Origin of the sequence: Corynebacterium amycolatum SK46 (genome assembly GCF_000173655.1) — a bacterium.
GTDB lineage: Bacteria > Actinomycetota > Actinomycetes > Mycobacteriales > Mycobacteriaceae > Corynebacterium > Corynebacterium amycolatum_A.
This window is the reverse complement of record NZ_ABZU01000011.1, coordinates 1-57,671: the sequence shown is the minus strand read 5'-3', so window position 1 is coordinate 57,671 and position 57,671 is coordinate 1. Positions and strand designations below refer to the sequence as shown.

Annotated in this window: 51 protein-coding genes, 1 tRNA gene and 1 pseudogene (1 of these 53 running past the window's edge); 25 read left to right on the top strand and 28 right to left on the bottom strand. The window is 59.4% G+C overall.

Annotated features, from left to right (window positions below; genetic code table 11):
- From phnE to CORAM0001_RS07990, 4 genes are all read right to left on the bottom strand, one after another.
- Positions 1 to 728: the beginning of a phosphonate ABC transporter, permease protein PhnE gene (gene phnE / locus CORAM0001_RS08005; protein ID WP_005511287.1), read on the bottom strand. It extends 976 nt beyond the left edge of the window; 728 of the gene's 1,704 nt are visible here — the first part of the coding sequence; its start codon is at positions 726 to 728; its stop codon lies beyond the left edge, outside the window.
- Between the two features lie 6 nt (positions 729 to 734).
- Positions 735 to 1,580 (bottom strand): phosphonate ABC transporter ATP-binding protein, encoded by an 846-nt coding sequence (phnC, locus tag CORAM0001_RS08000; RefSeq protein WP_005511271.1) that lies wholly within the window; start codon positions 1,578 to 1,580, stop codon positions 735 to 737.
- Between the two features lie 102 nt (positions 1,581 to 1,682).
- Complete coding sequence (locus CORAM0001_RS07995) at positions 1,683 to 2,630, bottom strand: phosphate/phosphite/phosphonate ABC transporter substrate-binding protein (RefSeq protein ID WP_005511291.1); 948 nt, start codon at positions 2,628 to 2,630, stop codon at positions 1,683 to 1,685.
- A 169-nt stretch (positions 2,631 to 2,799) separates the two neighbouring features.
- A complete protein-coding gene (locus CORAM0001_RS07990; RefSeq protein ID WP_005511312.1) occupies positions 2,800 to 3,954 on the bottom strand; it encodes a TIGR03364 family FAD-dependent oxidoreductase in 1,155 nt (384 codons plus the stop codon).
- 265 nt (positions 3,955 to 4,219) lie between these two features.
- On the opposite strand from CORAM0001_RS07990, the gene CORAM0001_RS07985 reads away from it, so the two are divergent.
- A complete protein-coding gene (locus CORAM0001_RS07985; protein WP_005511318.1) occupies positions 4,220 to 4,975 on the top strand; it encodes a GntR family transcriptional regulator in 756 nt (251 codons plus the stop codon).
- Positions 4,976 to 5,010: 35 nt separating this feature from the next.
- On the opposite strand, the gene CORAM0001_RS07980 is transcribed toward CORAM0001_RS07985, so the two are convergent.
- Complete coding sequence (locus CORAM0001_RS07980) at positions 5,011 to 6,645, bottom strand: TROVE domain-containing protein (protein ID WP_005511235.1); 1,635 nt, start codon at positions 6,643 to 6,645, stop codon at positions 5,011 to 5,013.
- 216 nt (positions 6,646 to 6,861) lie between these two features.
- Positions 6,862 to 7,527: a hypothetical protein gene (locus tag CORAM0001_RS07975; RefSeq protein WP_005511309.1), complete on the bottom strand. Its 666-nt coding sequence runs from the start codon at positions 7,525 to 7,527 to the stop codon at positions 6,862 to 6,864.
- Positions 7,528 to 8,587: 1,060 nt separating this feature from the next.
- Between CORAM0001_RS07975 and CORAM0001_RS07970 the strand changes: the two genes are divergently transcribed.
- Positions 8,588 to 9,703 carry a lipase family alpha/beta hydrolase gene (locus CORAM0001_RS07970; protein ID WP_005511314.1) on the top strand — a complete coding sequence of 372 codons (1,116 nt, stop codon included), beginning with the start codon at positions 8,588 to 8,590 and terminating at the stop codon, positions 9,701 to 9,703.
- A 73-nt stretch (positions 9,704 to 9,776) separates the two neighbouring features.
- Here CORAM0001_RS07970 and CORAM0001_RS07965 read toward each other — a convergent pair whose 3' ends face one another.
- Both CORAM0001_RS07965 and CORAM0001_RS07960 read right to left on the bottom strand, forming a co-directional pair.
- The gene (locus CORAM0001_RS07965; protein ID WP_005511244.1) at positions 9,777 to 10,556 is read right to left on the bottom strand and encodes an LURP-one-related/scramblase family protein; all 780 of its coding nucleotides are present in this window, start codon (positions 10,554 to 10,556) and stop codon (positions 9,777 to 9,779) included.
- Positions 10,557 to 10,599: 43 nt separating this feature from the next.
- The gene (locus tag CORAM0001_RS07960; RefSeq protein ID WP_040361646.1) at positions 10,600 to 11,118 is read right to left on the bottom strand and encodes a type 1 glutamine amidotransferase domain-containing protein; all 519 of its coding nucleotides are present in this window, start codon (positions 11,116 to 11,118) and stop codon (positions 10,600 to 10,602) included.
- 218 nt (positions 11,119 to 11,336) lie between these two features.
- Here CORAM0001_RS07960 and CORAM0001_RS07955 point away from each other — a divergent pair, with 218 nt between their 5' ends.
- From CORAM0001_RS07955 to CORAM0001_RS07895, 13 genes are all read left to right on the top strand, one after another.
- Positions 11,337 to 12,968: a CTP synthase gene (locus tag CORAM0001_RS07955; RefSeq protein WP_005511242.1), complete on the top strand. Its 1,632-nt coding sequence runs from the start codon at positions 11,337 to 11,339 to the stop codon at positions 12,966 to 12,968.
- 47 nt (positions 12,969 to 13,015) lie between these two features.
- Positions 13,016 to 13,669, top strand: a complete 654-nt coding sequence (locus CORAM0001_RS07950) for an NUDIX domain-containing protein (RefSeq protein WP_005511252.1) — start codon at positions 13,016 to 13,018, stop codon at positions 13,667 to 13,669.
- Entirely contained in the window at positions 13,666 to 14,604 is a 939-nt protein-coding gene (locus tag CORAM0001_RS07945) for a site-specific tyrosine recombinase XerD (protein WP_005511275.1), read from the top strand. Before CORAM0001_RS07950 ends, CORAM0001_RS07945 begins: the two co-directional genes overlap by 4 nt.
- A gap of 63 nt (positions 14,605 to 14,667) precedes the next feature.
- On the top strand, positions 14,668 to 15,543 hold the full coding sequence (locus CORAM0001_RS07940) for a ParA family protein (RefSeq protein WP_040361634.1): 876 nt from the start codon (positions 14,668 to 14,670) through the stop codon (positions 15,541 to 15,543).
- A gap of 3 nt (positions 15,544 to 15,546) precedes the next feature.
- Complete coding sequence (locus CORAM0001_RS07935) at positions 15,547 to 16,389, top strand: segregation and condensation protein A (protein ID WP_005511306.1); 843 nt, start codon at positions 15,547 to 15,549, stop codon at positions 16,387 to 16,389.
- 164 nt (positions 16,390 to 16,553) lie between these two features.
- Positions 16,554 to 17,168, top strand: a complete 615-nt coding sequence (gene scpB, locus CORAM0001_RS07930; protein ID WP_005511298.1) for an SMC-Scp complex subunit ScpB — start codon at positions 16,554 to 16,556, stop codon at positions 17,166 to 17,168.
- Between the two features lie 485 nt (positions 17,169 to 17,653).
- Positions 17,654 to 18,787 carry a PDDEXK family nuclease gene (locus CORAM0001_RS07925; protein WP_005511236.1) on the top strand — a complete coding sequence of 378 codons (1,134 nt, stop codon included), beginning with the start codon at positions 17,654 to 17,656 and terminating at the stop codon, positions 18,785 to 18,787.
- 224 nt (positions 18,788 to 19,011) lie between these two features.
- Positions 19,012 to 20,358 carry an adenosylmethionine--8-amino-7-oxononanoate transaminase gene (locus CORAM0001_RS07920; protein ID WP_005511238.1) on the top strand — a complete coding sequence of 449 codons (1,347 nt, stop codon included), beginning with the start codon at positions 19,012 to 19,014 and terminating at the stop codon, positions 20,356 to 20,358.
- A 106-nt stretch (positions 20,359 to 20,464) separates the two neighbouring features.
- Entirely contained in the window at positions 20,465 to 21,154 is a 690-nt protein-coding gene (gene bioD, locus CORAM0001_RS07915) for a dethiobiotin synthase (RefSeq protein WP_005511263.1), read from the top strand.
- Between the two features lie 336 nt (positions 21,155 to 21,490).
- Positions 21,491 to 22,342, top strand: coding sequence for a pseudouridine synthase (locus CORAM0001_RS07910; protein ID WP_040361642.1), 852 nt, complete (start codon positions 21,491 to 21,493; stop codon positions 22,340 to 22,342).
- A gap of 51 nt (positions 22,343 to 22,393) precedes the next feature.
- Positions 22,394 to 24,715 (top strand): bifunctional cytidylate kinase/GTPase Der, encoded by a 2,322-nt coding sequence (gene der, locus CORAM0001_RS07905; RefSeq protein ID WP_005511317.1) that lies wholly within the window; start codon positions 22,394 to 22,396, stop codon positions 24,713 to 24,715.
- A 159-nt stretch (positions 24,716 to 24,874) separates the two neighbouring features.
- The gene (locus tag CORAM0001_RS07900; RefSeq protein ID WP_005511307.1) at positions 24,875 to 25,855 is read left to right on the top strand and encodes a PASTA domain-containing protein; all 981 of its coding nucleotides are present in this window, start codon (positions 24,875 to 24,877) and stop codon (positions 25,853 to 25,855) included.
- A gap of 86 nt (positions 25,856 to 25,941) precedes the next feature.
- Positions 25,942 to 26,015: transfer RNA gene (locus tag CORAM0001_RS07895), tRNA-Pro, on the top strand.
- A gap of 99 nt (positions 26,016 to 26,114) precedes the next feature.
- On the opposite strand, the gene rraA is transcribed toward CORAM0001_RS07895, so the two are convergent.
- On the bottom strand, positions 26,115 to 26,588 hold the full coding sequence (gene rraA / locus CORAM0001_RS07890) for a ribonuclease E activity regulator RraA (RefSeq protein WP_005511233.1): 474 nt from the start codon (positions 26,586 to 26,588) through the stop codon (positions 26,115 to 26,117).
- Positions 26,589 to 26,793: 205 nt separating this feature from the next.
- Between rraA and secA2 the strand changes: the two genes are divergently transcribed.
- From secA2 to CORAM0001_RS07865, 5 genes are all read left to right on the top strand, one after another.
- Positions 26,794 to 29,073, top strand: a complete 2,280-nt coding sequence (gene secA2, locus CORAM0001_RS07885; RefSeq protein ID WP_005511231.1) for an accessory Sec system translocase SecA2 — start codon at positions 26,794 to 26,796, stop codon at positions 29,071 to 29,073.
- Between the two features lie 238 nt (positions 29,074 to 29,311).
- Positions 29,312 to 29,737, top strand: a complete 426-nt coding sequence (gene odhI / locus CORAM0001_RS07880; protein WP_005511304.1) for an oxoglutarate dehydrogenase inhibitor Odhl — start codon at positions 29,312 to 29,314, stop codon at positions 29,735 to 29,737.
- Between the two features lie 71 nt (positions 29,738 to 29,808).
- Positions 29,809 to 30,567: a transcriptional regulator FtsR gene (gene ftsR / locus CORAM0001_RS07875; RefSeq protein ID WP_005511301.1), complete on the top strand. Its 759-nt coding sequence runs from the start codon at positions 29,809 to 29,811 to the stop codon at positions 30,565 to 30,567.
- A 45-nt stretch (positions 30,568 to 30,612) separates the two neighbouring features.
- On the top strand, positions 30,613 to 31,212 hold the full coding sequence (locus tag CORAM0001_RS07870) for a bifunctional nuclease family protein (RefSeq protein WP_005511313.1): 600 nt from the start codon (positions 30,613 to 30,615) through the stop codon (positions 31,210 to 31,212).
- Between the two features lie 388 nt (positions 31,213 to 31,600).
- A complete protein-coding gene (locus CORAM0001_RS07865; RefSeq protein ID WP_172620271.1) occupies positions 31,601 to 32,104 on the top strand; it encodes a MerR family transcriptional regulator in 504 nt (167 codons plus the stop codon).
- Between the two features lie 144 nt (positions 32,105 to 32,248).
- Here CORAM0001_RS07865 and CORAM0001_RS07860 read toward each other — a convergent pair whose 3' ends face one another.
- From CORAM0001_RS07860 to gndA, 7 genes are all read right to left on the bottom strand, one after another.
- Positions 32,249 to 33,847 (bottom strand): vWA domain-containing protein, encoded by a 1,599-nt coding sequence (locus CORAM0001_RS07860; RefSeq protein WP_005511259.1) that lies wholly within the window; start codon positions 33,845 to 33,847, stop codon positions 32,249 to 32,251.
- Between the two features lie 97 nt (positions 33,848 to 33,944).
- Positions 33,945 to 34,862, bottom strand: a complete 918-nt coding sequence (locus CORAM0001_RS07855) for a hypothetical protein (protein ID WP_005511249.1) — start codon at positions 34,860 to 34,862, stop codon at positions 33,945 to 33,947.
- Positions 34,859 to 36,073, bottom strand: a complete 1,215-nt coding sequence (locus CORAM0001_RS07850; RefSeq protein WP_005511251.1) for a hemolysin family protein — start codon at positions 36,071 to 36,073, stop codon at positions 34,859 to 34,861. The genes CORAM0001_RS07855 and CORAM0001_RS07850 overlap by 4 nt, the downstream gene beginning before the upstream one ends.
- The gene (locus CORAM0001_RS07845; RefSeq protein ID WP_005511303.1) at positions 36,070 to 37,455 is read right to left on the bottom strand and encodes a hemolysin family protein; all 1,386 of its coding nucleotides are present in this window, start codon (positions 37,453 to 37,455) and stop codon (positions 36,070 to 36,072) included. The genes CORAM0001_RS07850 and CORAM0001_RS07845 overlap by 4 nt, the downstream gene beginning before the upstream one ends.
- A gap of 3 nt (positions 37,456 to 37,458) precedes the next feature.
- Entirely contained in the window at positions 37,459 to 38,793 is a 1,335-nt protein-coding gene (locus CORAM0001_RS07840) for a DEAD/DEAH box helicase (protein ID WP_244262031.1), read from the bottom strand.
- 80 nt (positions 38,794 to 38,873) lie between these two features.
- Entirely contained in the window at positions 38,874 to 40,487 is a 1,614-nt protein-coding gene (locus CORAM0001_RS07835; protein WP_005511241.1) for a bifunctional hydroxymethylpyrimidine kinase/phosphomethylpyrimidine kinase, read from the bottom strand.
- 47 nt (positions 40,488 to 40,534) lie between these two features.
- Positions 40,535 to 41,977, bottom strand: coding sequence for an NADP-dependent phosphogluconate dehydrogenase (gene gndA, locus CORAM0001_RS07830; RefSeq protein ID WP_208854654.1), 1,443 nt, complete (start codon positions 41,975 to 41,977; stop codon positions 40,535 to 40,537).
- A 114-nt stretch (positions 41,978 to 42,091) separates the two neighbouring features.
- On the opposite strand from gndA, the gene CORAM0001_RS07825 reads away from it, so the two are divergent.
- Complete coding sequence (locus CORAM0001_RS07825) at positions 42,092 to 42,655, top strand: PaaI family thioesterase (protein WP_244262030.1); 564 nt, start codon at positions 42,092 to 42,094, stop codon at positions 42,653 to 42,655.
- A 92-nt stretch (positions 42,656 to 42,747) separates the two neighbouring features.
- Here the strand turns inward: CORAM0001_RS07825 and CORAM0001_RS07820 are convergent, their stop codons facing one another.
- Positions 42,748 to 44,169 (bottom strand): NAD(P)/FAD-dependent oxidoreductase, encoded by a 1,422-nt coding sequence (locus CORAM0001_RS07820; protein WP_005511262.1) that lies wholly within the window; start codon positions 44,167 to 44,169, stop codon positions 42,748 to 42,750.
- Positions 44,170 to 44,356: 187 nt separating this feature from the next.
- Here CORAM0001_RS07820 and CORAM0001_RS07815 point away from each other — a divergent pair, with 187 nt between their 5' ends.
- Both CORAM0001_RS07815 and CORAM0001_RS07810 read left to right on the top strand, forming a co-directional pair.
- Complete coding sequence (locus CORAM0001_RS07815) at positions 44,357 to 45,811, top strand: class I SAM-dependent methyltransferase (protein ID WP_005511255.1); 1,455 nt, start codon at positions 44,357 to 44,359, stop codon at positions 45,809 to 45,811.
- A gap of 117 nt (positions 45,812 to 45,928) precedes the next feature.
- On the top strand, positions 45,929 to 47,638 hold the full coding sequence (locus CORAM0001_RS07810; protein ID WP_005511315.1) for an FAD-binding dehydrogenase: 1,710 nt from the start codon (positions 45,929 to 45,931) through the stop codon (positions 47,636 to 47,638).
- A 38-nt stretch (positions 47,639 to 47,676) separates the two neighbouring features.
- On the opposite strand, the gene CORAM0001_RS07805 is transcribed toward CORAM0001_RS07810, so the two are convergent.
- Positions 47,677 to 47,961, bottom strand: coding sequence for an Lrp/AsnC family transcriptional regulator (locus CORAM0001_RS07805; protein ID WP_005511316.1), 285 nt, complete (start codon positions 47,959 to 47,961; stop codon positions 47,677 to 47,679).
- Positions 47,962 to 48,145: 184 nt separating this feature from the next.
- Between CORAM0001_RS07805 and tpx the strand changes: the two genes are divergently transcribed.
- Positions 48,146 to 48,643, top strand: a complete 498-nt coding sequence (gene tpx, locus CORAM0001_RS07800; RefSeq protein WP_005511308.1) for a thiol peroxidase — start codon at positions 48,146 to 48,148, stop codon at positions 48,641 to 48,643.
- Positions 48,644 to 48,707: 64 nt separating this feature from the next.
- On the opposite strand, the gene CORAM0001_RS11530 is transcribed toward tpx, so the two are convergent.
- The 6 genes and pseudogenes from CORAM0001_RS11530 to CORAM0001_RS07775 all read right to left on the bottom strand — a co-directional run bounded on the left by CORAM0001_RS11530 (position 48,708) and on the right by CORAM0001_RS07775 (position 53,106).
- Entirely contained in the window at positions 48,708 to 49,202 is a 495-nt protein-coding gene (locus CORAM0001_RS11530; RefSeq protein WP_244262029.1) for a CBS domain-containing protein, read from the bottom strand.
- 110 nt (positions 49,203 to 49,312) lie between these two features.
- Positions 49,313 to 49,678, bottom strand: a pseudogene (locus tag CORAM0001_RS11705) (CNNM domain-containing protein); the annotation flags it as partial.
- 69 nt (positions 49,679 to 49,747) lie between these two features.
- Positions 49,748 to 51,184 (bottom strand): hemolysin family protein, encoded by a 1,437-nt coding sequence (locus CORAM0001_RS07790; protein ID WP_005511284.1) that lies wholly within the window; start codon positions 51,182 to 51,184, stop codon positions 49,748 to 49,750.
- 393 nt (positions 51,185 to 51,577) lie between these two features.
- Positions 51,578 to 51,796 (bottom strand): hypothetical protein, encoded by a 219-nt coding sequence (locus tag CORAM0001_RS07785; protein ID WP_005511278.1) that lies wholly within the window; start codon positions 51,794 to 51,796, stop codon positions 51,578 to 51,580.
- A 180-nt stretch (positions 51,797 to 51,976) separates the two neighbouring features.
- Positions 51,977 to 52,687 carry a YceI family protein gene (locus tag CORAM0001_RS07780; RefSeq protein WP_005511283.1) on the bottom strand — a complete coding sequence of 237 codons (711 nt, stop codon included), beginning with the start codon at positions 52,685 to 52,687 and terminating at the stop codon, positions 51,977 to 51,979.
- A 17-nt stretch (positions 52,688 to 52,704) separates the two neighbouring features.
- Entirely contained in the window at positions 52,705 to 53,106 is a 402-nt protein-coding gene (locus tag CORAM0001_RS07775; protein ID WP_076772504.1) for a hypothetical protein, read from the bottom strand.
- 72 nt (positions 53,107 to 53,178) lie between these two features.
- Between CORAM0001_RS07775 and CORAM0001_RS07770 the strand changes: the two genes are divergently transcribed.
- Complete coding sequence (locus tag CORAM0001_RS07770) at positions 53,179 to 53,568, top strand: RNA polymerase-binding protein RbpA (protein WP_005511311.1); 390 nt, start codon at positions 53,179 to 53,181, stop codon at positions 53,566 to 53,568.
- A gap of 170 nt (positions 53,569 to 53,738) precedes the next feature.
- Here CORAM0001_RS07770 and CORAM0001_RS07765 read toward each other — a convergent pair whose 3' ends face one another.
- The 4 genes from CORAM0001_RS07765 to CORAM0001_RS07750 form a co-directional block, all read right to left on the bottom strand.
- Positions 53,739 to 54,554 (bottom strand): polyprenol monophosphomannose synthase, encoded by an 816-nt coding sequence (locus tag CORAM0001_RS07765; protein WP_005511293.1) that lies wholly within the window; start codon positions 54,552 to 54,554, stop codon positions 53,739 to 53,741.
- 12 nt (positions 54,555 to 54,566) lie between these two features.
- Positions 54,567 to 56,255 carry an apolipoprotein N-acyltransferase gene (gene lnt, locus CORAM0001_RS07760; protein ID WP_005511260.1) on the bottom strand — a complete coding sequence of 563 codons (1,689 nt, stop codon included), beginning with the start codon at positions 56,253 to 56,255 and terminating at the stop codon, positions 54,567 to 54,569.
- Positions 56,256 to 56,293: 38 nt separating this feature from the next.
- Entirely contained in the window at positions 56,294 to 56,920 is a 627-nt protein-coding gene (locus CORAM0001_RS07755) for an FxsA family protein (RefSeq protein ID WP_005511273.1), read from the bottom strand.
- 98 nt (positions 56,921 to 57,018) lie between these two features.
- The coding region (locus tag CORAM0001_RS07750) for a cobaltochelatase subunit CobN (RefSeq protein WP_040361628.1) at positions 57,019 to 57,671 on the bottom strand (653 nt) is incomplete at its 5' end.

Sequence of the window (57,671 nt, the reverse complement as noted above, 5' to 3'; positions counted from 1 at the left end):
CGGTAGTTGAGGGTGCGCAGCGAATCGGCAATTGCCATACCGATACCGCCCACACCGACATAGCCCAGGAGCACGGAGGTGCGCAGGTTGATGTCGAAACGGTGCAGCGCAGTGGCAATGAGCTGCGGGGTTAGCGCCTGCGGGATAGCCGAGACAATCTGCTGCGTGCGGCTACCACCGACCGACTCGATTGCTTCGCGGGGGCCGTCGTCAAGCTCTTCAATCGCGTCGGCGTAGAGCTTTGCGACCATGCCGACAGAGTGGATGCCCATAGCGAGGATGCCACCGATGGCACCGATGCCGAACATGCGGATAAACACGATGGCCAGCACCAGATCGGGAATCGCGCGAGCAAGCACGATGAGCGCGCGGGAAATCCAGCGGGCGGTCGGCGAGAACGTAGTGGTGCGCGCGGCGAGGACAGCCAGCGGCACAGAGAGAATCACCGACAGCGCAGTGGCGAGGAAGACGATAGCTAGGGTCTCGCCGATGAGGCTGAGCAGCTCGGCCATCGGCGGGAATTCCAGCGGGAACATGCGCGCGACAAAGTTGGCGGCATTGTCCGCAGACTCGCTGATGGTGACCAGGTTGATGCCAATCGAATTAACCGACCACGCGCCGATAGCTGCGAGCAGAATCAACACGGCAGTCGCGGCAATGGAGTTGTAATTGCGGGGCTTATTCTCAGGAGCCGACGTACGCGGCTGGGAAACAGCAGGAGCGGTCATTGGTTTTTACGCCTCCGCCTTGAGCGATGCGCTGGTGGTTGCATCCTCAGTGGCCTCGGATACCGACTGGTAAATGGTGGCGGCGGTCTCTGCAGTCATACCCCTGGTCTCGCGGTCAAACTTCACACGACCTGCCTGCAGACCAATGATGCGGTCCGCAAAATCCACCGCCAGCTGCACCTGGTGCAGAGAGGAAATCACGGTGAGGTTATCCTCGCGAGAAATCTGCTCCAGCAGCTCAATGACCTGGTTAGACGACACCGGGTCAAGGGCGGCGACGGGCTCGTCGGCAAGCAAGATCTTCGGGTGCTGCATGAGCGCACGCGCAATGGCGGCGCGCTGCTGCTGACCGCCCGAGAGCGTATCGGCGCGCTGATGAGCACGGTCAGCGAGGCCCACGCGGTCCAGCACCTCAAGAGCCTCCTGCTTAACCCGCTTCGGGTACGAGAGCAGGGAAATACGTGGCCCCTTCAGATCGCCCAGCGCTCCAGTGCAGACATTCTCCAGCACCGACATCCGGTCAACCAGGTTAAAGCTCTGGAAAATCACGCCGATGTCCTTGCGCAACTCACGCAGCTCGCGCTTCTTCAGCGCGTTCAGATTCTGGCCCAACACACGCACCGTGCCTGACGACGGAGTATGCAGCGCATTGATATGGCGGAGCAGAGTTGTCTTACCCGAGCCCGACAGTCCCAGGAGGACGGTGATCTCGCCGGTGCGGATACCGAGCTTGACGTTGTCAAGGCCGAGTGTGGAGCCGAAGTTCTTGGTGACGTTGTGGAATTGCACTGCGAACTGCTGATCGATGGCGCGCTGCAGTTCGGGTGTCATCTTCTCAGCGTTAGAAGGCATGGTGAAATCCTTATGATTTAGGTCGTTGGCCGGGATGTGGGTGTGCGGTTGCAAAAGGCTTGGTGTGGAGCGAGCGCGTGGGCAGTCTTTGCAGTGCTGCGTTTAAGAGACAGCGTTGCAGGCATCAGCTTTGGTGGTTTCGCAGATTTCTCGGATGGAGTTGAAATCAGCATCTGTGACCGGGAGGTAACCCCATTCGATTTCTTCTGGCAGCGTGCAGTCCTCTTCGCTGGAGCAGATTCCTTCCTTTACCAGTGCCGGCTTGTTTGCCTTATCGGATAATGCGGTCTTGATCTTGGCCAGATCCTCAGCAGAGATAGTCTCAGTGTTAAGCGCGATCGGGTCTTCGGTAATCGGTTCAGATTCCCAAATGGACTTCAACGCACCCGGCTTAATCTGGCTCGACTTCTCAAGGGTTTTCAGCATCGCGTCATGCGCGAAGGCCACGTCGCAGCCGCCGTCGTTAAGCGTGAGCAGCGATGCATCGTGACCACCAGCCATGACTGGCTCGAGGTCGGCATCCGGCTTCAGCCCTTCATCCATAAGCCCCTTGGTCGGGACCAAGTAGCCGGAAGTGGATGCTGGGTCGACGAAGCAGACCTTCTTGCCCTTGAGGTCCTTTAGCGATTCGATGTCGGAACCTTCCTTGACATAAGCAAGCGAGGTGTACGCCGGTGCCTTACTCTCATCATTGGTAGGGGAGGCAACAGCTTCGATTGGTACGCCGGAGTCATGGGCGATGACGTAGGAGAATGGACCGTAGGAAGCGATATCAATCTTCCCTGCGCGCTGGCCTTCGACAACGGCGGCGTAGTCAGAGGCATTCTGGAACTCGACCTCTTTGCCAGTTTCCTTCGCAATCAGCTTGACCAAATTGTCGTAGTCGGACTGGAGAGACTGGGAGGACTCGGCCGGAACAGCGGCGAAAGTGATGGTGTCATCGGCTGCTTCGTTGGAGCTGCTGCCACATGCCGCGAGGAATGGGGTAGTCAGGGTAACGAGAGCGAGGGACTGTGCAATCTTGCGGGTGGTGCGGGAGTTGTTGAACATGGCAGAACTTTCTGTGTGAGGCCTTGCGGGCGCGGGGTGTGGGGTGTGGGAACAAGGTTCTGGAATGATTGTCGAGCCAACTACGCAACCTGTCTAGTCGAGTTAGGGAAATTCATGTACAGGTCACTTTGAGTTCAGCTTGGCGGGCTGTTGGTCACCTTCTAGGGCTTTAGAAGTCGGCTAGCTCGGTTGGCTTGGTGCCTTGCAGAGCCAAGTCAGCAATGCCGAAGGACAAAGTCATTCCGATACCAGATGCGACGACGGCGACTGTGGTCTGAGAGTCTGGCTGTTCAAGAATAAGGTTGGTCTTGGTTGAGTCTGAGTAGCGACCCTGCCAACGCTGGATGACCTTCGGCTCCTTAATGCCGAAGTACTTGCAAGCGGTATCCAGCAGGAGATTCGAAGTCTTCTCTTGCAGGAATGGGTCGGGGGAGAGGTCGTAGGCGTGCGAGTCACCGATGAAGAGGCCCTCTTCGATGCCGGTAGACATCACATTTGCCACGCAATTGACCAGCTCTGGAGAGCTGTCTCGCAGCTCCTGTTTGAGTGCTGCAGCGCTTGGCAGGCCGGCGAAGCCGTCATAGCGCGCAAGTGAGGTGCCAGTGAATAGTGCGATGTCTTTCGGGATTCTGGTTGGGCGCTCAATGAGTGCCATTTGCAGGGTGCAGACGCGCACTTCATGTTCGTCGGCAAGCTCCGGGAATAGGTTGGTGAGCCAGAAGTTTGGGCAGCAGATTATGCGTTCTGCCTGGTAGCGCTTGCGATTGGTGTCAACGCGGCCGCCTGCGACAGTCTTAACTTCGTGGCGCCAATTGAAGATGACGCCCTGGCTTTCAAGCCAGGCGGCCAGGCGTGGGGCGGCTTCGCGAGGATTGACGCGCATGTCGAGGGGGAGGTGTGCGCCGCCGAGGCACTTGAGGTCTGGGTTGCCAATGGCGTTGGCGATCTCGGAGTGGCTCATCAGCTTGACTTGGTCGGAGCCGCGGTGGTTGGCGAACTCTTCAAGGAGTTGCATTTCGGTTTCGGTGACGGCCGGGATGTAGGTGCCGGAGGTGGCGGCCCACAGTCCGGTTTTTTGGGCGGCTTCGGTCCAGCCGGAGCGGGCGTTCATGGCGACATCTTGTACGGCGTCGGCCTGGCCGGTAAAGCAGGCGTGGCCGAAGTTCATAATGGATGATCCGACCGGGCGCTCGGCGCGGTCGATGACTCGAACGGATAGTCCTTGTTGGTGTGCTCGGAATGCGGTGGCGAGGCCTAGAATGCCAGCGCCGACGATGATCAAATCGGTGTGTGCATCTGTTTGCATGGCTTTATCTTGCGACATGGTTGCGAACCTGTCTATACAGGCAGGGGCTATTTCATTGAGAGTTTGCCAAGATGTCGTTTAGTTAACTGTTTGTACGAGTAAAGTTCCGTTTGGGTCGACTAAAACGGATCAAAATCGTGTTTAAACTTGGTTATTAGTTTTTCTACTTGTGTCCTAGTTGGTCAGAATCTCAACCAACTAGTGCTGCACATGGCTAGATTCGAACGGGCTGAAAGTGAACTAGCTCGATTGGGCGATAAGGACATGAAAGGATGCTGCGACCGTGGCACGCAAGCAACAGCATCAAGAAATTGCCTCGTACCTGCGTAAGGCAATTCGAGATGGTTCGATGCCGCCGGGTTCTGCTATTCCCTCAGAGGCGGAGCTGGGTCGGCAGTTTGGCGTGGCTCGTGGCACCATTCGGCAAGCTATTTCCACGCTGCGCTCCGAAGGCCTGGTTTCCTCCGGGCAGGGTCGACGGACTCGTGTGCTCGATACAGTGCCGACCTTCTCTTTCGACGAGGTCATTTCCTTTACCCAGTGGTGTCAAAAGACTGGTGCAGAGCCGGGGCAGCAGACGCAGTGGGTAACGCGTCAGCCAGCGGGGTCAGAGTTAGCTGCGCATCTGGAAATCTCGGACACGGATCAGATTGTCTCCGTACTCAGGCTGCGGCTTATGGATGGAGAGCCAGCTATGGTCGAAAGGCTGAATTACCCTCTGGACGTCGGCAAGCACATACTGACCTTTGATACTGATTCGGGTTCTATCTACCGGCACCTGTTGGATAGCGGTGTGGACATTGCGTATGCGACGCGCACGATTGACGCAGTTTCGGCCAATGAAGAAGATGCTGCACTGCTGAAGATTCAGGTCGGCGCGCCATTGCTGCGTGTCCGGCGCCGTGCCTTCACGCTGGATGGAGTGCCGATTGAGGCCTCTGATGACCGCTACCTGGCAAGTAAGGCCAATTTCTCGGTGACGACGGCGCGGGGCAATGCGTCACCGATCTCGCTGCAGGCTGGGGAGGGCGTGCGGTAGGGGGTATGGTACTCGTCGGTGCAAATATCCCGGTACTAAAACCCGCGAGAGAATTCAGAGATAAGGTTTGGTACGGCGGCGTCGAAACCGACGACATCAAGCATCCCGGCATCGTCAGGATTAGCGATGCTGAATTTGGTGGCAGTCATACCAGCAACAACCAACTTGGCGTCGATTCCAGATTCCTTGCGGTAACGCTGCAGTGCCTGGTGAGGGTGCATCTTGCCGGCCCAAGTCTCGTTGTCGGTATAGATAACGAAGGTGTCTACTTCCAGAGAATTCTCCAGTGCATAAAGCATTGGCAATGAGCAGTCTGTTCCGCCGAAGGGAAGCCCATCAATATAATCTAGGACATCGTCAAGCCTTTGACGTGGGGAGATGTCGAGAGGGGTGACGACATCTCGCAGGAACCCCTTAGTGAGGCTGTTTGTGGTAAAGCCTAAAACCATTGACTCGGATTCGGTGGCAAGTGTCACAAGGGAAAGCGCTGCAGACGCGTCGCGAGCCGTTAGCGGTGTATCGCCCAGCGGCCAATGCATAGATGCCGAGACATCAAGGCTAAGTAGGGTTCGCTTATTGGCTGGTTTAACTGCGCCGAAGGATAAATAGAACGCTTCATCCAGCGCATCAGATATGCGGGCTGTTGGCTCCCACTCCGTCATTCCGTGGAAGGACCGTCCCTTAGCGTAGGTGCGTTGAGCGGCCAGAACAGACACAGGGTGAATGCGAGCGTTGCGTAAGCGCTCCGCATTGGTAATTTGCGAAACGACATCGCTTGTCCGTCCACCTAAACCAGGAAGCAGCCCTAAGCGAGTAAGCCTCGGTAGCTGGCGAATCACTGCTGTCTGAGGAACGCCTGTCTCAAGCAAGGCGTCCCACACCTCGGGTTCGCCAAGGGCGGCATCTGGCAGCATTTCCCAGCTGAGCCCATAACCACGTATCAGGGCAGCCCACTGGCTGGAAGTTGTCGCGTGGCTTGCTTTAGTAAAACCCTCGATTATTGTGGGGATATTCTCGGATGAAGTGTCACCAGCGGAATCGCTTATTGAGGCAGAACCGGAGCCACGCACGATCCAGTCAAACGTTGCGCGGAGGCTCTCGTCGCTTGTCGAAGGGTGCGCTAAGCGTAGAAGATCACGGTGCGACCAACCACCACGATTGCGGTACTTGACCACTTGGTAGGCAAGATCATCAGAGTTCTTTGTGGAATACCAATTTCCAACTGCGCGGCGCAAGCCACGACCCCAGCCTCGGAACTTCTCTACGTAGGAGACGAACTGCAGTAGTGCCGATCCTGTGCGTGCGACACGTGGCAATGCAGCTAGCGCTGCCTGGGAAGACTGGGGAACCGATGCAGCAAAGGCTAGTGCAAAGAGCGCAGGCTGCTGCTTTGGGGCCGCGCCGCTGACGGATACATCGACAATCGTGTCGACCAAGGTTACTGGATCGTTGACCGCCATACGCTGGAGGATTTGAACATTGTCGAACGCAAGGTGTCTTGCATTTGCGTAAAACGTGCCACCTTCGACACCAAGAATGAGAAAACGACGCAGACGAGCTTTGTCATCTAGCTCGAAGGTAAAGCCCCCGGCAGAGTTCTGCACTTGCTTCTCGCTAGCTCTTACCTGTTGGGGAGTGTTTTCGAAACTAAAGTTGTGCAGAGAGTCCACGATGCCGTCTCCCCGTTTCCGCAATTGCATCTAAAAGAATGGGGTGTGAAACGGGCGTGTAAATACCGTCCGAAAACGCCCGACCAATCAGGGTCAGGCTAATCATTATAGTTTGATAACCGAACGACTCCGGCCCGCTTCACATATTCTATTTTGTAGGAGGATTGCGCATAAAGTCAATTCGGTTTGGTGTCGAAAGTGTTCGTATTTTCGAATTCAGTTGTGGTTTTCTGACGCGGAAGGGTTAACAGACTCATCAGCAGTTTCCGAAAGCACTGCCAACCGTTCATCCATGTGGTCGACTAATTGCTCGAGGTACCAATTTGAACGGTTCGTCGGATCAGCCAGCGATTCTCGGAGCTGTTCCACCCAGTCCAGGATGATTTTCATGCCTTGGGGGCCGAGTGCGGGAGCGTATGCCACCGGATCAAGCTTATAATCCCAGGCCTCTGCTAGACCGTCATAATTTATAAACCACTGAGCTAGTTCTGTGGGCGGCACCTTTGCAGCTGCGACAACTCTCGGGTGGATATCCAGAATTAGGTCTGCGCAGGCACCACCTATCTCGCAGCCGTCCCAGTCGTCCGCTAATTTGGCAATTTCGAGTGCGTCTTCCACTGCTTTGTTCGTGACATGAAGAATTTCTTCAAAATCAGGCCATGGTGCGGGGTCTTCGTTACGTTCCCTAGAGTCGACGGCATGATTGAGGGCGGATTCAATGTGCTCAACAGCCTTAGAGATTATTTCGCCCTGACTTATCTGGTCGTACTCCAGATGCCCATCTTTCGGTGGGGAGATTAGTTGATGAACCACCTCAGCAAACTGGTCGGCTCTGAGCAGTCGTGGCAAATTAAAAGGTGGCGGGGATGTTTCGTTGGGCATGTTTCTTTTTCCTGTGGAATTTTCTATGGGTAGCTCAAGATGAGAAATATGGGCCAAACGCACCGTCGTTAAGCGAAATGTTCAGAGCGGTGATGTTTGCGCCATCTAGCGAGGCGTAGGCCCGTTAATATCGCGTTCTTAATTCAACATCGCGCGGCACTCTTCCTCGGAATGGCCAGAGTTCAGGCAATCAGCCCAGTCGATTTGGCCTTGAACCCACGGGGATGGCTCGTTGTTCTGAGGCTCCGGGGCGGTGTTCGTGGAAGGGCCGTCATAGAAATTGTTGGCGCAATACTGTGTCCAGCCGGAGGTGCCGTCGGTAAACCAGGTGGTGCCTTGTTCGTAGAGTCCCTGCGAGGATTTCGCACAATGTGAAATTGTTTTGTTTATAGCTGTCGGCTCACCAGTGGGGGCGCCGGTGTAACCAGCGGCCCCGGGGCTTTCCGTTGTCCGGGTCGGGGGTGTCGACGGGTTAGGGGTCTTGGTAGTGGATTGTGTCGTCGATTCTGTGCTGCTTTCTGGGTTGGTGACGGTTTTTTGTAACGGTAGTCGGCTCCGGTGCTTTTTCCGGTTCTCCGTTGGAGCACGCCGAAAGGCACAGTGCTGGAATAGTCAGTGCGAGGGCGAATATGTGTCGTTTGCGCATGTGAACTATCTTAATGTACGGGCAGGTGAAAGGTGCTTTCGCTGTTTTCTGCAATCGGTGACTCGGTTTCCTTGCTGGAGGTATCGAGCACCCGCATCGCTCGCTGCCCAAAGTAATGATGGAACAGGTGTTTAATCTCACCGGCGATTTAGTTATCGGTAGCAATCCTGTGGTATTGCAACGAACGCGTGGCTTGTTTTGACCTGTGGTCGGTATCACTTTAAAAGCCTGCAGAGCTGGAGGCGGATAGTATTATAGTTATATTTAGTTCACATTTTATTAACCCTATTTAGGGGCTTTAATCGGCTGTCTTTCAGGGTACGATAGCTATTCATAGCCTGTTTTTGCTCTTGCCCATGCCGTAGTTCTTATTGGAACCGTTTTACTATTCACTGCTCTATGCAAGGAGTAATCATGGGCACTCATCGGGCATTTTCGAAGCTGGCACGGTCGGTCACAGCACTGGTAGCCGCAGCTGGTGTCGCTATGGCAGCGGCTCCTATCGCGGCTGCCGCACCGGCTTCGGCAACTGGTAATGATCAGGTCCTGTCCTGGACCGAAATGGGCGAGTGGGGGCCAAAGGCGAATGATTTCCCCACCGTCATGGTCAATCAGGGGATGACGGAAAACATCAGTCCAGAGGGCACGAATGTGCAGTGTGTTCCTGCTCCTGGTGAGAATCCGGTGGTCATGATCCACGGGATGAACTCGAACTCATACCAGACCTATGCCCGCATGGCTCCGGAGTTAAAGGCAATGGGTAAGTGTCTGTACGCATTTAACGTCGGCAAGCTTGGCCCTGACGAGTTTTCAGTACTGGGCTCTATTCCAACTATGCGCAACATGACCCCGCTGGACACTGCCTTGGCGGAGTTGACTGAGAAGATTGACACGCTCAAGGCCGAAACTGGTGCGACCGCGGTCGACATTGTTGGCCACTCTGCAGGCGGTGCTTTGGCTGCTGCGTACGCCAAGCAGGAGCAGGGCCGGGGTATCGGCACGGTAGTGTCCCTGGCGGGCGTCCTGCACGGCACATCGCTGCTCGGTATCTCCTATGGTTTGGAGCAGCTCGACCAGTTCGACAATGCTGGCAATAAGGCTGCGGGGTACATTGTCAGCCCGAGCCTGGTGGATCTGCTGCAGCATAGCGAGTTCATGGCCGAGATGAATGAGGGCGGCTTGGAGCAGCCGGGTGTCAACTATGTTGCAATCTCTACCCAGGTTGACGAAGCCGTCACTCCAATGGCTGCAAGCCAGTGGCAGGCATCAACGTCCAACAATATCCTCCTGCAGGACGGTTGCTCGGCGGACCTGTCGGGCCACATTGGTCTGACTTTCTCGCCGCGGGCAATTGCGCTGGTAGCCAATGCACTGGGGCGCAATGTTGAGGTTCCGTGCGTGCCAGTAACCGCTGTTGTTGAAGGCGGCATCAATGACAATGCTGGTGTGCGTTCAGAAAACGTCAATGCCGTTTCGGACGGCATCACGGAAATGGACGGACGTATTGCGGAAGCTGCAGGGGCACGGTAGCGATAGCCGCAACCGTGACAGTAACCGGCAGTAGAACCGGACAAGGGTTAGGGCGCGTTGTCGGCAGCAGTCACTAGCTGTCGGAGCGCGCCTTTTTCGCCATCAAATCCAAGGCGATTGCAGCGCCAATAATGGCTGCTCGTAGCTGTGGCGGCAAATCATTCTTGAGCTGGAGCATGTAACGCTCATTGCCGGATAGGAAATTTGTAAACCCCGACCACTTGCGTGACATCTGTGCAACTTCGATGTCATTAATCTTGAAGGTTGCGTCGTAATGCCAAACGTCGCCGTCGACCTCGCAATTGGCAAAACCGGGAATGGAAATTTCCAGCCGCCGCTTAAAGAACGCAAACTTCTGCTGAATCGTTGCCAATAGGCGCGAAGCCTCTGCTCCGGTCTGCTGCTTGCCTTCAGAGGATGTCGCCTGCGGGTCGGGGTAGTAGACCTCGTAACTGTCAAGGGCGAAATCGGTCGGATCGGTAATAACGAACACCGGAGTGCCGTCTGGTTCGGACACGGTCAGACGACGGGAGCCCATAAACATGCGGCTCAGCGTGCCGCCGGTAGTTTCAATCTTGCCGATGCAATTGCCCTCGGTATCCAGGATGTCGAAATCATCCGCCATGAAGTTTCGAATCTGCTGGATAACGATGTTGTTGTGCGAGAGCAATCCCTGGTAGCGCCCTTGCTGTGGCGGAAGCTGTTCAGGTGCGGGAGGTTGCTGCTCAGGTGCGGGAGGTTGCCCAGGAGTGGAGGGCTGCGGCGCGGAAGGCTGCTGCTCGGAAGCATCTTCCTGATCATTTTGTGGAATCTGATCCCACAGTGACTTTGGGTTATCCCAATATGAAGTCATGGCAACAGCCCTCCTTTGATGAGTCTTGGGACAGCCGAGTGGCCTAGAAGTTCTCTACGAGCGCCTTGTTGAAAGCCTCAAGGTCAGCCGGGGTGCGGGAGGAAATCAGGTTGCCGTCAACGACAACTTCCTCGTCGACCCAGTTGGCGCCAGCGTTCACCAGGTCGGTCTTGACGCTGATATAGGAGGTAATCGTGCGACCCTTCAGTGCATCCGCGTCGGTGAGAATCCAACCGCCGTGGCAAATCACGCCAATCGGCTTATTGGCTGCGGTGAATCCCTTCACCAGGGCCACGGCATCCTTATCGATACGAATCTGGTCCGCATTCACAGTGCCTCCCGGCAGAATCAGGGCATCGTAATCATCGGCAGAAACGCTGCTGGTGAGCTTATCGACGTCCACCTTCGTGCCATTCTTGCCCTCAATGGAGCCATCTTCGGTAGAGATAACGTGCACGGTCGCACCGGCATCCTTCACGGCCTCAGCCGGGCTCGTCAGCTCGGAGTCCTCGAATCCGTCGGTGGCCAATACTGCAATGGTCTTATTCGTAAAATCAGTCATAGCCCCGAGGGTAACGACGTAATCGCGTTTGTGCATTGATGCACCGCAGTCGCGGTTCGGGCTACGATTCCGGCTGTGCACCGCAACCGTGGCTGCATCTAAGGCCGTCGTCAAGCCCTGCGGAAAACCCCAAAGAGTTACCCAAATGTGAAAACATCCTCCGCCATTGTGAAAAGTCGCTTGCGCTCACACCCGCGCAGGCGATATTCTGAAGTCCCGTGGTTACGAAATACATCATCGTTACGGGAGGCGTTGCCTCCTCCCTCGGCAAAGGCTTAACTGCGGCTTCGCTCGGCCGCCTGCTCACCTCGCGTGGTCTGAAAGTGACTATGCAGAAGCTCGATCCCTACCTCAATGTGGATCCGGGCACCATGAACCCCTTCCAGCACGGCGAGGTCTTCGTTACTGAAGACGGCGCAGAAACCGACCTGGACCTGGGGCATTACGAGCGCTTCCTCGACCGCAACCTCTCCGCCGGCGGCAACGTCACCACCGGCAAGGTCTATTCCTCGGTCATCGCCAAGGAGCGTCGCGGCGAATTCCTCGGCCAGACCGTCCAGGTCATCCCGCACATCACCGACGAGATCAAATCCCGCATCGTGGCTATGGGGAATGCCGACGCGAACGGCGAAAAGCCCGACGTGGTCATCACCGAAATCGGCGGCACCGTCGGCGATATCGAGTCGCAGCCCTTCCTGGAAGCCGCACGCCAAGTGCGTCACGACGTCGGCCGCGAGAACGTCTTCTACCTACACGTGTCGCTGGTTCCGTACCTCGGCCCCTCCAAGGAACTGAAGACCAAGCCCACCCAGCACTCGGTGGCCGAGCTCCGCTCGATTGGCCTGGTTCCCGATGCCGTCGTTTTGCGATGCGACCGCGACGTCCCCGATTCGCTCAAGAACAAGATCGCGCTGATGTGCGACATCGACCGCGAGGGCGTGGTGTCCTGCCCGGATGCGCCGAGTATCTACGACATCCCGAAGGTCCTCTACGACGAGCACCTGGACACCTTCATCATTCGCCGCCTTAACCTGCCGTTCCGTGACATGGACTGGGCCGTGTGGGGTGACCTGCTCGAGCGCGTCCACAACCCGAAGGGCGAGGTCACGGTGGCTCTCGTCGGCAAGTACATTGACCTGCCGGACGCCTACCTGTCCGTCGCGGAAGCCGTGCGCGCAGCCGGTTTCGCCCACCGCGTGAAGGCGAACATCCGCTGGGTCGCTTCCGATGACTGCGAAACCCCAGATGGGCTGAAGAAGAACATGGCCGGCGTTGACGCGATCGTCATCCCCGGCGGCTTCGGCGGTCGCGGAATCGAAGGCAAGATTGCGACCATCCGCTACGCCAAAGAAACCGGTACGCCACTGCTGGGAATCTGCCTGGGCATGCAGTGCGTCGTCATTGAGGCGGCGCGCACCGCAGGTGTTGAAGGCGCGTCGTCGACCGAGTTCGATGAAAACGTGGCCGAGCCGGTCATCGCCACGATGGAGGAGCAGCTGCAGGCCGTCTCTGGTGAGGCTGACCTGGGCGGATCCATGCGCCTGGGCTCCTATCCGGCGAAGCTTGCCGAAGGCTCCGTCGTCGCCGACCTCTACGGCACCACTGAGGTCACCGAGCGCCACCGCCACCGCTACGAGGTCAACAACGCCTACCGCGACCAACTGTCAGAAGCTGGCCTGGTCATCTCGGGCACCTCGCCGGACGGCAAACTCGTCGAATTCGTCGAATACCCCACGGACGTGCACCCATACCTCGTGGCCACGCAGGCGCACCCGGAGCTGAAGTCACGCCCCACCCACGCCCATCCGCTTTTCGACGGCCTCATCGCCGCAGCTCTCAAACGCGCTTAGCTTAGCTCCGCGAGGTCGAATCCGGCCTACCTATTAGAGTAAATCTCATGGCGCACCAATTTGACGTTGTTGATTCCGAAATTGTTCTCGAGGCACCTATTATCGCGGTTCGTCGCGATCAGGTGCAAATGCCGGGTGGGAATGTGTCCGCCCGCGAGGTTGTGGAGCATTTCGGCGCTGTCGCAGTCGTTGCCGCAGATGAGGATAACCGCCTCTACCTGCTGAATCAGTGGCGGCAGGCGGCAGGGAAGCGTCTGGTGGAGTTGCCGGCCGGTCTTCTCGATGTCGCGGACGAGGACCCACTGGAGGCCGCCAAACGCGAGTTGGTCGAGGAAGCCGGACTGGAGGCCGAGTCCTGGTCCCTGCTTACAGATATGTTCAGCTCGCCCGGCTTCGCAGAGGAAGCGGTTCGGATTTATCTGGCCAGGGGTCTCCGTGCCGTCGATAAGCCGGAAGCCCACGATGAGGAAGCGGACATGACTGCGTCGTGGATCGCGGTGGATGAAGCGGTGGCGATGGCGCTGCGCGGGGAGATCCTCAACGGCATCGCGCTGTCTGGCATTCTGCTGGCGGCGGAGGTGCTGCTGAGGGGTACGACGCCACGCTCGGTCGCGGAGCCGTTCGACATTCGACCGATGGCCCTGGCGAAGCGCCGGACGGAGCGGCTCGGCGCCGGCGCGGACCTGAAACGCATCCGATGAGTTCGATCGATCCGCTTGTCGGCGCCTTCGTGACCTACCTCGCGGTGGAAAAGGGCCTGTCGGCGAATACGCTCGCCAGTTATAAGCGCGACTTGGAGAAGTACCGCACCTATCTGCGGGAGATTGGGCGCACGGAATTGGCGCAGGTCACCGAGCAGGATGTGTCAGAGTTCCTGGCGTATCTCGCGCGGGGAGATAAGTCAGAGGGCAGGCCGGCACTGGCCCCGACCTCGGTGACGCGATCCCTGTCCGCGGTGCGGAGCTTCCACAAGTTCGCGGTGGGTGAGGGCGCGTTGGATGTGGATGTCGCCAAGCGGGTGGCGCCGCCGAAGCAGCCCTCGCGGTATCCAAAGGCGCTCAGCATTGATGAGGTCACCCGGCTTATCGAGTCCATCCCCGACGACGGCACCGCTGTCGTGACGGATTTGCGCAACCGCGCGCTGGTGGAGTTCCTGTACTCGACAGGTGCGCGCGTTTCCGAGGTCACCGGCCTGGACATCGATGACGTGGACCGCGAAACCAACCTGGTGCTGCTGCGCGGCAAGGGCGGCAAGGAACGCATCGTGCCCGTGGGATCGCCGGCCATGGCGGCGCTGGATGCGTGGCTGACACGCGGGCGGCCAAGCTGGGTGCGGGCGAACTCCGGGCCGGCACTGTTTATCAACTCGCTGGGGCGCAGGCTGTCTCGGCAGTCGGCGGGAAATACGCTGGCGGAACTGGGTGAGCGCGCCGGGCTGAAGGTGAAAATTTCCCCGCATACGCTGCGCCACAGTTTTGGCACGCACCTGATTGAGGGCGGGGCCGATGTGCGCGTGGTCCAAGAGCTGCTGGGGCACGCCTCGGTGACGACCACCCAGATTTACACCATGATTACCGCGGAGAATATGCGACGAGTCTGGGCGGGGGCTCACCCACGGGCTGAATACTCGCGGTAATATGTGCCGTAATATATGGCGCATTAGAGTTAATGAGAAATCTTCAAGGAAGAGGGATTGACTGTGGCTGAAGAAGGGTTGTTTGAGGCCGATCGAGTTGAACTCGGTCTCACCGGTCGTCCGGCACGTGAGCTGTCGGAACCCGCACCCCTGACCAGTCATGGCCCCGCGGTCATCCTGGCAATGTGTAACCAGAAGGGCGGCGTGGGTAAGACCACCTCGACCATTAACCTGGGGGCGGCGCTGGCGGAGTTCGGCCGTAAAGTCCTGCTCGTTGACTTGGACCCGCAAGGCGCACTATCCGCCGGTCTCGGCGTTCCACACGAGGAACTCGACCTGACCGTCTACAACCTCATCGTCGACGACACCACCGATGTCCGCGATGCCATCCACCACACCAAGGTCTCCGGCCTGGACCTCGTCCCGGCCAACATTGACCTGTCGGCTGCGGAGATCCAGCTTGTCAACGAAGTCGGCCGCGAACAGGCCCTCGGACGCGCACTGCGCCCAGTGATGAACGACTACGACTTCATCATCATTGACTGCCAGCCGTCGCTGGGCCTGCTGACCGTCAATGCGCTGACCATCGCTGAGGGAGTCATTATCCCGATGGTGGCGGAGTACTTCTCCCTGCGCGGTCTGGCACTGCTCACCGACACGGTGGCCAAGGTCCGCGACCGCCTTAACTTCAACCTGGAAGTCTCGGGCATCCTGGTCACCATGTTCGACCGCCGGACCCGCCACGCCAAGGAAGTCATGGAACGCCTCATCGAGGTCTTCGGGGACAAGGTCTTCGACACGGTCATCACCCGTACCGTCCGCTTCCCGGAAACCTCCGTCGCTGGCGAGCCCATCACCACCTGGGCGCCGAACACCCCAGCTGCGGCACAGTACCGCAACCTGGCCCGCGAGGTCATCGAGCGCAAAGGCCGCAAATAATAGGTGGCTTCCCCGGATAGTTACACCCCCGAACCGTCGTCAAGCGAGGGCGTGCAGGAAGAGATCACCGGCTTCCGCGTCGCGCTCGCGAACTTCAACGGGCCTTTCGACCTGCTGCTGCAGCTCATCAGCAGCAAAAAGATGGACGTCACCGAAGTCGCGCTGGCGGCGGTGACGGACGAGTTCATCTCGTACACGCGCAGCCTCGACGCAGTCAGCGACCTCGACGAAATCACCGAATTCCTCGTCGTGGCAGCGACGCTGCTCGACCTCAAGACCGCACGGCTTCTGCCGCGTGGCGACGTCGACAGCGAAGAAGACCTCGAACTGCTAGAAGCGCGCGACCTGCTGTTTGCCCGACTGCTGCAGTACCAGGCGTACGGCAAGGTGGCCGACCAGTTCGAGGAGTGGCAGAAGACCGCGCCGCGGCGCTATCCGCGGGCCGTGGGGCCGGATAAGCAGTTCGAGGAGCTGCTGCCGCCCGTGCGCCTGGGCATGACGCTCGGGGAGTTTGCCGAGTTTGCGGCCGTCGTGATGCGACCGAAGCCCCCGGAGGAAGTCGGTGTCGGGCACATCCATGGCGTGCCCGTGTCTGTGCCGGAGCAGGCGGGCAAAATCCTGGACTCGCTGCGGCTGGCAGGCGAGGGGACCTGGCTGACGTTTACGCAGCTGACCTCGGAGTGCCGCGTGTCCATGGAGGTTGTTGGGCGGTTCCTCGCGCTGCTGGAGCTCTACCGAGCCAAGGCAATCGGTGTGGAGCAAGAGGAGGCGCTGGAGGAAATCCACGTGGCCTGGACCGGGTTGGACGTGGATCCGGCTGTCGTGGCGGCGGCGAACTGGGAGTAGGTGGCCTGTGCTGGCTGTTGGGCCGGCTTCGAGCTGGGTTCGAGTTGGGCTGGGCTGGGCTTGGTCGGGCTGGGTTGGGCTGGGCTTGGTTGGGCTGGTGCTATCAGCTGATTAGCGCCCAGTTGATTGGCGCCCGGCGCGGGAAGTTGCGTAATCTGACGCGCATGAGCGAAACCAGTTCCGCACCATCCGAGCAGGCCGTGGAGCCCGCGTCTGCTTCTTCGGCGCAGTTGCCGCCCATTGACCCGTTGCGCGCAGGCGTGGAGTCGATTCTGCTGGTAGTCGATACGCCGGTGGCGGCGGAGGATATGGCGCGGGCGCTGGATGTTTCCGCAAGTGATGTCCGTGACGTGCTGCGCGAGATTGAGTACGAATACCGTGCACGTCGCAGCGGTATTGAGCTGCGGGAGACGGATGAGGGCTGGCGCTTCTACACAGCTCCCGCGCATGCCAGCGCGGTCGAGCGATTCTTGCTGGATGGCTCGCAGTCGAAGCTCTCACGTGCAGCTATGGAAACGCTGGCAGTGGTGGCGTACCGACAGCCGGCCACGCGTGCGCAGGTCTCCGGTGTGCGCGGTGTCAATGTTGATGGTGTGATGCGCACGCTGGTCGCGCGCGGTCTGATTGCGGAGTCCGGAGAGGACCCGGCAACCGGCGCGCATTTGTACGTTACGACGACGCTGTTCCTGGAGCTGCTGGGGATTGATTCGCTGGACCAGTTGCCGGATCTGGCTCCGCTGTTGCCAGAGGTCGACTTGATCGACGAGCCGTTGGACTAGGTGGGGCTAGATGGAGGGGCGGGGCTAGTCGTGCTGAGCGGGGCGTAGCGGGGATCGCTCCATCGGCTAACCCACTTCACGACACGTGTGTCACCTCATGCCACCTCCACAGCTGCCACGAGGTGACATGGGTGTCGTGAAGTCGCATTTTGGGCTGGGTTTGCTGCTCGCTACAGCTCACTGCGAGCCTTTGCCCCCACCACACCCCCACCGCACTCACCGCACTCACCGCACTCACTGCACTCACCGCACTCACCGCACTCACCGCACTCACACCGCGCCCACCGGCTCCTGTGGATAACTCCCGAAAACTGCAAACTATCCACAGTCGACGCCCAATCGATGCCTCCTGAGCCTCCGTGTGAGCCCAAAAATGAGAACGTAACACTCACAAACTCGCAAACACTCGCCAACTCGCCAACTCGCAAACACTCACACCACCACCCACCAACCAGCAGTTGCCTGGACCTCAGGAGCGCAAACCGATGCCGCAGTGGAGCTACGACGCCGACAACATCATCCGTACCGGCCAGCAGCGCGAATGCGCCCGCCCCAGCACATTCGCAATTTCCCGAATCGGCCAGCACTCCGACCGAGATCTCCGCCAGCGAGCCAAAAGCGGCAGCCTCCTGTGGCTCGCACACGGCGCGTACGTGCCAGTCGACAGGTGGCTCCCCCTAAACACCACCGAACGCTACGTCCTGGAAATCAAAGCGCTCGTCCATCGCGGCACCGCCACCGTAATCACCCGCGATGCCGCCGCTGCTCTCCACGGTTTACCTCTACTCACGCACAACACTCCCATCGCGATAGCCAACTCCGGTCGCACGCGCGGGCAATCGCGAAGCACGCCGGACGGCTCCTACCGGCCGCACAATCGCCTCATCCGCGTCTCCGGCCGGATTCTCCCTGAGGACATCGTAGAAGTCGATGGCCGCCTCGTCACTGATGTCCCAAAGTCCGTCATCGACGTCTGCCGTTCCCGCACCCCGCACAATGCACTAGTGCTTGCCGACGCCGCCCTCCAGCGCCACACCGATACCGAGGAACTGTCGGCTACGTTGGCTGCATATCCTCGCGCTCCGGGAAATGCGCAGGCCAGGAGGTTGTTGAGGCAAGCGACAGCGTCGTCGGAAAGCATTGGGGAATCGCTCACTAAAGAAGCAATCGTCCAGGCGGGGCTAGCTTCTGTCGACGATTCTCGGGCTCCGTTGCTTCAGCAGGTTTCCTTTCGGGATGATCGTGGCTTCATCGCGCGTGTGGACTTCTACCTGCCCGAACTTGGGCTGGTCGTCGAGTTCGATGGCCGTATGAAATACACCGATGGCGGGGTCGCGGACACGCAGGTGGCAATCGCAAAGGAGCTGGAGCGCGAAAAGCGCCTGAAGAATCTCGGACTAAATGTCATCCGGATCGTCTGGGCACAGCTTTTCGACGGCACCGCCGTAGCCACTTTGCGGAAAGCGGCCACGGAAATCCGACGTCACCTGGCAAATGGTGGCAGTTGCTATCGCGGAAACTACGCCTTCGCACGGCAGCCCATCACGATCACAGGTAAGGCGGCCGAGTTGGCCATGCGTCGCCGACAGGTGTGGAGCCAGGCGGGGCGGCTGTACTAGGCGGCATCGGCACTGCCGCTCTCGGCCCGCTTCCACAGCCATCCGCAGCCCCAAAACTCCACTTCACGACACCGGTGTCACCTCATGCCACCTCCACAGCTGCCACGAGGTGACATGGGTGTCGTAAAGTCGCTGAGACTATCTGTAATCCTTGCGAGAAGTTCCACCGCCAACCCCGAACGTCGTTCAAGTCTGGCGCTGTACAGGTATTATGCTTGAGTATCATGACAGCCCCGAAAACCGCCCAACCGCCCGCACAGCCGCACTCCCAACCGCCCACCCAGCCAGCCATCGCCAATCTCACAGCCTTCGACGCCGAACACATCTGGCACCCATACGGCCCCATCCCGTCGCCGGTCGCGCCCAAGCTGGTCGAGTCCGCCGAGGGCGTGAACCTCCACCTTGCCGACGGCCGTACCCTCATCGATGGCATGAGCAGCTGGTGGGCCGCTTGCCACGGCCACTCGCACCCGAAGCTGGTCGCAGCCGCGCAGAAGCAGGCCACCACGATGTCGCACGTCATGTTCGGCGGACTCACACACCGTCCGGCTATTGAGCTGGCGGAGAAGCTCCTAAAGCTCGCAGGCCCCGGCTTTGATGCCATTTTATACTCGGATTCGGGTTCGGTCTCCGTCGAGGTGGCGATCAAAATGGCGCTGCAGTATCAGCAGGCCATTGGCCATCCCGAGCGCACCCGCCTGGCCACGTGGCGCGGCGGCTATCACGGCGACACTCGCGCGCCCATGACCGTCTGCGACCCCGAGGGCGGCATGCATTCGCTGTGGACGGGGCAGTGGACTCCGCAGGTCTTCGCCGACAAACCACCGGCCCGCGGCGCAACCGAAGAGGAACGCGCACGTTATCTCGCGCACTTCGATTCGCTTATCGACGACTCCGTCGCCGGCATCATCATTGAACCGGTAGTCCAAGGAGCGGGTGGCATGCGGTTCCATGACCACGAGCTGCTTGTGGGGCTCCGGAAACTGTGTGACCAGCACGGGATCCTGCTCATCGCGGATGAGATTGCCACCGGCTTCGGCCGTGCTGGCGACCTGTTCACGACGCAGGCGGCCGGGATTGTGCCGGATATTATGTGTGTCGGCAAGGCGCTGACCGGCGGCTTTATGAGCTTCGCAGCCACCCTCACCACCGCCGACGTGGCTCGTACTATTTCCAGTGGTGCAGGCGGAGGCATCATGCACGGCCCCACCTTCATGGGCAACCCCTTGGCCTGTGCGGTGGCTTGCGCACAGCTCGACCTGATTGCAGAAGGGCAGTGGCGTGAGGATGTCCCGCGCATCGAGTCCCGACTCCGCGAACAGCTCCAGCCCCTAGCCAGCAGCGATGCTGTGGCCGACGTGCGTGTTCTTGGCGCAATCGGTGTCGTGGAAATGCAGCGCCCAGTGGACATGGGTCTGGCCACCGCAGCGGCTGTCGATGCCGGGGTGTGGCTGCGACCATTCGGCAAGTTGGTGTACACCATGCCGCCGTATATCAGCACCAATGACGAGGTCGACCGCATCTGCGAGGCCATCGCCGCCATCGTCGCCGCGGAGGAAAAACGCAAGTAGCGCTGCCAACAACGCAACACAGCAACGCATCAAGCTGCACAGCCAACAACACAACAACGCAGCAAACAACACAGCAACACACCACCAAAAAGGAGCACCAACCACCATGAGCATCGTCCTTGTTACCGGCACCGGTACCGATATTGGAAAGACCATCGGTACGGCAGCCCTGGCGGCGACACTTCGCGAGGAGGGTAAGGAGGTGCACGTCGTCAAGCCAATTCAGACTGGATTTCCGGGCCCTGACGGCGGTGATCTGGATACTGTCGCGGAGCTGACAGGGATCGATAATCTGCATGGTTTCGAGCGTTACCCCGAGCCGATGGCGCCGGTGGCGGCGGCGCAGCGCGCGGGCATGCGCCTGCCGTCGGCCACGGAGATCGCGGAGAAGATCAAGCTTATCGACGGGCCGAATCGTGTTGTTCTCGTGGAGGGTGCGGGCGGTCTGCTGGTGAGGCTCGGCGAAGACTGGGCGCTGCCGGAGCTGGCGGGGTTGTTGCCGGGTAGTCAGATGGTGGTCGTGACACGGTTGGGTCTGGGGTGCTTGAACGAGGCGGAGCTTACCGTTGAGGTGGCGCGGGGCCGTGGGGCCAATGTCACGGCGCTGGTCGGGGGCTCGCTGCCGGCGGATGTCGACCCGATTATCGAGACGAACCTGGAAGAACTGCCACGCGTCACCGGGGTGCCGCTGCTGGGGTCGGTGCAGGCGGGAGCGGGAGCGTTGGGCCGGCAGGAGTTTGTGGCGAAAGCTTCGCAGTGGCTGCCGGGCGTGCGAGAGTGGGCCGCAGGGCTGTAGATAGAGGCCGCGCGGGACGTCGTTAAGCTGGCGTTTTGCGAGAAACGTGCTAAGGTGGCTAGACGACAAGGCGCGAGGCTTTCTCTGTAATTCTCTTAATTAACCTGCTTCCACCGGCCATTTTGGGCCCACGGGGGGAGAGAACAGCGTCGCCTGGCGCTGACGTTCTAACAAACAGAACATTCTCCAACGCTTGAAAAGGATGTAGGTCAAGTGGCTAAACCCGCTCGCCGAGAAGGCACACCGGCACACAAGAACCGTAAGAATCACTCCAACCGCGCACACGGCTCCACTAACGCGCAGCGCAATCGCAGCCGTCGCGACAGCGGCGCGAAGATGGAGACCTCCAACGTCCACGCGAAGGACATCTACGTATCCAACGCCCGCCCGGCGCGCCACCAGCACGTGGACTCGGACCGCCGCGGCTCGGGCAAGCGCGCTCACAGCGAAGCAGGCGAGGGTGTACGCCTCCAGAAGGTGCTCGCACAGGCAGGCGTGGCGTCGCGTCGCATGGCGGAAAAGCTTATCGACGAAGGCCGCGTCGAGGTCGACGGCAAGATTGTGACGCGACAGGGCGTGCGGGTGGACCCGAACACGTCTGTGATTCGCGTTGATGGTTCCCGCGTCATCGTCAATGAGGACATGCAGTACTTCGTCCTGAACAAGCCGCGTGGCGTGCAGTCGACTATGCATGATGACATGGGCCGCCCGTGTGTGGGCGACATCATCGGTGAGAAGATCAGCGCTGGTCAGCGACTCTTCCACGTGGGCCGCCTGGATGCAGCCACCGAGGGCCTGCTGCTGCTCACCAATGACGGTGAGCTGGCCAACCGTCTGATGCACCCGAGCTACGAGGTCACTAAGACCTACATGGCCACCGTTGTCGGTGAGGTCGACTCCAAGGTTATGCGCGAGCTGGAGAAGGGCATTGAGCTCGATGACGGCATCGCCAAGGCGGATATGGCGCAGATCATCGACGTCTGGCAGGGTCGCTCTATCGTCCGCATCGAGCTGCACGAGGGCCGCAAGCATATCGTGCGCCGGATGCTCAAGACTGCGGGCTTCCCGGTCGAGCGCCTGGTGCGCACTAAGATTCACACTGTCCAGCTGGGCGAGCAGACCCCGGGAGCGCTGCGAGCACTCAACCGCGCTGAGCTGACCTCCCTCTACAACGCGGTGGGGCTGTAAATGGCACTAGTGAAAAAGAACGAAGAAAACCAAGGAGCTGAAGGAGCCCACATGAGCGAGCAGAACACTGACGACATGCTGTTGGTTGCCATCGATGGCCCCTCCGGCACTGGCAAGTCGACTGTCTCCCGGATGGTCGCAACCGAGCTGGGTGCAAAATACCTGGATACCGGCGCTATGTACCGCGTTGCCACCCTGTGGGTGCTGCGCCAGGGCATCGACCCGACTGATGAGGAAGCCGTGGCCAAGGCGACGGCCGCCCTGCCGCTGGAAGTCTCCGATGATCCGAACTCCACCGCCGTCCTCCTCGACGGCGAGGATGTCTCTGGCGAGATTCGCGGCCCGGAGGTCACCCGCAACGTGTCGGCGGTCTCCGCGATTCCAGCCGTGCGCACCAACCTGGTCGCACTCCAGCGCTCGCTGGCCACATCGGCCGTGCGCTGTGTGGTGGAAGGCCGCGACATCGGAACGGTCGTTCTCCCGGACGTTCCGGCGAAGATTTTCATGACCGCCTCCGCAGAGGTCCGCGCTCGCCGCCGCTACGACCAGGACATCGCTGCTGGTCGTGAGGCTGACTTCGACACCGTGCTTGCCGACGTCATCCGCCGCGACGAACTCGACAGCAACCGTGCGACCTCTCCGCTGAAGCCAGCCGAAGATGCGTTCATTCTGGATACCTCTGAGATGGACATTGAAGAGGTCGTGGAAAACGTCCTCGATGTCGTTGAGGCTGGTTACCCGGGGTCCACCATGGACTGGGACGATGTCGACAACGAGGAGTTCGAGGGCTCCTTCGAGGACTATGAGGGTGACTCCGAGGACTCCGAGGACGACACCGCCGGACACCTGGTCGCAAACGTGGAGAGCGAAAACGCGCCGGGCACTGCAGGTAGCCACACCAATGCAGATGAATTCATCGACCGCACGATTGCTGATCACGAGACGATCATCTCCGAAGCCATCGAGCGCGCCGAAACCGGCCAGATCGACGACGATGCCGACTGGGAAGAACTGGAGAACGCTTTCGCGGCGCTTGGCGTGAGCGACGAGGAGGAAGAAGCTCTTCCGACCGTGGCCATTGTGGGACGTCCGAATGTTGGTAAGTCCACCATGGTTAACAGGTTCATTGGCCGTCGTGAAGCAGTTGTCGAAGACTTCCCGGGCGTGACCCGCGACCGCATCTCCTACCTGGGGGAATGGGGCGGACGCCGCTTCTGGGTGCAGGACACCGGCGGCTGGGACCCGGATGCCAAGGGTATGCATGCGGCGATTGCTCGCCAGGCGGAGACTGCGATGGAGACCGCCGATGTGATTGTCATGGTCGTCGACACCACTGTCGGCATCACCGCCACGGAAGAGGTCATGGCCCGCCGCCTGCAGCGCGCGGAGCAGCCGGTTATTCTCGCCGCCAACAAGTTTGAGTCGGATTCGCAGCTTGGCGACGTCGCGGAGTTCTGGGCCCTCGGGCTCGGTGAGCCGCACCCAACCTCGGCCCTCCACGGCCGTGGCAATGCCGACGTAATGGACGAAGTGGTGGCTTCCTTCCCGGAGGTGCCGCGTGCGAAGTCGCTGCCGACGGGACCTCGTCGCGTGGCGCTGGTGGGCAAGCCGAACGTGGGCAAGTCCTCGCTGCTGAACAAGCTCTCCGGTGAAAATCGCGCAGTGGTCAGCAACGTGGCCGGTACCACGGTTGACCCGGTGGACTCCCTGGTGCAGATGGACGAGACGCTGTGGCGTTTCGTAGATACCGCTGGTATCCGCAAGAAGACCAAGACCGCCAAGGGCCACGAGTTCTACGCTTCGCTGCGTACTCGTTCGACGATTGACAACGCCGAGGTCGTGATCTTCCTGGTCGATGCCTCCGAGCAGATTACCGAGCAGGATCAGCGCGTGCTGCGCATGATTCTCGACTCCGGTCGCGCACTGGTGGTGGCCTACAACAAGTGGGACCTCATGGATGAGGACCGCCGCGACCTGCTCGAGCGCGAAATTGAAGAGCAGCTCGCACACGTGCCGTGGGCTCGTCGGGTGAACATCTCCGCCAAGACCGGTCGCGCTGTGCAGAAGCTGGAGCCGGCGATGCTGGAGGCCGTGGAATCGTGGGATAAGCGCATCTCCACTGGTCGCCTGAACACTTGGTTGCGTGCGATCATGCAGCAGAACCCGCCACCGCTGCGTGGTGGCCGCCAGCCGCGCGTGCTGTTCGCCACCCAGGCATCCTCGCGCCCGCCGGTGATTGTGCTGTTTACGACCGGCTTCCTGGAGCACGGTTACCGTCGCTTCCTGGAGCGCAAACTGCGTGAAGAATTTGGTTTCGAGGGCTCACCGGTGCGCATCGCGGTGCGTGTCCGCGAGAAGAAAAAGCGCCGCTAGGAAGGCTGCTAGGGAGTGCCTCTAGGCAAGATCTGTTAAGCCCTGCTAGTCGCTCGAATTGAGCCGAGAAAAGCCCAAAATGTGATTTAGGCAATTGCATTTTGGGCTTTTCGTTGGCATTTTAGAGTTTCAGTAAATTAGCGATAAGGAGAACTGACAATGGTCAGGCGCGGCAACAACCGTGACGGCTCTCAGTACGATGGCCGAGACAACAGCTACGGACGCGATTCCTCAAGCTCATACGGCGATGACTCCGCGACTCGCTACATTCCGCGGGACGAGGGATACCGCGGATACAACCCGGATGCCGACTTCGCGGGCGAGCAGCCGACCGAATACTTTGGCGGTGACTCCTCTGAGACACAATTCCTCCAGCGTGGCGATGAAACACGTTTTGAGAACTCGCGAGGTGCCGGGGCGCAAGGCGCTGGCGCGCAGGGTAGCGGCCAGTACTGGGCGCCGCTTTCTGAAGAAGAACGCGGCTATGGTCAGGCGAGCCAGCAGCCAGGCGCAACCCAGCAGTACGCCGCAGGTGGCGCAGGCGGTTACGGCGACATGAACAACGGCAACTACCGCGGTAATAACCGTGGCAACAGTGGCAATGATGACTCCAAGAAGGGGTGGGGTAAGCCTGTCGCCATCGTGGCCATCGCCGCCATGGTGGCCGTAGTCGCGCTGGTAGCCTTGGTTTTGTCCTTTACTTCCGGAACCGAGGACAAAAACGACAATACGGCGGAGCCGACGCAGGAGACGTCGTCAAGCCCGACACCGACGACAACCTCGCCGGAAGAAACCACGACAAGCCCAACTGATCGTTTGGACCCATCGGGCACGATTAACGACACTCGTGAGCGCATCGAGCAGGAGCTCGACCAACTTCGCGAGTCGCCGCCAGCTATCCCCGGACCCGGTGAGCGCAGCAGCGGCTGGGGCACCATCCCGCAGGGCGTGGTGGGCAAGAGCCCGGCATCGGTCGAGGTGGAATTGCGTACCAACGGCTACCAGAACGTGACCGTCGTCGACGCGGAGGGCAATCAGACCAATTCTGTGGCCGCGATTATGGGCAAGGTTGCCTCGATCGATCCGCCGGAGGGACAGATGGCGGAGACATCCACGCCTGTGACCATCTACCTGCAGTAATGCCGCAGGAAAAGCAGGGGGCTGGGGCGATTTCCGCCAGCAAACACCAATGATGTAACCTATAGCTCGTTGCACTTTCGTGCACACGGGCTGTAGCGCAGTTTGGTAGCGCACCTCACTGGGGGTGAGGGGGTCGTCGGTTCAAATCCGGTCAGCCCGACAAAAATAACCGCCGTCTTCTGGAAGATTCCGGGAGGCGGCGGCTTTTGTTTACGGCTATTGCTTTACGGTTTCGTTTGCCGTCTAGCGCACAAGCGCACTAACGCACGACAATACCGTCGGAGTCAGCGTAGAGCGTCTCGCCCGGAACGAAGTCAATGCCGCCGAAGGAGACAACGACGTCGCGCTCGCCCTCGCCGGTCTTGGTGGACTTGCGCGGGTTGGTGCCAAGCGCCTTGCAGCCGAAGTCCATTTCACCGATTAGCTTGGAGTCGCGGATCGCGCCGTTGACGACCACACCAGCCCAGCCATTGTCCTTACCGAGCCCCGCAATAACGTCACCGACCAGCGCCGTGTGAACAGAAGCGTCACCGTCGATGACAAGCACGCCGCCCTCAGACGACTCGGAGAGAACCTTCTTCAGCAGCGCATTGTCCTGGAAGCACTTGACCGTGGAGATCTTGCCGCAGAACTCCAGGCGACCACCGAGGTTGCGCATCTGTGTATCGCAGGAACGCACGTCCGGGCCGATCTCGTCAACTAGGTCAGCGGTGGGGATGAATTCGATTGTCATAGGGGATTCAAGTCCTTCCGAAAAATGATCACAAGAATGTGCTCGTAACAAGTGTTAACTCCATTGTTTCAAACTCAAGATGTGACTAAAGACATATGGTGCAAATTCGCTGGCAGCGATTGACACTCCGAAGGCCGGCCCAGATTGATTACTCTGGTGAGTCAGAACGCGCCGACAACCACACGTGCGCAGGAAAGGGTAGAAGATGGCTGGGTTTAATTGGTTCTGGAAGGCTCTTAGCGGCAAGCAGGGGCGTAACCAAAAACGCAGCGTAGGGCTGGTGGCACGCGCCGCTGAGCTCGAGCCGCAGGTAAAGGCGCTTTCCGACGCCGACCTCGCCGACTTCACCCGCCAACACGCCACCGACGCACCGGAGCTTTTAGCCGCGCTCCGCGAAATCTCCCAGCGCACCTTGTCCATGCGCCCCTTCGATGTGCAGCTGCAAGGTGCACTGGCGCTCATGGAGGGAGACGTTATCCAGATGGCCACCGGTGAGGGCAAGACTCTCTCCGGCGCCCTGGCTGCAGCCGGGTTCGCGCTGCGTGGCCACCGCGTGCATTCCGTGACCGTCAACGACTACCTCGCAGGCCGCGACGCGCAGTGGATGCAACCGCTGTTCGGGTTCTTTGGGCTCTCGGTGGCGGCTATTTCGCCGCAGGATGGTCCGGGGGAGCGTCGTAAAGCATATGCGGCAGACATCGTCTACGCCGCCGTCAACGAACTCGGCTTTGACGTCTTGCGCGACCGTTGCGCGCCGACCGTCGAGGACCGCGTGCAATCGCCTGCTGACGTCGCCATCATCGACGAAGCCGACTCCGTGTTGGTCGATGAAGCGCTAGTCCCGCTCGTGCTTGCCGGCAATGAGCCTGGCACCGCACCGACCGGACAGATCACCGACGTGGTGCGTCGCCTGCAGCTCGGCGACGACTACACCGTCGACGAAGGCCGCCGCAACGTCTTCCTCACCGACACCGGCGCCGCACGCGTCGAACGCCTGCTCGGCATCGGCTCGCTGTACGACGCCGAACATGTCGGCACCACTCTGGTTCAGGTCAACGTTGCGCTGCACGCCCACGAGTTGCTGCAGCGCGATGTCGACTACATCGTGCGCGACGGCAAGGTACAGCTCATCGACGCCTCGAAGGGACGCGTGGCGGAACTGCAGCGCTGGCCGGACGGTCTACAGGCGGCGGTAGAGGCCAAGGAGGGGCTGCAGGTCTCGGAGGGCGGCCGAATCCTCGACTCCATGACCATCCAGCAACTCGTCGCCCGCTACGACATCACCTGCGGCATGACCGGCACCGCCACCTCCGCGGGCGACCAGTTCCGCGAGTTCTACGGACTCCACGTCTCCGTCATCGAACCCAACGTGCCATGCATCCGCGACGACGAGCCCGACCGCATCTACGCGACCACCGACGACGCGTTCGCCGCGCTTGTCGACGAGGTCGTGGAACTCAACGGCACTGGTCGACCAATACTCGTAGGCACCCGTGACGTGGCGGAATCGGAACGCCTGGCCGATGCGCTGGTCCTGCGTGGCATCGAATCCTCGGTGCTGAACGCGAAAAATGACGAGGTGGAGGCCCAAGTCATCGCCAATGCTGGCGATATTGGCCGCGTCACGGTGTCCACCCAGATGGCCGGACGAGGAACCGACATCCGCCTTGGCGGGGCAGACGAATCCAACCGCGATGCCGTAGTCGAGCGCGGTGGCCTGTGCGTCATCGGCCTGGGCAAGCACCGCACGGATCGGCTGGACAACCAGCTGCGTGGCCGCGCCGGGCGCCAGGGCGATCCGGGCTCGTCGGTGTTCTTTGTCTCCCTGGATGACCCGGTGATTTCTGAAGGCGCTGCTGGCGAGACATTGAGCGTGCTGCCCGAGGATGATGGCCGTGTCCGGGATAAGAGGGCCTACCAGTTCATCGACCGCGCACAGCGAGTGACAGAGGCGACCATGCTGTCGATTCATGCGACGACGTGGAAGTACAACAAGCTCATCGGTGACCAGCGCGAGATTCTGGATGAGCGCCGGGAGAAACTGCTGACTACTAATGCTGCCTGGGAAGAACTGTCCAAGCTGGCATCGGCGCGGGCGAAAGAAGTCGAAGCAGCGGTCGGGCGCGAAGTCGCCGAGGATGCTGCCCGGGAAATTATGCTGAGCCACCTGGATCGCGGATGGTCGGACCACCTGGCGGATCTCGATGACCTGCGGGAGTCGATTCACCTGCGCGCGCTGGCTAAGGAAAGCCCCATTGATGAGTTCCACCGCGCCGCCATCGGCGCCTTTAAGAACCTGGTGAACAATGCGGTTACCGAGTCGGTACAGACCTTCCAGGAGGTCGAAATCGACAGCGATGGCGCGCATCTGGAGGACACGGGTCTTGCTCGCCCGAGCTCGACGTGGACTTACATGGTCAACGACAACCCACTCAGCAATGGTGGCGGCTCGGTCGTCGGCTCAATTGCAGCGATGTTTAGGTAAGCCGTAACCACAGGTTTGGTAACAATTTGAAAATATTTCTCAGGTGACCGGCCTAGGTACACCCACAGAGAAAGCTCTCCAATGTCGGTATTTACGCATATCAATCATGTTGTACATACCTTGTCGGTGAGCTGTGTCACAGCATGGTTGGGATTAGATAACAACACGAAAGCGGTTGGGGCGCTATTATCTAACAAGTAACGAGTAAATCGCCCAAGGTTATCCCGGAGGGAAAGATATGACTAGCAATAGCGGCCAGCCAGAGGCATCGGTCGAGACCACCTCGGTCTTCCGTGCAGATTTGCTGAAGGAAATGGAGTCCAGCTCTAACACGGACTCCACGGTCTCCGGTGTTGAAGGACTTCCGGCGGGCTCGGCACTCTTGGTTGTCAAGCGGGGGCCGAACGCGGGTTCGCGTTTCCTGCTCGATCAGGCAGTCACCACCGCTGGTCGTCACCCGGACAGTGACATCTTCCTCGATGATGTGACTGTTTCCCGTCGTCACGCAGAGTTCCGCAAGAACGGTGACTCCTACGAGGTTGTCGACGTGGGATCGCTGAACGGTACCTACGTTAACCGCGAGCCGAAGAACTCCGCGGTTCTGGCTAATGGTGACGAGGTTCAGGTCGGTAAGTTCCGCCTCGTCTTCCTTATCGGTAACTAATTCGACATCGGTTAATGCCGACGTCTGTCGGCATTAACCCGCTTATTTTTGTAAAGGCTCGGAAAAGACCAGTGGCAGCAGTACGCAAATCAGCAGTTGCGCAGCCGGCTTCGTCGGAAAGCACTGCGAAGCAAGCACGCTCGGTGGGCAAGAAGAAGACCATCGGTGCTGTGCTGAAGGAAGTCAAGGTTGAGTTCCCTGATGTAACGCTGTCCAAAATTCGTTTTCTCGAGTCGGAGGGGCTGCTGTGCCCGTCGCGTAGCTCCTCGGGTTATCGTCGCTACAGTCAAGCGGACATTGACCGCCTGCGCTACATTCTCACCGTTCAGCGCGATAACTATTTGCCGCTGAAGGTTATTAAAGAGCAGCTCGACGAAATTGATGCGGGCAACGCAGGTGGCGATGGTCTGGCATCGGTCACTCCGCTGGTGACGGCGGATCAGTTCCGCGAAGCTGCAGTGGTTTCGCTGACGCAGGCGGAGCTGGCAGAGCGCACCGGCGCTAGTGAGAAGTTCATTACCGAACTGGTCCGAGTCGGGCTGATTACTCCGGACACGCTGAACATGTTCGACGGCGATGACCTGCTCGTCACTGAGACGGCAGTCAAGCTGGCTGAGTTTGGCCTGGATGCCCGCCACCTCAAAACTGTGCGTACCGCTGCGGCCCGTGAGGCAGACTTGGTGTCGCTCGCTGCTAGTCCGCTGAGTAAGTCGCGTGCGGCTAGCGGCAAGCAGAAGGCGGTGGAAATGGGCCGTGAGATGACCGCGCTGATGGTCACGCTGCACGGCACTTTAGTCAAGCGCCAGGTTAACAAGGACCTGGGGAAGTAGTCGGTAGTCTCGCGTAAATAGCGGCTCACTACAATTATCGCTGTTATGGACGAAAAACTCGTAGAAGTCAAGTTTCTAGACTGGATGGCGCATCCTCCTGAGGGCGATCCAGCGCTGCTCCTGCATGCCGAAGAGACCAACCGGATTATCCCGATTTGGATCGATTTAGCGACGGCGACGGAGTACTCCGCCCGGGAGACCGGCGCTACGCAGCGTCGCCCGGGTATGCATGAGGTCTTCGTCGATTCGCTGGACATGGTGGGGCAGAGCGCCCTACGCGGCCAGATCACGGGCGTGCATGAGGGCGTTTTCATCGCCAGCCTGGTGCTCGAGGGCGGCGCAGAGATAGATATGCGTCCCTCCGACCTCATCCTTATTGCTCGCGAGCTTGAGGTCCCGCTGTATGTTGCGCGCGATGTGCTCGACGCCACGTCGGTAGCGGCGCGTCTCGTCGCAACCAATGGCGGTTCGCTTGCCGACGAGTCGGAGACTGACTCTGTCGAGGCATCGGTGTCGGAGTTTGCGGAATTCCTCGACAGTATTGATGCTGACTACTTCGCCGAGCCGCATGGAGATGTGGAGGATAAGAGGTCTGATGGAGAAGCCGACGGTGGCACCGATTCTGCTTCCGATGGCGACCGTTGAACCTGTGACTGGAGTGAATAGCTGGCTACTTTTGAGGTAGTTGTGACGCTTATTTCTTCCGACGTGTCGCTGAATGTCCCCATAAAAGGGGTAATTTTTCTTAGGTTATAGTTTCATCCCGTCCTGCGGTTTTTCTCCCGGGTTGCTTTTGAGCTGGGGAAACTGTGACGTTAAACTCTAAACCTTAACTTTAGGTTTAGAGATTCGGCGTGTCGTGCTGTGATGTATTGACAGCCGATTAACCTTGGCGAAAGATAAATAACGGCAGTGAAACTACCTCGGGAGAATTTATATGGTCGACGACAACAGCGGTTCGCTCTTTGGCGACAATGAGCTCCGTGCGTCGGACTCGCAAGAGCCACGCGCGGTTCAGGAATCCCTGTTCGACATGGGGCCGGACGAGCAGGTTGGCTACCGCGTTCCCATCGCATGTCAGGTAGCGGGCATTTCTTACCGCCAGCTGGACTACTGGGCACGCACCAAGCTGGTGGAGCCTTCTATCCGTACCGCCAAGGGCTCGGGTACCCAGCGTCTGTACTCCTTCCGCGACATTCTCGTTTTGAAGATTGTCCGCGGTCTGCTGGACACCGGTATTTCCCTGCAGAACATCCGTCTGGCTGTCGACCGCCTGCGCGACCTCGGCGTCGATGACCTGGCTACCATCACTCTGGTTTCCGACGGTCGCACCGTCTACCAGTGCCGCTCCAATGAAGAGGTCATCGACCTACTCAACGGTGGCCAGGGAGTGTTCGGCATCGCTGTCCCGGGCATTATGAAGGAACTGACTGGCACCATCGCCTCCTTCCCATCCGAGCGTATCGACGGTACTCAGGAGAACCCGGGCACTGGCATCGACGAGCTGGCTGAGCGTCGTCGCCGCCGCATCTCCTAACAGCCAACGATACGGCTGGATAGCGGCGTCGCTGCTACGGCCGCCGCTCATAGAAGCGAAACAAACTAAACGAAAACCGCCTTCCACAACTGGTTCCGCCTTACCTCTCCCGAGGTTGGGCCAGATGGAGGCGGTTTTTGCTATTTACTCCGTGCCAATAGCCGCAGCCAACTGAGAGGCCAGGCCATCGCCGTAGTCAGCCGCAATGCGCAGAGAGCCAGTGGTAATATTTGTCACTTCCTGCAGCTCGGGGCTGGAGCTGTCCCCGTCGGGAAGCACGATGACCTCAATCGTTACCGGGCGGTCCGGGCTAACGAGTTCCTTGATTCGCTCGACAGACTCGGCGGCATCGGCGCCCGAGGCATCGCGACCCGAGGTGAGCACGACGAGACGGTTGGGCTTGTCAGGGGAGTAGGTGTCGCGGGCGGCCTGGTAGGCGTCGATAAGCGCTGGCCAGAACTGTGCCTCACCACCGGTCGGAAGTTCGGCCAGCGAACCCTTTACGGCGTCCGCGCCATTGTTGGTCTCGTCATCGGGGGCGGGAAGTTCCGCGAGGCGGTTCACCTCGGGTGCGAATGTCCACAGGCCGTAACGGCCGCCAGGTGCCGCATCGATAGCGCCGGTCAGTGCCGCAGACAGCGCCCCGACGTCGACGCCCTCGGAGGTGTCGGCGAGCAGGAGCGCCGAACCCACCGCAGTTGCGGGCTGTTGCGCGTCCGGCTGCTCCAGTGCTGGCGGCAGCGCAAAAGAATCCGTCTGAATCTGCGAGAGCACGCCAAAGTTCTCCGCTACTTCAGGGCTGAAAGTGCTCTCAGCAGCTTCGCCGTCGGCACCATGATCTGCTGCGAAGTTCCGGAAGTCCTCGGCCGCGCGAGCCGTGTTCTCGTCAATCTTGCCGCCGGAGCCAAAGGTGACAACTGGCGCGTGCAACTGGGGTGCATCCGCAGGGGAGACCAGCTTCAGCCCCTCGCCGGCCATCTGCAGCATGGGCTGGGTCGCGGCCACGCCGTCGAAGTCAGCGACATTCTGGCTGAGCATGGTCAGCAGAGTATTGGAGGTGTAGACCTCACCCAAGTCCGCGCGTTCGCGAGCGACATCCGGGCCACCGCCAAGTCGAGCACTGATTACGGCAGACAGTGCCGCATCGGAGCCACCGGGGGCGGCCACGCGCAATCCCGCAAGCTCTTCCCAAGTGGCGTTGTTCAGCTGGTCAGCACGATTGGTTGTGAAGGCCACGCCGCTGGCAATCGGTGGCAACCACGTCTTGGGGTTGTTGACCTTGACCTTGTCCGAGTTCTTCGCCTGGTCCACGAAAGAGACATCGGCGGGAATCCAGACTCCCGGAGTCATAATTCCGGTACCGGCTTCACCCGCAGCGGGGTCCTCCGGAGCTCCCTCACTAGCTTCAGCACCGTCAGCCTCATCCAGGGCGTTCACAACCTCCTGCGAGCCCGCCACCGTAATCTGTGGCCGCACACAGAAGTCCTTCACCACGGGATTCGACTCGCCATAGTCCTGCACAAGTTTCTGTGCCGAGCCCACCGCGGCAGGATCAGCGGTCACCACCAGTGTCAGGTCACCCTTCGTACACCGTGCACGGTCAGCGTCAATCGACGAATCGTTGCTCTTGCGCAAATTAACCCAGGCAAAAACCGCAGCCACTAGAACAATTACGACCAAGACGGCAATAAAAGGCCCCTTAGCCACTCGATAGTTGTTCTCACCCGAGGCGTGTCGTCCCATGTCGTTCTAGCCCTTTCTATGCTGAGTGTGCTCGGCACTGTCGACTCGCAGCAGACCTCGTCGTAAAGCACAAACGCGCACGTAACTCTTGCCAACTTTACTGCGTGGACAAGGCGACATCTACCACTTCGAGAAGACGTCCGCGCAGAACATCGGCACGCGCGCTGAGCTCACGCTGGCGGCGGACGTACTCTGCCTTGCCCTCGGGAGTTTCGATGCGAATAGGCGCAAAACCCCAATCCCGCAGATCATAGGGAGCGGCGCGCATATCCAACTCACGGGCACTACACGCGAGCTCGAAAGTATCCACCCACAGGTCGCCGGGGACCGCCTCGCCGAGCTTGGTCGCCCATTTATACAAGTCCATGTTGGCGTGGAGACAACCCATCTGCTCACAGTACGGCTGTGTCTCGCGCGTCGGTGCAAACTCGTTGAGCGGCACGGCATCGGGCGTGAAGAAACGGAAGGCATCGAAGTGCGTACATCGAACCGTGTGGGCCTCGACGACCTCGTCCGTGCCTGCCTGACCAAGCCGCAGGGGCTCCGGATGACGATGCTCGGGCTGGCGATACACCATCGCCCACTCATGCAGCCCAAAGCAGTCAAAGTGCGCTGGATTCGCGCGCGTCGAACGCAACAGATTGCCGATGTACGCCACCGTCTTACCTCGCTTATCGACGTACGCCGAAACATCCATGCGTGCCGTCCCGGAGGCGGTATCGGTGGGCTCCTTGCTGGCAGGACTGTCGGTAGCGCCGTCCGTGTCGAGGGTAAAAAACTTCAGGTGACTGATGTCCTTGGCCGTCGCACCGGGAAGCTCTACGCCGATGCCCGGTGACCAGCGGCGGAGTTGACCGGGCTTCACGGGGTAGTACTCGAAGATGAAGTCCCAGACCGGGTGGCGCTGGCCGCGACTGCGACGGGACAGGTGGTCGCGGGTCAGGACATCGACGCGGGCGATATGCCTTGCCTTAGCATCACGCCAATCGAAAGACGAATCGGGCGTAGGCGTCACTGCTGGCGTCCCTGCGTGCTGCCCGGTCGGGTCCGGGGCTGGTTCACGGTCGAGTGCTGCTTTGGCGCACCGCTGCGACGTGGGGAGACCTCGTGGGTCCAGTCGCGCACGACACCGACCTGCTCCTCGATGAGGTCCTCCAGAGCCACGATGCCGATCTGCTCCGCGCCGGAGAAAGCCCCGGTCTTCGGCGCGATACTTGCCGGGGCGTTTGCGCGCAGGTGCGGCTTTGGCATGCGAGCGCGTACAGCCACTGCCATGTGGGCGCTGTAGCGGCGCATGATACGCAGGGCCTCGTCCAAAGTGGCCTCGATGGGGATTTCAATCATCGGACGGATTTCACCATCGGGAATGACGGTCTCCGGGCCCGAGGCCGGATCCATAACGCGGTCGAGGACATCCTTGACGTGAACATAGCCACGGTACTCGTTGGGTTCATTGTTGGCCGCAGCGACGGGGAACCGGGAGAAGCCAGTTTCGGTGACCGCCGTCTCTAGGTCGCCCACAGTCGGTGCGGTGGGGACGCGCCGAATCTGCTCGTGCGGAATCAGCACCTCCTCAATGGTGCGCGTGGCCGAAGCCAGCGTGCGACGAAGACGGACGTGCTCCTCGCTGTCGAGTAGGCCCTCTTGACGAGATTCGGCGATCATCGACGCCAACTCAGTTGAGTCCACAGTGGTGTCGAGCTCATCGCGCTGTTCAATGCCGAACAGCTTCAGCGTATGCCGCGCTAACCAGTTAAACAGCAGCAACAGCGGTTTGGTCAGCTTGTAGAAAACCATGTGAACCGGAATAAGCAGCATGGCCACTGTCTCTGGGCCGGCTAGGGAAATGTTTTTTGGAACCATTTCGCCGAGCATGATGTGCAGCACCGACACCAACAGCAACGCAATGGCGAAACTCAGCGGGTGTAGCAGTGATTCCGGAATACCCATGGCGTGGAAAGGAGCTTCCAGCAGATGTGCCAGCGCCGGTTCAGAGACCTTACCCAGCAGCAGCGAGGCAATGGTGATGCCCAGCTGTGCGGCGGCGAGCATCATCGACAGGTGCTCAGAAGCATTGATAACTGTGCGAGCGCGCTTCTTTCCCTGAGCCAGCAGCGCTTCCAAACGGTCACGGCGAGCAGCAATAAGTGAGAACTCCGCGCCCACGAAAAACGCGTTGACCAACAGCAAGAAGAAAGTCAGGAGGATTCCAAACCAGTCACTCATAGGTTGAACATCTCCTTAGCTCGCTCGTTGGTCACAGGAATCAAAATGGCACGGTCGACGCGGCGGTCATCCATCGCTAGAATGCGGGCATACCAGCGTCCGGCGATACCCGATTCGAACTCGTCCATGAAGTCGCGTTCCGTCTCTGGGAGCAGGACGACGTCACCGACCTCCGGGATGCGACCGAGCGCAAACATAATCAGGCCACCGAGCGTTTCGAAGCTGCCTTCTGGGGCGAAGTATCCGACCTTGGTCGGCAGCTCGTCGGTACGCACGAGGCCGGAGCAGTTCCAGCCTTCGATTGCGCGTTTGACTTCCTGCTCGGACTCCTTGTCGTCGTACTCATCCCAGACCTCGCCAAGAATTTCCTCGACGACGTCCTCGATGGTGACAATGCCGGCGATACCGCCGTACTCATCGGCGACCAGCGCAATCTGCGAACCGGCCGAACGCACGGCCTCCAGCACGGCATCGCCGTCCAGAGACTGCGGCAGCGTCGGCACGGGCCGTGCAATCTCCCGCATGGTGGTGGTTGAGCGTTTCGCCGCAGGCACCGCGAATGCGTCCTTGACGTGGACGACACCGACAGTGGCATCGAGGTCGCCGTCAGTGACGGGGAAGCGGGAGTGCCCTGAATCGATCGCAACAGCCAGCAGGTCCAGCGCCGTGTCATCGACATCGAGGGAGGTAATCGTCGACCGCGGCGTCATTAGGTCCTCCGCAGTGGTCTCGCCAAAGCGTAACGACGACTCCAACACGGCGGCCTTCGACTCATCCAAAGCACCCTGTTCTGCAGAGTTGCGAACCAGTGCCTCCAACTCCTGCGGGGAACGCGCTGATGCTAACTCATCCGCGGGTTCAATGCCGAGCTTGCGCACCAGCCAGTTCGCGGAGGTATTCAGCGCCTGAATGAAGTAGTGGAACACCCAGTTAAACGCCATGACCGGACGCGCCGTAACACGCGCCACCGCTAGCGGCTGCGTAATAGCGATGTTTTTTGGTACCAACTCGCCATAGACCATCGACAACATCGTGGCCACAATCAACGCAAGTATCAGAGCCGTTGGACCGGCCGCGGACTCACCGAGCCCCATCCATTCCAACATCGGCGTGAAGTATTGAGCCAGTACAGGTTCAGCGAGAAAGCCAGTTGCCAACGTTGTCAGCGTGATGCCGAGCTGTGCACCGGAGAGGTGAAAAGAAAGCCGATTATGCGCCTTGTGAACGGACTCGGCGGCGGCGTCTGCAGAACGGGAACGATCGCTGTCAATCGTCGAACGTTCCAGCCCTGTCAGCGCGAATTCAAATGACACAAAGAGGCCGGTGCCGGCGGTCAGAGCAATAAAGCCGACAACCGCGACAATATTGAGAACAATATCCACTGATTATCTCTTCTTCTTTTTCCCACGTTTGGGGCGGTGCACTCGACCGCCAGCACGATTCTTCCCGCTTGCCGACGGGCCACCTCGCCTGCGGTAACCGGCACCACTAGCACCGCCTGCCGATTGGCTCTGATCTTGACGAGCCCGGCGCGGACGTCGTGCGCCCAGTTCCTTGACAAAACGCGGCAGCCCCGGAGCTGCACGCAGCTTTTCAGCTTCAACGCCGGCTCCAGCCAGCAGCTCACGGGCCTGATCAACTTGGCGATTACGCACAATCATCGCCACCGTGCCGGAAGCACCAGCACGAGCTGTGCGACCCGAGCGGTGAATGTACGTCGCGGAATCTCTTGGCGGATCCGCGTGCACAACCAAGTCAAGAGCATCGATATCAATGCCACGAGCGGCCACATCCGTGGTGACGAGGACATTGATTTCACCGTCGGCAAAGGCCTTGAGGACCGCACGACGAGTTGCCTGGCCGCGATCGCCGTGGAGGAAACCTAACTTGATGTCGTAGAACTGTAGAAACTTAGCCAGCTGCACGACACGCGCCTTAGAGTTGGCGAAGATGACGCACTGATCCTTGCGGGAGGCAATCCAGGCGACCACTTCGTCTGCCTCGGCGTTGTCCTCCACGCGCAGCAGCAGATGGCGCATGTTGCGCATGGTCAACCGAGATGCGGTGACCTTGTGCTTCGCGATTTCGGTGTCTCTTGTACGGCGATCGCGAATCAGGTCCGCGGCATCGTCGTTAATCGTGGCGGAAAAAACCATGCGCTGTGCCGCCTTGGGGCACGCACGGACTAGGCCCAGAACATCAGGCAGAAAGCCCATGTCAGCCAGCATGTCCGCTTCATCAACGACGACAGCGAGGACGTGCTCAAGGCTGAGTACGCCGCGGCGGCGCAAATCGTGTGCACGCCCCGGAGTGACCACAGCGATGTCGACGGGGGCAGCGAGCAGTGTCTGCTGCTTAACGACGGAGTCGCCACCGACCAAGCTCAAGACACGCAGACCTGCAGCGGCACCGATGTCGGCGAGGACATCAGCAATCTGATCTGCAAGTTCGCGCGTCGGCGAAATGATTAGCGCCCGCGGGTAGCCGGGAAGCGCTGGAGAGGCGTTTTTGAGTAACGCGACCAGCGGAATGCCGAATGCGAGCGTTTTGCCCGAGCCTGTGGGTGCCTGTGCAAGAACGTCCTTGCCAGCGAAAGCATCTGGCAAAGTCGCCACCTGCACGGCGGTGGGCGAAGTTATGTGCTGGGCACGCAGAATACTCACAATTGCTTCCGGCGTGCCCAACTGTCTGAAATCACTGGACTCAGCAGGAGGGGGCATGCTTGTTAGAATACCGCTATCCCCGGACTGCCATGCAATAGGCACGTCCGGTGGACTGGAAAACTACCGGCGCATGAGGTTTACCAACCGCGACCGGGTTGCGCATAGGCCTCGCGCTCAAGAACGGCGGCTCGACGGAAGATGTTGCGGATGGATTTGAGCTCTGCATCGCTGGCCGTGGACATATTCTCTTCAAGGACCTCGAGAGCCTGCTGAACACTGTCAACATACTCGGGGTTGGAATATACTTCCGCCCATTCCGCAATCGTGGAATCCCCATCAACTAGGGATCTTCCTTGCAGTGTCAGCTCGGCTGCAATCCACATTTCGGCGACGATACTGGTCACGGCGACCCGATATGGGTTGAATGCGCTACAGGAAGAATGCACATCCAGCAAAAGCTGCGTGATAGTTGTCGGCTCGATGTCCTCGAGCGCCGAAGAAGCCTCTTCCAGCGCGTTATTGCTCAATTCCAACGCACGCACCAGTGCTTCCTGCGCGACCGATGACCAAAGGACTTGTTCCTTAGCGCAGGGTGCTTTGGTTGCCAGATGCGACAGGACTGGGAAAACCTGGTGCAAGTACCAGGCCTCTTGCGCTACGAAGAAGTTGGTTTCCTCCGAGGAGAGGTCGCCGCGGAGCAACGTGGGGACGCTGAACATTCCGCCAATCTCGGCAACGATGTCCTCGATGTCCCGCCACAGCTGGGAAGTAAAGGGGCCCGCCGGAGCAATCTGGAGTGAGTGGCCGAAGAAGGATTCCAACTCCTTCGGCGTCTGCTCAGTGTCAGTGCCTTCGATGGCCTCCGGGGAAAAACTGGAGTTCAGATGCACTGGTTGCATTCGGCGAAGCGCGACCTTTTCCAGGCGACGAGCCCTGTGGCCGTGGTCAATGGGGCCGTGCCCCTGGCCGACGTTGAGGTTATCCGCGAAACGAATGGACTCGCTGAGCCAGCGCGTAGTCCAGCGCAGGGCATCATTGATCGCAGAGCCCCCACCAATCCGTGTGGCAAGAGCAGCGGACAGCGAACAGCCCGTGCCATGGGTGTTCTCAGTGTGAATGCGGGGAGAAGAGCTGAAGAAAACCTGGCCATCGGGGAATGCCACGGCATTTCCGGCTTCCTCATCACTTAAGTGACCAGTCTTTGCAATCACGATGACATCGTTTTCGCTCGCGAACTCCAGCGCCTGCTCAATCAGCTCAGTGAAGTCGCTGGCCTCCGGGGCGTCGGCAAGCAATGCCAGTTCGGGAACATTCGGCGTGATGACGGTGGCTTCCGTGACCAGGTCACGCATTGCGTCCATAGCATCTTCGTCAAGTAGACGGTCGCCGGAGGTGGCGACCATAACCGGATCGAGAACTACCACGGCTGGCTTGGTCTCCCGAACCCAGTTGGTGACGGCCTGCGTGAGTTCGCGTGAACCCAACATGCCAATCTTCACCGCGTCGATGGTGACATCCTCGGTTACAGCAGCCAGCTGCTCGACGAGGAAGTCAACAGGTGGGGTGTGGACGGCACGAACGCCCACGGTGTTCTGAGATACCAAAGCGGTGACCACGCCCATGCCATAACCACCGGCGGCGGCAATTGATTTTAAATCGGCATGGAGCCCAGCTCCACCGGTTGGGTCTGTGCCGGCGATGGAAAGAACCCGTGGCACAAAATCAGGCTTTGCCTTCTTGGGAAATGGCATCTCAGACCCCTTTTAACTTCAAAAGCGTGAAGCGACAGACTTCGACACTACGCTTCAACCTCGGAGCGGTCGCCAGACCAGAGGGTGTGGAAAGCACCCTCGCGGTCAACACGCTGGTAAGTGTGCGCACCGAAGTAGTCACGCTGCCCCTGAACCAGTGCTGCCGGCAGATGCTCCGCACGCAGGCCGTCGTAGTAAGCCAGCGAGGAGGAGAACACCGGAGCCGGGATACCCATCTGTGCTGCAGTGACGACAACGTCGCGCCACGCGTCGAGGCACTCGGTGACCTGGTCACGGAAGTACTCGTCGAGTACCAGCGCCGGCAGCTCCGGATTGCGGTCGTACGCTTCCTTGATTCGGTTCAGGAACTGTGCGCGGATGATGCAGCCACCACGCCAGATGGTCGCCAGCGCACCGCGGTCAATTTCCCAGCCATACTCCTTGGCGCCAGCGTTAATCTCATCAAAGCCCTGCGAGTAGGCAATGATCTTGGAAGCGTAAAGGGCCTTACGGACGCGCTCCACAAAAGCATCGCGATCTTCCGGAGCCTTAGCCAGGCTTCCCGACGGCAGGTTGCGGGCAGCCTCACGCTGAGCAAGGGAAGACGACAGGGCGCGAGCGAACACGGCCTCTCCAATACCAGTTACTGGAATGCCCAAGTCCAAAGCGGCCTTGACCGTCCAACGGCCGGTGCCCTTCTGACCAGCGGCATCCACGATGACATCCACCAGCGGCTTGCCGGTCTTCTCATCGACCTGAGAGAGAACCTCAGCGGTGATCTCGACCAGGTAGGAGTCCAGGTCGCCCTTGTTCCACTCGCGGAAGATATCTGCAATCTCGGCAGGGGTGAGGCCAGCGGCCTCGCGCAGCAGGTGGTAGGCCTCGCCGATGACCTGCATATCCGCGTACTCGATACCGTTGTGGACCATCTTTACAAAGTGGCCAGCGCCATCGGAGGAAATGTGAGTACAGCACGGAACGTCATCAACGTGAGCGGAGATGGACTCCAGAAGCGGACCGAGGGACTCGTAGGACTCCTTCGTGCCACCCGGCATGATGGATGGGCCGGTCAGAGCGCCTTCTTCACCACCGGAAATACCAGTGCCAACGTAGTGCAGGCCGCGGGCGCGAATAGCCTTCTCGCGACGGATGGTGTCCGTGTAAAGAGAGTTACCGCCATCAATGATGATGTCGCCGGGCTCCATCACGTCGGCAAGCTGATCGATGACCGCATCAGTAGCGGCACCTGCCTGAACCATAATCAGAGCGCGACGCGGGCGCTCCAGCGAAGCGACGAACTCTTCAATGGTCTCGGACGGGATGAATGAGCCTTCATCACCGTGTTCAGCGATGAGGGTGCGAGTTTTCTCCGGGCTGCGGTTGTACACGGCAACGGTGTGCCCCTTGTGGGCAAAGTTGCGTGCGATATTCGAGCCCATGACGGCGAGCCCGACGACACCAATTTGTGCGAGTTCATTGTTATCGGTCATGCCCACCATCTTAAAGCCTGGCCAGGGTTCGTTGTATCTGGGACTCAGAAATTGTTACTGCTTTTAACGTTAAAACTGCAACGAGTGATGGCGTGCGCTGGCACAATGTTTGGCATGACTGACGAGACTATTGCGAATAATGGCAGTTCACAGGACTCTAACTCTGCAGCTTTCGCCGCCGAGCAGGCGAAGAGGAAGGCGCTGCGCAAGTATATGACGCTGGCGATGAAGGCTAGCCAGGAAGCGCTGAGCGATGAGGACCTGACTGTTTTTAACAGCACCTTGGGCGATAACGGAATCGGCGGTCTAGATACTTTGCTGGGCACGAAGTGTGTCCATGTCGGGCCGGAGCGAATTCAGATGGAGCTCGAGGTCGGGCCCGACCACCTGCAACCGTGGGGCCTAGCCAATGGCGGTGTTTACTGCTCGCTAGGTGAGACTGCTGGCTCTATTGCTGGTTTCGTTGCCTGCGGTGCGAAGAAGCCGGTCGTCGGTGTGAACAACAACACCGATTTTTACCGCTCCGCTCGAGCTGGCGAGGTAATCGTTACCACGGCGGAGCCAGAGTACCTGGGACGCACCATGCAACTGTGGCGCATTGAGCACACCCGCAAGGCAGATGAAAAACTTCTGGCCCGCACCAACCTACGAATTGCGGTACTCGACAAGCCGCTGTAGCAAATCGTTATAGGTGGTGACGGGCCCGGTAGGAAGCTAGCAGGTGGCTTGCCTTGATTAGCGGTTTTCTAATCTGGCCACCTGCAAGTTAACTACTTGTTCTTGTTTGCGCGGCGTTCGCGGCGGGTGTCGCGAACCTCCAGCGGCAGATCCTGCTCAGCCTTGTCCTTGTTGAACTCGGCCAGGCGGTCGATGGCGTTGCGTGCGTACATCTGCTGGCGGGTGGAAACCATCTGCCAACGGTTGCGGTCCAGGACGTTCAGGCCCCAGCTGACGCAGGAGACGAAACGGTTGCGGAAGCCCACGAGGAACATCAGGTGGACGGCCAGCCACAGGACCCAGCCGATAAAGCCGGTGACCTCAACCTTGCCCATCTTCGCCACTGCGGAGAAGCGGGAGACGGTTGCCATGGAGCCCTTATCGAAGTATTCGAACGGCTGACGCTCCGCGACATCGCGGCCGTCTGCCTCGGCAGCAATGTTCTCAGCGACGTACTCGCCACCCTGAATAGCAACCTGAGCAACACCCGGCAGGTTCTCGCGGTTGGACATGTCGCCCACGACGTAGACGTTCTTGTAGTCACCAGCTGTCATGTCCTCGTTGACAACGACACGGCCAGCGCGGTCGGTCTCGGCGCCGGTCTGCTCGGCAATCATCTTGCCCAGCGGGGAAGCGGACACGCCGGCGGACCAAATCTTGCAGAACGACGGGATGAACTCCTCGGTTCCATCCTTCATGTTCTTGTAGGTGACGCCCTCTTCATTGACGTCAGTCACCATCGCGCCCAGCTTGACGATAACGCCCATCTTTTCCAGCGACTTCTGAGCCTTGCGGCCCAGACGCTTGCCAAACGGCGGCAGAACCTGCGGTGCGCCGTCGAGCAGGACGACGCGTGCAGCGTGCGGGTTGTAGCTGCGGTAGGACGATGCAAGGGTACGGTTAGCCAGCTCGGCCAGCTGGCCAGCAAGCTCAACACCAGTCGGGCCGGCGCCGACAACGACGAAGGTCAGCAGGCGCTCGCGCTCAGCCGGATCGTCGGTCAGCTCGGCGCGCTCAAACGCGCCGATGATGCGGGCACGGATTTCGAGTGCGTCGTCGATGTTCTTCATGCCCGGAGCAAACTCGGCAAAGTGATCATTGCCGAAGTAGGACTGGCCAGCGCCAGCGGCAACCAGAAGGTGGTCGTATTCCCACTTGGAAGTCTGGTGACCCAGTTCCGAAGTCACAACCTGCTTTTCGACGTCGATGTCGGTGACATCGCCCTTGACAACACGAACGTTCTGAACACCGTCGAAGATGGTGCGAGTGGACGGAGCGATTTCGCCCGAGGACAGGATGCCCGTTGCTACCTGGTAGAGCAGTGGCTGGAACAGGTGGTGGTTAGTGCGGTCGATGAGAGTGACGTCGACTTCGGCGCCCTGCAACTTCTTCGCCGCGAACAAGCCACCGAAACCCGAACCGATGACGACCACGTGCGGGCGTCCGGAGTGCGGGCGGTACGGAGTCTCGGTCATGTATTTTCTCCTCACAGACTTTAAAGTTCTCGAAGTTTTAGATTCGGCTTTTAGCCGGCAAGCCACAATAGTAATCCTCTCGGTGTGCCACCGCCTATTCTGGGTGCCTGCGCGGTAGGCTGCGAGAGCAAACTCAGTTCGTTATTCGTACCTTTATGCGGCGCGATTGTTAGGAGGTTCGGGCAGGGTGAATTCGGCAAGCCGGCAGGCAATTGACGCAGAGCGATGGCCTCGGGTTGCGCGTATTCCAGAGGGGCGTTTTCTAGCGAAACGTGCCGAAATGATGGAACGCTCTTTTGAGCGGCTCTGCCAGGACAACGGCATTGAACTGGTCGAATCCGGTGAGTTTGTCGGAGAGTCCTTCATTACTCGGTCGACGGGTGACACCGATTTGGCTATCGACGGAGTCGGTGGTGTCAGCTCTAGCGGCGGCAGTGAATCTTCCACTAGTTCTGAATCGTTTCGTCCAGTCGTTTTCAGCGTCATTGATCCTGTTTTTTATTCTCGACTAGCTGATTCAGAATGGCTCGGATTGGGGGAGGCCTATCTCGCGGGCGAATGGTCCAGTGATGATTTGCCAGAGCTTCTCAGCCGACTGCTCAGCGCCGAGTTTGATATTGCCTCGTTGGGGCCGCTGGCACGAGGTCTGATGAAGGTTGCGCGTTCACGCCCGCGTCTCGATGGGCCCGATATGGCGGGAGAGTTGCCGACCTCATTGCTGGAGCTCTATTCCGGCGAATTGCTGATGGGCGGTTCTGGTCTGTTCGCCTCCGGAGTGCGAACCTCGTCGCGGGAACAGATTCAAAACTATGCCCGTGGTGCGGGCAAGGGTGGGGTTCCCTCGCACTGGTCAGTTGACGTGACTTATGTCGATGCCCCGAAATCCGTCGCGCGTGCCGATTTTCTGCATGCCCAGGTGCGCAATATTGAGCACTTGCTCGATCTTGCTCGAGTCCGGGCCGGCGACCGCGTGGCCGAATGGCCGTCGGCAGGCGGAGAAATTGCCCTTCGAGCTGCAGAAAGGGGAGCGGGCGCGGAGGTTATTACCGTCTCTGATGACCACACCGACACGGTGCTGGAACGGGTGGAAAAGGCCGGATTGCGCGGCGCGGTCGATGTAATCCAGATGGATCGCAACATTCCGTCGCCACGCGAATTCGAGTCCGACTTCGAGGCGGTTATCAACGTCGGGCGTCTGGAGACCTTCGGTCGTGCAGGGGCGTTGCGCTGGCTGAAGAACGCCGAGCGTTTGCTTGTCGATCGCGGCACCATCGTCGTCCAGATGGTGGTAGCGACGGAAAAATTCGATGCGCTCGCCGAGCGCAGCTTGGACCTCGTACGCGCTTACGTGTGGCCGCAGCTGCAGCTTTTCACCATGGAAGAGCTACGCAAGATGGTGGACCGGGAAACCGGCCTGCGCATCGCGGCGGAAGAGTACATTCCGGCGCACTTCGCGACGACTCTGCAGCTCCAGCGCGATTTCTTTGCGGCCCATGCGCGCGAAGCCGCTGGTATCGGCTACGACAGAGTGTTCCGGAGGATGTGGAATTACTACCTGTCGCTGTTTGAAGCGCTCGTGCGAGCAGAGAAAGTCACGCTCGTACAGGTCGAGCTCGTGCATGCGCCACGCAGGCCTCACTAGCAGCGGGCAGCTCCGAATGCGTTGGAGGTTCGCCAGATAAATAAGGCTTGCAAAAATAAATCACGTTTTTGGGCAAAACCACCTCAAAGGAGGTGTTTAGGGTCTAAAAACGAAACTATGAACGCACAGAGCACCACACGTACTGCAGACATTGTTGTCGTCGGCGCCGGACTTGCCGGATTGGTCGCGACGTATGAGGCCACGCAGGCCGGTAAGAAGGTCATTCTTGTCGATCAGGAGAATGCCAACAACCTCGGCGGGCAGGCTTTCTGGTCGCTCGGAGGGATCTTTCTCGTCGACTCGCCAGAGCAGCGCCGCCTGGGAGTCAAGGACAACCGCGAGCTCGCTGAAGCTGATTGGTTCAACTCCGCGCAGTTCGACCGCGAGGAAGACAATTGGGGACGCAAGTGGGCCAAGGCCTACCTGAACTTCGCGGCAGGGGAGAAGCGTGACTACCTCCGCAATCTCGGCGTGAAGTTCCTGCCTGTCGTCGGGTGGGCTGAGCGCGGTGAGGGGCGTGCCGACGGTCACGGCAACTCGGTACCCCGATTCCATCTCACCTGGGGCACAGGCCCCGAAATCGTCCGCGTTTTCGCAGAGCCAGTCGCCGAAGCTGCGAAGAAGGGCCTGGTGGAATACTGCCATCGCCACCGCGTTGACGAGGTGATCGTCGAAGATGGCCGCGCCGTCGGCGTGCGTGGCAAGATTCTGGTTCCCTGTGAATCTTTAGAGCGAGGAGTGGCGTCGTCACGCGAGGAAACAGGGGAGGACTTTGAGATCCGCGGGTCGGCCGTATGCATTGCGACGGGTGGTGTTGGCGGCAACCTGGAAGCCGTGCGTAAGTGCTGGCCGACCGAGCGCCTGGGTGAGATGCCGAAGGATATGGTCTGCGGTGTGCCAGAGCATGTTGACGGCCGTGGCATCGAGATTGCAGAGCAGGCCGGCGCAAACCTGGTCAACCGTGACCGCATGTGGCATTACACCGAGGGCATGAAGAACTGGGATCCGGTGTGGCCGAATCACGGTATCCGTATCATCCCGGGGCCGTCGGCCATGTGGTTCGACGCAGAAGGAAATCGCCTGCCTGCGCCATATATTCCGGGCGCGGATACTGTCGGCACGATGAAGCACATTCTGGCTACCGGACACTCTTACTCCTGGTTTGTGCTGAATAAGAACATCGTGGCCAAGGAGTTCATTTTCTCTGGCTCGGAACAGAATCCGGATCTGACCGATAAGGAGATCAAGAAGCTGATTGGCAAGGTGACCTCTGGTGTCGCCGCACCGATTCAGGCGTTTATGGATAACGGCGAAGACTGGGTGGTTGCCGACAATCTGCCGACGCTGGTCGAGGGAATGAACGAGATCGTGAAGGCGAGTTCGGGCGGGGAGTCCGGAGCCGCAGCGCCGAAGATTGACCTGGAGAAGCTCGAGGAACAGATTCGTCAGCGCGACATGCAGACCGGTAATCCCTTCTCCAAGGACTACCAGGTCAATTACGTCAACGTGGCCCGAAACTTCCTCGGAGACAAAATCATCCGCTCCGTGCCGCCATCACCGATTTTGGATCCGAAGAACGGCCCGCTGATTGCTATTCGTCTGCGCATGCTGACCCGCAAGACGCTCGGTGGCATCGAGACGACCCTCGACGGCCAATGCTTGCACCCGGACGGAACTCCCTTTGAGGGGCTCTACGCCGCAGGCGAGGCCTCTGGCTTCGGTGGCGGCGGCGTCCACGGCAACAACGCGCTGGAAGGTACATTCCTGGGCGGCTGTATTTTCAGCGGCCGCCAGGCAGGCCGCGCGATGGCGGAAGTGGTTAAGTAGCTCCCGCATACCGCACGGTTCGGTGCAAGAATCCGCTACTACTCCAGCCCGATGGAGAATGCACTTTCCAGGTCGTGCTGCGAGTAGGTGCGGAAAGCCAGCTGAGTCTGAGTGCGAATGACACCGTCGACCTTGCTGATGAGGTTTGGAATGATTTCCGCCAGATCATCGTGATTAGTTGCGCGCACCACGACGACCAAGTCCCAGTCACCAGTAACGGAGTAGACCTCAGTCACGCCGTCGATTTCGACGATGGTCTCGGCGGCCTCCGGAATCTTGTCAGCTTCGACATCGATGGACACAATTGCGGTAATCAAACTCATGGCTGCCTTTCCTCGGAGTTTAAGCGCGGGGCCCGCTGAATAGCGTGGCCCGGACCGCAAGATACGCAAGATTACTCAAGATACTGCGAGATACTGCGGTCCGGAATTTCATTTCTGTCACGATTCTACTGATTTCCAGGAAACAGCCTGGAGGATCCGGACGAAAGGCGGTAAAAAGGGCGCTATGACACAAACCGCATTTCAGTCCAACCCAGTCCAGCTTTCCGGAGACCTGCCTCAGGTGGGCAACAAGGCTCCGGAGTTTACCCTCACCGGTGGTGACCTCGGTGAGGTCACCAATGAGACCTTCGCTGGTAAGAAGGTCGTCTACAACATCTTCCCGTCGGTAGACACTGGTGTTTGTGCAGCTTCGGTGCGTCACTTCAACGAGGACGCTGCTGGGCTGGACAACACCGTCGTGGTTAATGTTTCCCGTGACCTGCCGTTCGCTCTCGGCCGCTTCTGCGCTGCAGAAGGCCTGGACAACGTTGAGGTTGCCTCGGACTTCCGCCACGGCTTCGGCGAAGCCTTCGGTGTTGTCCAGCAGGATGGCCCGCTCGCTGGCCTGCTTGCTCGTGCCGTAGTCATCGCTGACGAAGAGGGCAAGGTCATTTACAACCAGCTGGTCGATGAGATCACCACGGAGCCGGACTACGACTCCGCGCTGGCTGCACTGAAGTAATTAACTAACTAGCTTTCAGCAGCAAGTAACCAGCTGGAATCGACGGGGCTCGTCGGCGCGCTCGCTAGGCTGTTGCCTGGCGGACTTCGCCGACGAGCTCTTCTAGTACGTCCTCCAGCGCAACGATTCCGTTGACAGAGCTCTCCGAAGTACTATTTTCCTCCGTCACCAAGGCGAAGTGAGCCTGCTCGCGCTGCATAAGCCGCATGACCGACTGGAGCTTGGCATCAGGGCTGACGCTTGCGAAGGTGCGAATCAGATTCCGCGGGAAAGGTCGGTCGCGGTGACCGTCGTCAAGCGAGAGCAAATCCTTGACGTGAATGTATCCGATGAAGCTGCCGTCGGTATCAGTGATGGGGAAACGGGAAAAGCGCGTGCGTGCGCTGAGCTCTTCGATGTCGGCGACGGTGGCGTCGGGGCCAATGGTGACGAGGGTGTCGCGTTCCATAGTGACATCCGCGGCGGTGAGATGCTCGAAGCCGAGAGCTTTGTGGAGGAGCGCGAGCTCGTCATTGTCGAGAAGCCCCTGGCGCCCGGACTCGGCGACGAAATCCTGCACCTGACTAGCGGTGAAGGAGGAATCGACCTCGTCCTTCGAGTGGCGCGGAGAACCTTGCGAACCACGATGTTCGCGGTCGTATTCATCGCCCAGATAACCGGTTTGAGCACCCGCACGATCACATACAGCGGAATAGCCACGAACTTCGCCGTCGGACTGGGGGCCGCAATAGCGATGTTCTTCGGCACCATTTCGCCAACAACCATGTGTAAGAATGTGACAATCAGCAGCGCCAACACCAGCGCAACCACGTGGGCGGTGCCCGCGGGGAGTCCCAGTGCTGTCATATAGGGCTCGAAGAAGTGCGCAATCGCAGGCTCACCGACGGCACCAATGAGCAGGGAACAGGCGGTGATACCCAGCTGTGTTGCCGCCAGGGAGACCGACACGTTCTCGATACCGCGCAGCGCGTACTTTGCGCTGGTAGAGCCGCTGACGGCATCCGGTTCAATTTGATCGCGGCGAGCCGATACCATCGCAAATTCAGCGGCGACAAACCAGGCATTGAGGGCTAACAGCAAAATAAGAGTAAGTAGTGGCATGATTTAGCCCTCCTTTTCGCTGTTATGCTCGACGTGGTTGTGATTGGTGCCGTCCTGGTGAGCGCCTTCATTCGTGTGCGCGACCTTGTTGCCGGCGCGGTCCACCTGGACGCGAATACGGCCAACGCGGTGACGTGCCATGCGCTCGACGCGAAAAGCGACTTCAGCGGTGGTAGGCAAGTTCTCCTCATTGAGGTTTTCGTGGTCGGTGGCTTCGACCGTGACAGTGTCGCCGAAGCGAGGCATGCGGTCTAGGCGTTCGGTGATAAATCCACCAATCGTGTCGGATTCTTCGCCCTCCGGCAGGACCAGGTTTAGGATCTCTCCCAACTCATCAGGGCGCATGAGACCGGAAACAATCACCGTATTGGGGCTAATCCGGCTGTAGAGCAACGAACGATCGTCCTGTTCATCGTCAATTTCACCGACGATTTCCTCGACGAGATCCTCCAACGTCACAATGCCGTCCGTGCCGCCGTACTCATCGACGACCACCGCGAACTGGTATGCATCCTCACGCAGTTGACGCATCAGCGGATCAAGTGTGGTCGAGTCGTTCACCACGAGTACATCTTTGGCCAGGCTCGCAGCCGACGTCGTCAAGCGTTGTGCGTGTGGCACGCTGAGCAGGTCGGTGTAATGCACCACGCCGCGAATGTCGTCGACACTGTTGCCAACGACAGGGAAGCGGGCGTGCCCAGAGTCCGCGACGACCGTCAGCATCTCTGCGACGCTCTGATCTTCGATAAAGATAATCTGCGTGCGTGGCGTCATCACATCAGCCGCCGTGCGCTCGCCGAACTCAATCGATCGCGCCACCAACTCTGCGGTCTGCGGGTTAATCTTTCCTTCATCGCTAGAGTGCGTGACGACGGCACGGAGTTCCTCCGCTGTCCTGGCACTGGCAACCTCTTCCTCAGGGGAAAAGCCGAGCCGTTTTAGCACCCAATTAGCCGCGCTGTTGAGTAGCCAGACCAGCCAGCCGAATGCGAACATGAAGGCATTCTGTGGTCTGACCACGAGGTTTGCGACTTTAGTGGGCTCGGCGATGGCCCAGTTTTTGGGGACGAGTTCGCCAAAGACCATTTGAGTGAAGGTCGCGATAATGAAAGCGCCCGTAGTGCTGATTGCAGTGACGGTGGCGGGAGAGATGCTCGTGCCACCAAAAGCGGCTTCCAGGAGCACGCCCAGGGAAGGTCCGGTCAGGAAACCAGCAACAAGGCTGGTGACTGTAATGCCCAGCTGTGCGCCGGAGAGGTTTGTAGAGGTGCGTGATAGAGCTCGGTCTACTAAATATGCGGACTTTGAGCCGGCGTTTGCGGCCTTCTTGACGTCGTTCCTATTAACCGTGAGGTAGGAAAACTCGACAGCAACGAAAGTTGCGTTGGCGAAAACGAGAAAAAGAAAGACCGCTAATACGATGAGCGCGGATACAATCACGCGGCATCACCTGAAGTGTTTGCTGCGGTCGCTGAGGATGCTGCGGTTGCTACGGTGATTGCGCTTACTGTGGCTACAGTGAGCCTGTCTACGTTGGCTCGAGGCTCAGGGTCGTCGGACGAGTCAGGTCGATCTGACGTGTCGGTTCTGTCTGAACTACTGGATGTGTCTGAGAAATCAGGCATGGGGGAATCTTACTAAAAATTTCTGAATTCTGACGGCAATGGCGCATCGGCGGTAATGGGGAGGGCGGGACTCTAAGGCCAAAATGTCATAATGTATATTATCGGACAAATATTGAAAGTGGTCAGCCCTGGGGTTTTCTGGGATTCCAGAGCTGTCGCCTTTTCTGTCGCTATGTTTTACCTCGGCGCTTAATCTGCGCCGTCGAGCTTATTGCTCATTGGCCTTGGTGTCCGCTGCAAGCTCATCTGCGTTGCGGACGGCAATCTCTTCCCGCAGTCGCTTGTTCTGCCACAGTGTCATGCCAATCAGAAATATGCCGACAGCCACGAGCCACCACACACCCTTGTAGGCCACGAATGCAATGAAGATAATCAGTAGCACCATTCGCACCTTTCGTGCGAGCAACATTGCTTCGTAGGTGTTCATATCGTTGTGACTCCCAACTAGCCCACCAAAATTGTTTTTAGCGGGGCTTCTGTGGTGTGTGACTGAATGGGCTTATTACGTCACAGTGACGAAAAAGGGCATATTTTCGCTGGCTAGGAGCCTCTTTCGGATTAGCTCCGCTGCGATTCTCTTTAGATGGCGGTGCCTGCCAGCTGAAACCTACGCGTCCTGCTTCTCCGCGACAATGCGTAGATTCAGTTCGCCGTTCTCCTCGATGGATGCAGCTACAAACTGTGGCAGGCGCACGTTGTAATCCAGGCGGTTGATTGGCAGAGTGCCCGACAGTAAAACCAGGTTTTCGGTACGAGCAGCCTTCATTGGCACGGTGACATCATTGGTGACACCGCGGATGGTCAGGCGTCCCGGAATCTCGATATTCGCCCACTGACCGTTATCTGGAATGCTTGAAATATCGAGCGGCTCTGCAAGCTCAAACTTAGCTTCTGGGTACTGCTCAACGCTGAAAATATTGTTGCGGACATTGATGTCACGACGTTCAATATCGCTAGTCAGAGTTGCCATGTCAACAACAATGGATGCGTCCTCAAGCTTATTGTCAGCAACCTTTAGCTTGCCGGTGACATCGTGGGTCGAGCCGGACGTCGTCCTCCTGCTGCCCGGCAGTACTTCGTTAAAAGTAAAGCCAACGGAGGTGTTCTGCGAGTTGTCGCCACCGACAATCTTCCAGGTGCCATTCGCATCAGTCGTTGCTGCAGGCAGCTCCGTGGCCTCGAAATCCCCAGTACGCACCCCTTCATGCGTGAAAACGCGATACAAAACTGGCCCCACAATAACAATTGCGAGCGCAACAACTGCAACGGCTATCAAAGTAATAATTGACTTACGGACACCAGAATTCATAGTGCTCATCCTATCCTTTTAATCCGCTATGGGATAAACCGTTCCACCTCACGCGTTTTCATAATCAATTCCTGCGTAATCTCCTGCAGGACGGCGGTCTCCATGCCGTCGTCAAGCGCGGTGCGCAAGTCTTCGGCGAGACAACGTACTTCGAAGAGCCCGTCCCCTATTCGCTTTACGACGTCATCGCCCGCCGGCCTGCTCGTGGCATCGGTGGCGGTCTTCAGCGTGAGATCCGAATTGATTCGCTCGGCGATTGGCCTGGAGGCGCCTTTTGCTACGCCGGTGCGTTTTTCATACGCGCGCTGCCGGCAGGCTTGGCTGCAGAATTTGCGACGGCGACCGCGGATGGCGACCTCCATTTCGCGGCCGCACCACTGGCAATTGGCGGTAGTTGTGCTCGGCTTTTGATCTGACACAGAAGTCAATTATGGCATGAATACAGATTAAGGCGTTATAATGTGTGGTCTAGTATTTCTACCAAAGGGGGCACGTTCCACATGGCAGATCGAGTTCTTCGTGGCAGTCGCATGGGCGCCGTTTCGTATGAGACCGATCGCGATCATGACCTCGCGCCGCGAATGATGGTCCGCTACCGCACTGAATCCGGTGAGATCTTCGAGGTCCCATTCGCGGATGACGCGGAAATTCCAGGTGAATGGCTGTGCAAGAATGGTCAGATTGGTGAGCTGGTTGAAGGCGAAGGCACTGAGGCTAAGCCGGTGAAGCCGCCGCGGACTCACTGGGACATGCTCCGTGAGCGCCGCTCCATTGAGGAGCTTGACGTGCTGCTGGATGAGCGCGTTGACTTGCTGCGCAAGCGTCGTCGTAACGCCGCTCGCCTGCTGAAGGCTCAGAAGGAAGCCGAAGAGGCAGAGAAGAACGCTTAAGATTTGAGCTGGTTAGGTTCGAGCTTTAGAGCTTTGTAGCCGTCAATCAAACACTGAAGTTCGGGTCCGGATAAGGTTGTGCTCCTTATTCGGGCCCGTTTTTCCTTTATGGCTAGCGGCGGCGGACCGAGCCGAGTTACTGACTGCGGGCCGCAATTTTTAGGGTTGCCCTACTTGCGGAATCGCTGCTTAATCTCGTGACCGGCCAGGCGACCAATCTCCGACCCCAGGTTTTTCACCTGCTGCGAGCGGTGCTTGAATCCCCATTTGGTGACCTGCAGCAGAGACTGCTTCACAAAGCTGCCATCCATCTTGGACTCGCCGTACTCGCGCTCAGTAAAGGTGATCGGAACCTCTTCCACCAGGAAACCCGCCTGTACAGCCTCAAAGGCGAGCTCGGTCTGGAATAGGTACGCAGCCTTGCCAATGCTCTCGAGGTCGAGGGTCTCGAGAACTTCCCGTCGATAAGCACGGTAGCCAGCGGTGATATCCGAGATGCCCGCGCCGAGCGCCAGCGAGATGTAGAGGTTGCCGCCGCGGGAGAGAACCTGACGGCTCATTGGCCAGTTGACGGTCTTGCCGCCCGGAATGTAGCGGGAACCGATGACGACATCGGCGCCGTCCTCGAGCTTCTCCAGCAGCAGATGGAACTGCTCTGGTGCGTGGGAGCCGTCGGCATCCATCTCGCAGAGAACCTCGTAGTCGCGCTCGAGACCCCAAGCGAAGCCCGCGCGGTACGCACCCCAGAGACCGCCCTTGCCCTCGCGGTGCAGGACGTAGATGTGCTCTTCGCCATTGTTGTCGGCCTTGTCAGCGGCAGCGATTTCATCGGCGAGCTCACCGGTGCCGTCTGGTGAAGAGTCATCGACAACCAAAATGTCGACGCTCGGCTCCGCTGCGCGCAGGCGTGCAATCACGCCCGGCAGGTTTTCCCGCTCGTTGAAAGTGGGAATGACAACCAGCGTCGACTCATTTAGGGCAGTCACTCGTGATTCTCCTTAGTGCATGTTCTGCTCAGTATCCCGGCCATCAACTTCATCTGCGCCTGCCCTGGCATCTCCGCCACGGCGACGCAGGACGGCACCAACCACACAAAGAATACCGAATGCAGTCAGTAGACCTTCAATCCACGTCCCGAAGCGGGCTGCAATAGTCAGGTGGGAGTACTGCGGCAAAGTCTCGGTGAGTACCTTCTGCTCGAAGATTTTGCTCTGCTTTACGACGTCTCCGTGCGCATCCACAATAGCGCTCACACCGCTGGTTGCGGCGACGGCCGTGGCGCGTTGGAACTCCATGGCCCGCATGCGGCTCATGGCCAGCTGTTGGTAGGTCATGTCGGTGAAACCGAAGGTGGCGTTGTTTGTGGGTGTGGCCAGCATGGTTGCGCCGTGGTTGACCGCGTTGCGGAAGGCACCGTCGAAGACCACTTCGTAACAGGTAGCCACGCCTAGATTGACCTTCTTTAAACCATCTGTGCCTGGCGTTGTGACCACGGCATCGCCGTTGCCCGGAGTCATGTCTCCGGCGTGAGCGACCATGTCGGAAACGTGGCGCAGCAGTTCGCGGAATGGCATGGTCTCGCCGAAGGGCTGGAGATAGATTTTCTCGTGCTGGTCGCCGGGGCCGGTCTGCGGATCCCAGACCACCATGGTGTTTTGCACCCCATTGGTGTAGGTAAAGGTGCCGACCACGATGGGAGCGCCGATGTTCATCGCGGCATTTTCGATAATGCGTGCCGCTTCCCCATCCGTAAACGGGCTGACGTCGGAGGAGTTTTCAGGCCAGATAACGATGTCCGGTTGCTGTTCCTTACCTTGGTGGACACGTCGTGCCAGCTCATTGGTGGCATCGGCGTGGTTTTGCAGGACTGCGCGGCGCTGGGCATTGAACTCTAAACCGAGGCGAGGAACATTGCCCTGGATAACCGCGACACGGGTGTTATCAGCGGCCGTAGGCTCAGGCAGCGGTTGGGTCCACGCAGGAAGAGCCCAGCCGATGAATAACGCCCCCACCAAAAGCGCGGCGGAGGTTGCGTAGGAACGTAGCGTGAGCGCGACCAGTCCTGCACCAACGCAAGCAGCGAGGAAAGTGACCAATGCAGTGCTGCCGATCGCCACTGCTGGGGCCAACGGGCCGTCAACTTGCCCCCAGGCAACGCGGAGCCAGGGAAAGCCTCCGAAAGGCCAGCGGGCTAGCAGCGCCTCCCCCGCCACGAGCGCAGCGGCCATGCCAGGGAGCTTCAGCGCGAGGGGGAAACTGGATTGGGCAATCAGCCACATCGCAAGCGCCGCCGGAATTGCGAGGAGTCCCAGCACAATTGAGAGCGCCACGTAGGGGCCAATGCCGACGAAGGAGCCGATCCACGGCAGTGAGAAAAGTGCCGTCGCTGTTGCCCAACTAAAGCCCACCACGACGCTGGATTTCCAATCGGCTGCGCAGAAGTAGGCAAAAATGAGCAGGGCGAGGCCAATCCAGGCCGTCCACCAACAGCTCATGGGTGCATAGCTTAAGAATTGCAATCCACCAGCGAGGATTGCGATGAAGGCGAGAAGGAGGCGCTGCTTCAATAGCGTAAGCGCGCGAAAGCGCGCCAGCCAGCGATTCGGATTCTCCGGAGTGTCTTTCGAAGCGTCTTTCTGAGCGACGTTCCCGTGCTCGCTGGAGCGCGCTTGGCGGTTAGTGTGCACTTGTATAAGAGAGCTCTCTACGTTTGCGAGTTTTTGAGTTAGCGCTTGTCGCTGTCGTCCTGGTCATCATCCCAGGCGTTGTCCGGCGCCGGTGGCACGATTTTATCCTGTGGGAAGCTCTTGCCGTCCGTGCCCGGGAAACCACCAGAGAATCCAGGGAAACCCGAAAAACCGCCAGCACCAGCGCCAGCTCCTGTGCCTTGAGCACCTGGGTTCATGCCGTACTGAGAGACCACCATCATGCTGCGGTCACTGAAGTTGCGGAGCCCGTTGAGCAGTGCCACCGATCCGCTCTTACGAATCAGCCAGCGAGTCGGCGGCAGCACCATGAGAAAACCAACAACCGTGGAGACGACACCCGGCAGGGCAATCAGCCAGGAGCCAACCAACAGAATTGCCGAGTCTGCCACAAAGTGCCCCGCGCCCTTTGCCGAGCGCTTGATTGCCTCCTCCGGATGCTTCTGTCCGTACTCGGTAAGCGTACGAGAAGTATCCAGCAGTAACTTCTGGTAGATGCGCTTGAACTCGATGGCGGCAAAGACCAACCCCACAATGAACAGGCCCAAAACCAACAGGACGGTCCAGCCGTAGCCAATCCATTCACCAAGTGCGATAAAGGCCGCAATCTCGGCGATGAGGTAAATAATTGTGAACCACTTGCTCATAGTTCCCCAGTGTAACCGCCACCAGATGAGCAAGTGGTTACCGCTATCGGCCGGTCAGACGACGCCTAGCGGTCGCCTACCGGTCAGCTATCATTCGCCTAGCGGTCAGCGCGCTCCTCCAAGTCGCCCTCTGTATCCAGGTAGGTCTGGCGCAGCAGATCCATGCGTTCCTGGTCAGGGTTTTCCCACATACCGCGCTCGGCGGCTTCCATCAGGCGCTCGGAAATATCGTGCAGAGCCCACGGATTCGACTGTTCAAAGAACTCGCGGTTTTCCGGGTTCGCAACGTATTCGTCGGTAAGCGTTTCGTACATCCAGTCATCCATGACCTGCGCCGTCGCGTCGTAACCGAAGAGGTAATCGACCGTGGCAGCCATTTCGAAGGCACCCTTGTAGCCGTGGTTACGCATGGCCTGCATCCATCGTGGGTTGACTACGCGGGCTCGGAAGACACGTCGCGTTTCCTCGTGCAGGGTGCGGGTGCGCACGGCGTCCGGGCGCGTGGAATCGCCCACATACGCCTCCGGAGCGGAACCGGTCAGCGCACGGACCGTGGCAATCATGCCGCCGTGGAACTGGAAGTAGTCATCGGAGTCGGCGATATCGTGCTCACGGGTATCGGCATTCTTCGCGGCAACCTGAATACGGCGGTAAGCCGTCTTCATATCGTCAGCGGCCTCTTCTCCATCGACGCCACGACCATAGGCGTAGCCGCCCCAGGTCGTGTAGACCTTCGCCAGGTCCGCGTCAT

Bases quoted from the DNA above. Each gene is read 5' to 3' on its own strand.
- phnC (WP_005511271.1), bottom strand. From the start codon at position 1,580: ATGCCTTCTAACGCTGAGAAGATGACACCCGAACTGCAGCGCGCCATC.
- CORAM0001_RS07995 (WP_005511291.1), bottom strand. From the start codon at position 2,630: ATGTTCAACAACTCCCGCACCACCCGCAAGATTGCACAGTCCCTCGCT.
- CORAM0001_RS07990 (WP_005511312.1), bottom strand. From the start codon at position 3,954: ATGTCGCAAGATAAAGCCATGCAAACAGATGCACACACCGATTTGATC.
- CORAM0001_RS07975 (WP_005511309.1), bottom strand. From the start codon at position 7,527: ATGCCCAACGAAACATCCCCGCCACCTTTTAATTTGCCACGACTGCTC.
- CORAM0001_RS07970 (WP_005511314.1), top strand. From the start codon at position 8,588: ATGGGCACTCATCGGGCATTTTCGAAGCTGGCACGGTCGGTCACAGCA.
- CORAM0001_RS07965 (WP_005511244.1), bottom strand. From the start codon at position 10,556: ATGACTTCATATTGGGATAACCCAAAGTCACTGTGGGATCAGATTCCA.
- CORAM0001_RS07960 (WP_040361646.1), bottom strand. From the start codon at position 11,118: ATGACTGATTTTACGAATAAGACCATTGCAGTATTGGCCACCGACGGA.
- CORAM0001_RS07950 (WP_005511252.1), top strand. From the start codon at position 13,016: ATGGCGCACCAATTTGACGTTGTTGATTCCGAAATTGTTCTCGAGGCA.
- CORAM0001_RS07945 (WP_005511275.1), top strand. From the start codon at position 13,666: ATGAGTTCGATCGATCCGCTTGTCGGCGCCTTCGTGACCTACCTCGCG.
- scpB (WP_005511298.1), top strand. From the start codon at position 16,554: ATGAGCGAAACCAGTTCCGCACCATCCGAGCAGGCCGTGGAGCCCGCG.
- CORAM0001_RS07925 (WP_005511236.1), top strand. From the start codon at position 17,654: ATGCCGCAGTGGAGCTACGACGCCGACAACATCATCCGTACCGGCCAG.
- CORAM0001_RS07920 (WP_005511238.1), top strand. From the start codon at position 19,012: ATGACAGCCCCGAAAACCGCCCAACCGCCCGCACAGCCGCACTCCCAA.
- bioD (WP_005511263.1), top strand. From the start codon at position 20,465: ATGAGCATCGTCCTTGTTACCGGCACCGGTACCGATATTGGAAAGACC.
- CORAM0001_RS07910 (WP_040361642.1), top strand. From the start codon at position 21,491: ATGGAGACCTCCAACGTCCACGCGAAGGACATCTACGTATCCAACGCC.
- der (WP_005511317.1), top strand. From the start codon at position 22,394: ATGAGCGAGCAGAACACTGACGACATGCTGTTGGTTGCCATCGATGGC.
- CORAM0001_RS07900 (WP_005511307.1), top strand. From the start codon at position 24,875: ATGGTCAGGCGCGGCAACAACCGTGACGGCTCTCAGTACGATGGCCGA.
- rraA (WP_005511233.1), bottom strand. From the start codon at position 26,588: ATGACAATCGAATTCATCCCCACCGCTGACCTAGTTGACGAGATCGGC.
- secA2 (WP_005511231.1), top strand. From the start codon at position 26,794: ATGGCTGGGTTTAATTGGTTCTGGAAGGCTCTTAGCGGCAAGCAGGGG.
- odhI (WP_005511304.1), top strand. From the start codon at position 29,312: ATGACTAGCAATAGCGGCCAGCCAGAGGCATCGGTCGAGACCACCTCG.
- CORAM0001_RS07870 (WP_005511313.1), top strand. From the start codon at position 30,613: ATGGACGAAAAACTCGTAGAAGTCAAGTTTCTAGACTGGATGGCGCAT.
- CORAM0001_RS07865 (WP_172620271.1), top strand. From the start codon at position 31,601: ATGGGGCCGGACGAGCAGGTTGGCTACCGCGTTCCCATCGCATGTCAG.
- CORAM0001_RS07860 (WP_005511259.1), bottom strand. From the start codon at position 33,847: ATGGGACGACACGCCTCGGGTGAGAACAACTATCGAGTGGCTAAGGGG.
- CORAM0001_RS07850 (WP_005511251.1), bottom strand. From the start codon at position 36,073: ATGAGTGACTGGTTTGGAATCCTCCTGACTTTCTTCTTGCTGTTGGTC.
- CORAM0001_RS07840 (WP_244262031.1), bottom strand. From the start codon at position 38,793: ATGCCCCCTCCTGCTGAGTCCAGTGATTTCAGACAGTTGGGCACGCCG.
- CORAM0001_RS07835 (WP_005511241.1), bottom strand. From the start codon at position 40,487: ATGCCATTTCCCAAGAAGGCAAAGCCTGATTTTGTGCCACGGGTTCTT.
- gndA (WP_208854654.1), bottom strand. From the start codon at position 41,977: ATGACCGATAACAATGAACTCGCACAAATTGGTGTCGTCGGGCTCGCC.
- CORAM0001_RS07825 (WP_244262030.1), top strand. From the start codon at position 42,092: ATGACTGACGAGACTATTGCGAATAATGGCAGTTCACAGGACTCTAAC.
- CORAM0001_RS07820 (WP_005511262.1), bottom strand. From the start codon at position 44,169: ATGACCGAGACTCCGTACCGCCCGCACTCCGGACGCCCGCACGTGGTC.
- CORAM0001_RS07810 (WP_005511315.1), top strand. From the start codon at position 45,929: ATGAACGCACAGAGCACCACACGTACTGCAGACATTGTTGTCGTCGGC.
- CORAM0001_RS07805 (WP_005511316.1), bottom strand. From the start codon at position 47,961: ATGAGTTTGATTACCGCAATTGTGTCCATCGATGTCGAAGCTGACAAG.
- tpx (WP_005511308.1), top strand. From the start codon at position 48,146: ATGACACAAACCGCATTTCAGTCCAACCCAGTCCAGCTTTCCGGAGAC.
- CORAM0001_RS07785 (WP_005511278.1), bottom strand. From the start codon at position 51,796: ATGAACACCTACGAAGCAATGTTGCTCGCACGAAAGGTGCGAATGGTG.
- CORAM0001_RS07780 (WP_005511283.1), bottom strand. From the start codon at position 52,687: ATGAGCACTATGAATTCTGGTGTCCGTAAGTCAATTATTACTTTGATA.
- CORAM0001_RS07770 (WP_005511311.1), top strand. From the start codon at position 53,179: ATGGCAGATCGAGTTCTTCGTGGCAGTCGCATGGGCGCCGTTTCGTAT.
- CORAM0001_RS07755 (WP_005511273.1), bottom strand. From the start codon at position 56,920: ATGAGCAAGTGGTTCACAATTATTTACCTCATCGCCGAGATTGCGGCC.